Here is a 56985-nt window from a genome sequence, read left to right as displayed (position 1 = left end):
GCCGATGCAGGCCGTGACACCCGACCTTCACGTGCGCCGGACGCGCGGCGGCTGGCTAGTGGAACTCGACAATTCCACCTTGCCGCGCGTTCTGGTAAACCGGCGCTACCATGCGGAACTCTCTTCCGGGCCGCAGGACAAGGCGTCGAAGGCGTGGCTTGGTGACATGCTGGCCAGCGCCAACTGGCTGGTGAAGGCCCTGGATCAACGCCAGAAAACCATCATCCGCGTCGCGACCGAGATCGTGCGACAGCAGGAATCTTTCTTCCTTCACGGCGTGTCGCACCTTCGCCCGCTCACCCTGCGTCAGGTGGCAGACGCGATCGAAATGCACGAGTCCACCGTCAGCCGGGTGACGTCGAACAAATATCTGAGCTGCGCGCGCGGCCTGTTCGAGCTGAAATACTTCTTCACCTCCGCGATCCAGGCCGCCGATGGCGGCGACGCCGTGTCGGCAGAGGCAGTGAAGAGCGCGATCAAGAGCCTGATCGCCAACGAGGGCGCGAAGGTTCTCAGCGACGACACGTTGGTTGAATTGCTCAACGCGAAGGGCTTCGACATCGCGCGACGCACCGTGGCGAAATATCGCGAGGCGATGGGCATCGGCAGTTCGGTGCAACGGCGCCGCCAGCGCGCGCTCGGCGGCGGTTAGACGCCGAGGGAGCGCGTGCCGCTCCCTCGATGTCGACAGGCCCTGAGCGGCCTTTCAGGCCAGCAGGCGGCGCGGCACCTTTACCTTCATGTCCAGCAACTGCTGCCCCTTGCCCTTGGCAAGCGCATCGAGGCGGAGGCTGGCAAACTGCCCGCCGCCGAGTGACTGGATGCAGTGGAGGTTGATCGCATTCATGCCCGGTAGTTCGTAGCGTCGCACCTCCGGGTGGCTGGCGCCTTCGAACTCATGCGCAAAGAAGGCCTTCACCGCCTCTTCCGTCAGCCCGGCGCGGATCCAGGGCAGGAACTCCGGGCGGCGCGCAATCACGCCAACGTTGAAGGCATTGCCCTTGTCGCCGGAACGCGCCCAAGCAATCTCGATCAGCGGCACTTCGATCAGGTCATCATCGCTGGCCGTATCGCCACCCGGCGTCGGTCTTACGATCATCGTCTCGTCAAACGGTGTGGACGGTGCAGGATTGGCAACAGTGATCGTCTCGCCGCCCAGCGACACCTGGGCCGACACGGACCCACCATCGACCAGGAACGAAAACACCTGCGACACCGGCGAGATGGTCGGCCGCGCGCCGAACCAGCCGGTCGAGCCGACACTCATCGACGTGGTCGGCGAGTCAAACTCGCGCATCATGATGCCCAGCGCTTCCGCATCTTCGTGCTCGGCACCAATACGGGCGATCACCTCGCGGGTGGCAGACAGCGTCGGGTTCGCCTGCGCGCCATAACTTGCCTCGGTGCCCAACAGTTCGACACGGGTATCGCGCAGCGGCGGCAGGTTGCGGCCGCGCAGCATTTCGCCCACCCGCGTCAGCACCGCCTCCGCCTGTGCTTGCGCCTTCTTCGCGGCATCGCGCCCGACCACCGGCATGATGCCGATGAAGCGGTGGCCATTCTCGAAGGTGACACAGGTCTTGAGCTTACCGGTCGGCGGGTAACCCTTCGCATTGGACACTCGCACCCGCCCCTCACCATCGGCGGTAACGCTGAGCTGCGAGAAATCGCACACGACATCCGGCAGCGCATAGGCCTGCGGGTCACCAACCTCATACAGGATCTGCTCCGATACGGCCGCTGGGGAGACGAGCCCGCCCGTGCCTTCCGGCTTGGTGACGACGAAGTCGCCATCAGCGTGGCACTCGATGATGGGATAGCCGATGTGCGCCCAGTCCGGCACCTTCTCCCAATCGGTGAACAGGCCGCCAGTGGCCTGCGCGCCGCATTCGATGACATGGCCGGCCAGCGATCCCGCCGAAAGCTGGTTATGATCGTCCGCGCCCCAGCCGAACTCATGCATCAGCGGCCCAAGCGTCAACGCGCTGTCCACCACGCGGCCAGTGATGACAACATCCGCCCCGGCGGCCAGCGCCGCCGCGATCGGGCCGCCGCCAAGATAAGCGTTGGCGGTCCACACCTTCTTCGGATCGGGGAACGGCGCTTCGTTGAACATCTCGACCACGCCCGTTGCGGCGAAGTCTGGCACACGATCGATCAGATCGTCGCCGGTCACGATTGCAATCTTGAACGAAAGCCCGGCTTCGGCAGCAATCTGTTCCATGCGGGCGCGACATGCCTCGGGGTTCACGCCGCCTGCGTTGGTCACGACCCGAACGCCCTGCTCCTTGAACTCGCGCAGATTGTCCTTCCACACCCATTCGGTGAAATCGCGCGCATAGCCTTGATCGGGCCGCACCTGCTTAAGCTGGCCGAGCGGCGCCATGGTCGCTTCGGCGAGGTAATCGAGGATCATGTAGTCGAGCACGCCGCTTGCCAGCAGCTGCGGCGCTGCAACCGAACTATCGCCCAGGAAGCCGCCTGCGCCTCCGATCCGGACCACCTTGGCCATATCACTCTCCCGCATGTTTTGCAGGAGCCGTAGAGGAAACCGGCGATGAGGCAAACCACCCCTCCCCGTGTTCACGGGAAGGGATGATGCGGCTTAGTCGGCGAACGGATCGCGCACGAGGATCGTGTCCTCGCGTTCCGGACTGGTCGACACGAGGGTGACCGGGCAGTTGATCAGTTCCTCCACGCGGCGGATGTACTTGATCGCCTGTGCCGGCAGGTCGGCCCAGCTGCGCGCGCCGGCGGTCGACTGCGACCAGCCTTCCATCTCTTCGTAGATCGGCTCCACCGCAGCCTGATCGGCAGCGTGCGACGGAAAATAGTCCAGCGTCTCGCCGCGCAAGCGATAGCCGGTGCAGATCGAGATCGTCTCGAACCCGTCGAGCACGTCGAGCTTGGTCAGCGCGATGCCAGTGATGCCGCTCACCGCCGCCGACTGGCGTACGAGCACCGCATCGAACCAGCCGCAGCGACGCTTGCGGCCAGTAACCGTGCCGAACTCATGGCCGCGTGTGCCGAGGCGCTCGCCGGTCTCATTGTCGAGCTCGGTCGGGAACGGGCCGGAGCCGACGCGGGTGGTATACGCCTTGGCGATACCCAGCACGAAGCCGACCGCGCCTGGCCCAAGGCCCGATCCACCAGCGGCCGTCCCGGCAATCGTGTTGGACGAGGTGACGAACGGATAGGTGCCGTGATCGATGTCGAGCAGCACGCCTTGCGCGCCTTCGAACAGGATGCGGCGGCCCGCGGCGCGTGCCTCGTTCAGGTCACGCCACACCGGCTTCGCGAAGGAGAGGACGAAATCGGCAATCTCGCGCAGATCAGTCAGTAACCGCGCGCGGTCGATCGGCGGCTCACCGAAGCCGGCGCGCAGCGCGTCATGATGGGCGCACAGGCGGTCGAGCTGCGGATCGAGATCGTCGAGGTGCGCCAGATCGCAGACGCGGATGGCCCGGCGGCCGACCTTGTCCTCATAGGCCGGGCCAATGCCGCGACGTGTGGTGCCGATCTTGCCCGCGCCGCTCGCATCCTCGCGCAGGCCGTCGAGATCGCGGTGGAACGGCAGGATCAGCGTGCAGGTCTCGGCGATCCGCAACGTATCCGGCGACACCGTAACGCCCTGGCCCGACAGCTTTTCGACCTCGGCCTTGAGCGCCCAGGGATCCAGCACCACGCCGTTGCCGATCACCGATGGCGTGCCGCGAACGATGCCCGACGGCAGCAGCGACAGCTTGTACACCTGTTCGCCCACGACCAGCGTATGCCCGGCATTGTGACCGCCCTGGAAACGGACGACCATGTCGGCGCGCTCGGCCAGCCAGTCGACGATCTTGCCCTTGCCCTCGTCGCCCCACTGGGCTCCGATCACCGCAACATTCGCCATGGGTACAAGACTCCCCCTGCCGGGATGATCCTGCGCGCCCTTCGACAGGACTCGGTACGCAGGAGGGTCCAAAAATCGCGCCGCGCCGGTAGCCGTGGCGCGGCGCCGCTGTCAACCAGCCAGCGACCGCGCCTCGCCGTCAACGAACAGGTGGGTGCACAATTGCGCTTCGGGCGTGTCGCCGGCGGCAAGTGCGGCAACCGTTGCCCAGCCGGCCGCACGCATCGCCGCGCCGTCCGCTTCGGACGTGCCCATCGGCAGGAACAGCCGCCGCCGCTTGCTCGCGCCATCGCCAGCAATCGATGCCGCGAACAGCGAGAAACCGGTCGCCGCTTCTTCCGCGCCGTCTTCATGCATCAGCGTATAGGTGCCACCCCGCCCGACCTCGCGCGTCGCCCCTTCGGCAAACAGCGAGAACCCAAGCCAAGTCTGATATTCGAAGCCATGCCGCTCGGTCGGATCCAGTGTCAGCGTGGCACGCCCCCCAAGCGCCGCCGCAATCGCCTCCAGCCCGTCGAGGCGCGAGGATAGGACGCCGGCGCTGTCGAACGCCCGCAGCCGCGCAATTGCGGCCTCGAACGGCCCCGCCGCCTCGATCAGCGGAAGATATTCCGGCGCGAGCGCCGCGACGGCACCCGCATCCTTGGCATCCAGCCGATCGCGCAATTGCTCCACGTCGCTGACCGGCAGCGGTCCCGACGACAGCGTCTCGACCAGATCGGGCAAGGTGAAGTCAACCGACACGCCGGTTGCGCCAGCCGCCGCCAGCGCCTCGACCGCAACCGTCACGATCTCTCGCGCAGCCGCCACCGAATCGAGTCCGATCAGCTCGCAGCCGATCTGCCGCGCCTCGCGATCGGGCTGCAACGCGCCGCCGCGCAGCTTCAGCACCGAACCGGCGTAGCTGAGCCGTACCGGGCGCGGGTGGTGCGCCATGCGCGTCGCGGCGATGCGGGCGACCTGCGCGGTGATGTCGGGGCGGATCGCCATCGTCCGCTGGCTCACCGGATCAACGAACCGCACCGCATCCGCCAGGCCGCCGTCTTTGAGGCGAGAGGCAAGCCCGTCGGCGAACTCGGCGAGCGGCGGATCGACCCGCTCATAGCCGTAGGAATGGGCGACGGCGAGCACGCGCGATTCGACCGCTGCCGCGGCGTCGGCATGCGGCGGCAAGCGATCGCGAAACCCTTCGGGAAGCAGCGTCGTCATCCTATGCGCTCGCCCCGATCAGGGTCGCGGATGGGAAGGAAGCAGTCGACGGCACGACGGCGATCATCTGAAAGGCACCTCGTTCAAATTCATCAGTTCATCGGCGCAGCGTCGCACGATGACGCGAAAGCAATGCCGTTCCAATCATCGGGATCAGGCGGCGTCCAGCGCCTCGTTGCCCGCAAGGGTGCCGGCGTCAACCTCGATGATGCGCGCCACCACAAGGCAGCCATGCCGGAACGCGCGACGGGCAGGAATCCCACCTCAAAATTAAATGGCCGCGACACCAGGTGCCGCGGCCGGATCATTGCCGGAACCACAGTCGGCGCGGCCATTTTGCTCCGGAGAGAGGCCGCGCAAGCTCCGGACCAAAGGGCTTAGAAGCGAAGCCCCATCGCGGTCTTCACGCCCGGCAGCGCCTTCACCTTGGCGAGGAGGTCGGCGGTAACCGGCTCGTCGACCGACAGCAGCAGCACGGCCTCGCCGCCCGCCTGGCGGCGGCCGAGATGGAAGGTGCCGATGTTGACGCCGGCCTCGCCCAGCGTTGTGCCGAGGCGGCCGATGAAGCCGGGTGCGTCCTCGTTCACGACATAGAGCATCGCGCCGGTGAGATCGGCCTCGACCTTGATGCCGAACAGCTCGACGAGGCGCGCGGCCTGATCGCCGAACAGCGTGCCCGCGACCGACCGCTCGCCATCGGCGGTACGGACCGAGACGCGGATCAGCGTGTGGTAATCGCCCTCACGCTCGGTGCGGATCTCGCGCACTTCCATGCCGCGCTCGCGCGCCAGCAGCGGCGCGTTGACCATGTTCACCGTATCGGTCTGCGTGCCAAGGAAGCCCTTCAGCACTGCGCTGGTCAGCGGCTTGGGGTTCAGCTCCGCCGCGGCGCCTTCCATGTGGATCGAGATGCGGTCGATCGCGCCATGCGCCAACTGGCCGACGAGGCTGCCGAGCTTTTCGGCAAGGCCCATGTACGGCTTCAGCTTGGGCGCTTCCTCAGCCGTCAGGCTCGGCATGTTGAGCGCGTTGGTGACGCCGCCCGACACGAGATAGTCCGCCATCTGTTCGGCGACCTGGATCGCGACGTTCACCTGCGCCTCGGTGGTCGAGGCGCCGAGGTGCGGCGTCGAGATGAAGTTCGGCGTGCCGAACAGTGGGCTCTCCTTGGCCGGCTCGGTGACGAACACGTCGAGCGCGGCGCCGCCGATATGGCCGCTGTCGAGGCCTTCCTTGAGCGCGGCCTCGTCGATCAGGCCGCCGCGCGCGCAGTTGATGATCCGCACGCCCTTCTTGGTCTTGGCGAGATTTTCGGCCGACAGGATGTTGCGGGTCTGATCGGTCAAGGGCGTGTGAAGCGTGATGAAGTCGGCGCGGGCGAGCAACTCGTCCAGCGTCGCCTTCTGCACGCCGAGCTCGATCGCGCGCTCCTCGGTGAGGAACGGATCGTAGGCAACGACCTTCATCTTCAGCCCGAGCGCGCGATCGGCAACGATCGAGCCGATGTTGCCCGCACCAATCAGGCCGAGCGTCTTGCCGGTGACCTCGACGCCCATGAAGCGGTTCTTTTCCCACTTGCCCGCCTGGGTCGAGCGATCCGCCTCCGGCAGATCACGCGCCAGTGCGAACATGAGGGCAATGGCGTGCTCGGCCGTGGTGATCGAATTGCCGAACGGCGTGTTCATCACTACGACACCCTTGGCCGACGCGGCGGGGATGTCGACATTGTCGACGCCGATGCCGGCGCGCCCGACGACCTTGAGGTTGGTCGCCGCTTCGAGAATGTCCTTGGTGACCTTGGTGGAGCTGCGGATCGCGAGGCCGTCATATTGGCCGACGATCGCCTTCAGCTCTTCCGGCGTCTTGCCGGTGATTTCGTCCACTTCCACGCCGCGCTCACGGAAGATCTGCGCGGCCTTGGGATCCATTTTGTCGCTGATGAGAACTTTTGGCATCTGTCGTGTCCTAGATACAGCCGTCATCCCCGCGGAGGCGGGGACCCATAGCCGCTGTCCGAGCGGCTCCATCGACGACCTGCGTGTATGGATTCCCGCCTTCGCGGGAATGACGATGAGTCAGCCGGCCTTGGCGGTTGCGTAGGCCCAGTCGAGCCACGGGCCGAGCGCAACGATGTCCGCGGTGTCCACCGTGGCGCCGCACCAGATGCGCAGGCCCGGAGGGGCATCGCGATAGCCGCCGATGTCATAGGCGGCGCCCTCTGCCTCGAGCAGCGAGACCATCTTCTTGATCACCGCTTCGTCGGCGTCGACCGTGAGGCACACGCTGGTGGTCGAGCGCGAGGCCGGATCGGCCGCGAGATGCCCGAGCCAATCGCGGGCGGCGACGATCTCGTCGAGCGCCTTGGCGTTCGCATCAGAGCGCGCGATGAGGCCGTTCTCGCCCAGCGACTTCGCCCATTCGAGGCTGAAGATCGCGTCTTCGACGGCCAGCATCGACGGGGTGTTGATCGTCTCGCCCTTGAACACGCCCTCGGCGAGCTTGCCCTTGGAGACGAGGCGGAACACCTTCGGCAGCGGCCAGGCGGGCGTGTAGGTCTCAAGCCGCTCGACCGCGCGAGGGCCGAGGATCAGCACGCCATGCGCGCCTTCACCGCCCAGCACCTTCTGCCAGGAGAAGGTGGCGACATCGATCTTGTCCCAAGGCAGGTCGTACGCGAACACGCCGCTGGTGGCGTCGGCGAAGGACAGGCCCTCGCGATCGTCGGCGATCCAGTCGCCATTCGGCACGCGAACGCCGCTGGTGGTGCCGTTCCAGGTGAACAGCACGTCGTTCGACCAATCGACCTGGCCCAGATCCGGCAGCTGGCCGTAATCGGCGCGGATGACATTGGGGTCGATCTTCAGCTGCTTGACGGCGTCCGTCACCCAGCCTTCGCCGAAGCTTTCCCAGGCGAGCGCGGTGACCGGGCGAGCGCCCAGCATCGTCCACATCGCCATTTCGAAGGCGCCGGTATCCGAACCCGGAACGATGCCGATGCGGTGAGTGTCGGGGAGCTTCAGCAGCTCGCGCATCAGATCGATGCAATATTGGAGGCGCTGCTTGCCGATCTTTGAGCGGTGCGAACGACCGAGCGTGGCATCGGCCAGCTTGGCGGCATCCCAGCCCGGCGGCTTGGCGCAGGGACCCGAAGAGAAATAGGGTCGCGCCGGCTTGGTGGCGGGTTTCGCAGACGCAAGAGTGGCGTCGGCGAGCGTCGTATCAGTCATGTCTGACTCTCCTTACAGAGAGCACGCGCGGCGTTGGGACCGCGTGGCCCGCCGACGGCTCTAGTGTCGGCAGCGTAACGTGGCAACCGCCGAACGGTGCCCCGGACTCGGCTCGGCCTCTCGCGCGCTCCACTCGGCCCGCCTCTTGCCGGTCTGGCTTTCTTTTTGACAAATCGTGAAAAAAGAAGGGTGCGGGGTCGCGCTGCGACGCGAGTGGGGGAAGTCGTGCGTTCTGTTTTTCTTTTCGCCTTCGTGGCGACACTCGCCGCCTGCGGCCGATCCGACCCGCCAGCCCGCTCCGATTCGCGCACGCCCGTCAGTCGCGTGGAAGGGCCATCGCCTCGCGAAACAGCGCAATGCCACCGCGATCTGCGCGAACTCGGGGTCGCATTCGAGCCGCTGCCCGATCGCAGCTTCGGGCCCGGCTGCGGCATCGTCGGTACAGTCAAGCTGCTGGATATCGGCGTGCCAACTACGAACTTGGGCGCGGTGCGCTGTGGTCAAGCGCTTACCTATGCGCAATGGGCGCGCAACGCCGTGGCACCCGCCGCCTACCAGATTCTGGGCAGCGAGCTTGCGAAGGTAGAAAGTATGGGCAGCTACAACTGCCGCAACGTCGCCGGTACTGCTCGCCGTTCCGGCCACTCTGTTGCGAATGCCATCGACGTCGGCGGCTTTCTGCTGAAGGATGGCCGCCGCATCAGCGTGCTCAACGACTGGAACTCCCCGGATCCGGACGTGCGCCGCTTCATGCAGGTCATCCATGCTTCCGCATGCAAACGGTTCGGCACAGTGCTCGGCCCAAACTACAACAGCGCGCACCGCAACCACTTCCATCTCGAGGCGGATCGCGCGCGCTTTTGTCGCTGATCCACCCCGCGCAAGCGTCGGCGCCCCTCAATTAAAAAGCGGATCGATCCGGCCTGAAAACTCATCTAAGGCCCTTCGAAATGACAGAAACCCGCGTACCGAGCCGCACCTTTCCACGTGCGCGCCAGGATGCCGAGTCGGCCAAGACCGGCATCTCCACACCGCAAACCGAAAATCCGGCTTACCGCCTCGCCTTCCAGGATATGGACTTCCTTCTCCGCGAGGACCTTCGCCCGGTGCGGTTCCAGCTTGAACTGCTGAAGCCTGAGCTGCTCCTCGAGGAGGCGCATATTGGCTCCACCTTCGTCGTTTACGGCTCGGCCCGCATTCCGGAGCCTGCCAAGGCGCAGGCGATGCTGGAAATGGCCGATCCGGCGCACCGCCACATTGCCGAGCGACTGGTCGCCAAGTCGAAATATTATGAGATGGCGCGCGAACTCGCCCGCCTCGCCAGCAACTTCCCCCGCGACGAGCAGGGCATGCGCCACTTCGTGGTGTGCTCCGGCGGCGGGCCGTCGATCATGGAAGCCGCCAATCGCGGTGCGACGGACGTCCATGCCGAATCGATCGGGCTGAACATCGTTCTGCCGCACGAACAGGCGCCCAATCCGTATGTGACGCCGTCGCTCTCGATGCAGTTCCACTATTTCGCGCTGCGCAAGATGCACTTCCTGCTGCGCGCTCGGGCGCTCGCGGCCTTCCCGGGCGGCTTCGGCACGTTCGACGAATTGTTCGAGCTGCTGACGCTGATCCAGACCGGCAAGGTGAAGCCGATCCCGGTGCTGCTGTTCGGCCGGGAGTTCTGGGAAAAGGTGGTGAACTTTGAGGCGCTGGTCGAGGAAGGCGTGATTGCCGAGCGCGATCTCGACATCTTCACCTACGTCGAAAGTGCCGCCGAAGGCTGGGCCGTCGTGCAGCGCTTCTATCAAGAGCGTGCGCAACAGGATCCGACACCACCGGCCTGATGCGGCCAGCGAGTGAGCGCCGGCTTGGGCCCGGCGCTAGCCTGCTCGCCCAAGCAACAGGTCGCGCGCCGCGTTGAGGGCGCGCGCTTCTTCGGCGGAGCCGCCGCGATCTGGGTGAGCCTCGGCCATAAGGCGGCGATGAGCGGCCCGGATCGTGGCCGCGTCGGCTGCGCGGTCCACACCCAGCAGTCGCCGCGCGGCCGCCGCGTCGCTCGGCTCCCGCGGGACAACGCGCTTCTTTGCTTTCGCCCCGCCAAAACCGTCCTTCCACAATCGCCAGCCGGCATAGGCCACCAGCAGTGCGATCAGCAGCTTGAGCATCAGGCCACGTGCGGCAAAGCCGGCTCGGGTAGCGAAAGCCCGGCCATCATTTCGCGCAGCTCCTGCCGCGCCGCGACATGGCCGAGGCCCATCGCACCAAACTCCTTGGCGTCCAGCATCGTCAGACCGGAGGGGAATAGCTCGCGGTAGATCACGCGCTCACCGAGTCCCGGGATCACCCGGAACCCGACACGTTTGGACAGCTGATCGAGCGCGTCGGAGACGCGCCGCATGTTGCGCGCCTCGATGTGCTGCAATCTGTTGCGCAGCACGACCCAGTCGATGGTTGAACCATCCGCCTTTGCCCGTGCCTTGCGGGCATCCCAGATCAACTCGGAGTAAAAGCTGGGACGCGTCACCTTGAACGTCTCCGGGTGCACCTGACCGATCAGGTCGAAGTCCACGAAGCTGTCGTTCATCGGCGTGACGAGCGTATCGGCGCGGGTGGCGGCCGCGCGTGCATAAGGATCGTCACGACCGGGCGTGTCGATCACCAGGAAATCGGCGCCCTCTAGCATCTCCTGATAGGCTTGCTCGAAATCCTCATGCGCAGTGCGATAGCGCGGGATCGCGAGTTCAGACCCGAGCCGACGTACTGACTCGGTGCGGTTGTCGAGGTAACGACCCATCGTCCGCTGCCGATGATCGAGATCGAGGCAAGCGACGCGGGCGCCACGAACGGCAAGAGCGATGGCGACGTGCACCGCCGTTGTCGACTTGCCCGTTCCGCCCTTCTCATTGGCGAAAACGATCACATGGGTATTGTCGGGACCGGTCGGCAAATTGTCGCATCCTTTGTTGATCGCGTGCATCGATCCCCATAGATGCGCGCCGGTTACGTTTCGAGTGGAGTTTCGCCCGCGTGCAGACCGTCCGTGATTTGAACGACCTGCGTGCAGCGATTGCGTCGTTCCGTGCTGACGGCGCTCGCGTTGCGCTTGTCCCTACGATGGGCGCGCTTCATGCCGGGCACATCGCGCTGGTGGAAGCGGCGAAGCGCCCCGGGACCAAGGTTGTCGCTTCCATCTTCGTCAACCCCAAGCAATTCGGGCCCAACGAGGATCTGGCGCGCTACCCGCGGCGCGAGGCAGCCGATTCGCGCATGTTGGTGGAGGCTGGCTGCGATCTGCTCTGGCTGCCGCCGGTGGAAACCATGTACCCTGAGGGCTTTGCAACCAACATCAGCATCAGCGGCGTAACCGAAGGACTGGACGGCGCGGCTCGCCCGGGTCATTTCGATGGTGTCGCCACTGTCGTCGCCAAGCTGTTCAACCAGGTTGGGCCGGACACTGCCTATTTCGGGGAAAAGGACTTCCAGCAACTGCAGGTGATCCGTCGGCTCGTCACGGACCTGAACTTCCCGATCGACATCGTGGGCGTGCCGACCCAACGGGATGATGACGGCCTGGCCCTGTCTTCCCGCAATATCTACCTGGATGAGGACGAGCGGGCGAAGGCTGTCGCGCTGCCCCGCGCACTTGGCGTGGCGGCCCGCGCGATTGCTCGTGGAAACCTGCCGGCGGACGTTCTGGCGGAAGCGCAAACCAGCCTGATCTCGGCAGGCTTCACGGTCGATTACGTGACCCTCGTGGATGCTGAAACCCTGACCGAACAGCCGGCCGCCGATCGGCCCCGCCGTCTTCTTGCCGCTGCCCGCATGGGTCAGACCCGGCTGATCGATAACATAGCAATATCCCTGGATTAACCATTAACCATTTGGTGAGGCGATTCGCCGCACCTTGGCCCTGGGGAACTGAACCAGGGTAATGGACATGGCGAACAGCCTGAAGAGCGCACAATTGCTGATCGACCGCCGACTTCCGGCTGCCATGCGCGGCGACGGCCACGCTTGCTACGATCTCGGCGTTGCTTACTCCACCGGCACGGATGGTGCCGATTACGACCTGATCGAAGCACATAAGTGGTTCAATTTGGCCGCAGTGGCCGGCAACACCGCCGCGCAGGCAGCCCGGGCGGAAATCGCGGACGATATGTCGGCACGCGAGATTGCCGCTGCTCAGCGTGCCGCTCGCGCCATTCTCGCAACGAACCAGCGGCGCGCGGCCTGAGCGGGACCTGACAGGAGCCGCTAGTCGGCTCTAGTAGCGGCCGACTCCAAGCGCCCCCCGCTCAATTGTCGTGGCTGGCGACGTAACCGTCGTACGAGCCGCAATTCTCAGGATCCTTACGGCAGCGTTTTTCCCATTCGCGCCGTTCGCGACCCTCGCGCGCCTCCTTCTTGCGCATCTTGCGACCGTAGTTGCGATCCGCCTCGTCCTGGCTCGTCGTGGTCCAGTCGACCACCTGCCCTGCCGCCTTGAACGGCGCGGTCACGACACTCGCCGCCGTTCGAACGCATCCGCCCGCGGTCAGCGGAAGCAAGGCCGCAGCAGCTATCAAAACCGGTTTACGCATCACTCAACTCCCCGTGCGGCATCGCGCGTCCGCACGCCAATTGCCGGAAAATCAGTGAAGAATCCGTCGATACCAAGGCGCAGGACAGCCGAAATCTCGGCAGCGACGTTCCCGCGGGCCTTCAAATCGTCGCTCGTCCGGTATGCCGGTGGCAGAAACTGGTTCTCCGCGCGGTATGTCCATGGGTGCACGCGTAGGCCCGCGGCATGTGCATCCCGCACGATGGCTGTGGGCGACTCGCCCTGCCAAAGCATCGCCTTATTCGGCCCGATTCCCCAGGCATAGGCCGACACAGCCTTCAGTCCCGTTGGCGTTACCATGTCCGCATAGCGCGCCACGGACCCGTCCGCCGGCCCGCCTTCGCTCTCGATCAACTGGATGAGGCGTACCTTCGTCATCGTCTTCAGTCGCTGAAGATTCCGCACTTCAAAAGACTGGATGAAAACGGGCGCTTTGGCGCTGTCCCATCCGGCTCTCCTGATCGCCGCCACCAACGGCTCGTCAGTGCCAAGCCCCAGCGAGGCAAAATAGGTCGGGTGCTTGGTCTCGGGATAGATCCCCACGCCGTGCTGCTTCGCCAGAGCAATCACCTCATCCAAGGTTGGGATCACCTCTTGCCCATCAAAGGCGCGATTACCTGGGCGGAGCAGCGGCAGGCGTTCTTTTGCGCGCAGGGTCCTAAGCTCAGCCAGCGTGAAATCCTCGGTGAACCAGCCGGTGACCTCCCGGCCGTCGATACGCTTGGTGGTACGCCGAGCCCGGAACTCCGGATGATCGGCCACATCCGTCGTTTCGCCAATCTCATTTTCGTGCCGCGCTACCAACACGCCGTCGCGCGTCGGAACCAGATCAGGCTCGATCACATCCGCACCTTGCGCGATCGCCAGTTCATAAGCGGCGATCGTGTGCTCGGGCCGCTCTCCGGAAGCGCCGCGATGGGCGATGACGATCGGTGCGGAAAGCGGTTCGGCGGCGTGCATGATCCCTGCTTGCCGCGGAGCGCATCCGCCGGCCAGCGCCATAACAAGAATTATTGCGACGTACTTGGATCGAAGGGGGGAGTGGCGCATACTGCCCCCATGCGCTTCACCATCAACGGCAGCAAGCGCGAGGCCGATCCCGACATCCGCGCCTCGCTCCTCGACGTCCTCCGCGAGGAGTTTGCCCTGACGGGCACCAAGAAGGGCTGCGATCATGGCCAGTGCGGTGCCTGCACGGTGCTGGTGAACGGGCGGCGGATCAATGCGTGTCTCACCCTCGCGGTGATGCACCAGGATGATGACATCCTGACGATCGAGGGGCTCGGCAGCACTGATGCCCTTCACCCGATGCAGGAAGCGTTCGTCCGTCACGATGGCTACCAATGCGGCTATTGCACACCGGGGCAGATCTGCTCCGCGGTCGGCATGCTCGACGAAGTGGCGAAGGGCTGGCCCAGCCACGTTACCGACGATCTTTCCGCGCCCGCCCTTGATGACGATGAGATCGGCGAGCGGATGAGCGGCAACATCTGCCGCTGTTCGGCCTATCCCAACATCGTCGACGCGATCCGCGAGGTGCACGCACAGCGGAAAGGCGCGGGAGAGAAGGCATGAAGACCTTCGACTACACCCGTGCCGCCAGCCCCGAGGCGGCGGTGCGTGCCGGCGGCCGCTTCATCGCCGGCGGCACCAATTTGCTCGACCTCATGAAGCTGCAGGTCGAAACGCCGGAAAAGCTGGTCGACATCAGCCGGCTCGATCTGAACACTATCCAGGAACAGGATGGCGGGCTGCTGATCGGCGCGCTCCTCCCCAATAGCGATCTCGCGGCCGACCCGCGCATTATAGCGCGCTACCCGGCACTTAGCCGCGCGCTGCTTGCCGGCGCCTCTGGGCAGTTGCGCAACAAGGCGACCACGGGCGGCAACCTCCTCCAGCGCACCCGCTGCTATTTTTTCTACGACACGCATGCCGCCTGCAACAAGCGCGAACCCGGCAGCGGCTGCGACGCGATCGGCGGGTTCAACCGTATCCACGCGATCCTCGGCACCAGCGACCAGTGCATCGCCACCCATCCGGGCGACATGCCCGTCGCGATGCGCGCGCTGGACGCAACCATCGTCACGCTGAAACCGGATGGCGATCGCCGCCGCATCCCGCTCGGCGAATTCTACTGCCTGCCCGGCGATACGCCGCATGTCGAAACGGTGCTGGAACCGGGCGAGCTCATCACCCATGTCGCACTCCCTGCCCCGCCCCCCGGCGCGCGGCAGCTGTACCGCAAGGTGCGTGACCGCGCCTCCTACGCCTTCGCGCTAGTCTCGATTGCGGCTGTGGTTGGCGTGGAAAACGGCACCATCACCCACGCGGCGCTCGCCTTCGGTGGTCTCGCCCACCAGCCATGGCGCGATCCCGCGGTGGAGGCTGCGCTGGTCGGTAAGCTCGCAGGACAGGCAACCTTCGACGCTGCCGCCGATGCGCTGCTCAAGGGCGCACGCGGCTTCGGCCACAATGATTTCAAGATCCCGCTCACCCGGCGCGTGCTCGTCACCGCGCTGCGTGACCTTACCGGGGAGCCGGCATGAACGATCTCGCGATGGACGCACCATACCGTCCCGCCGCTCTCAACCGCGCCCAGCAGGGCCTGCTCGGCAAGCCGCTCGACCGTTACGAGGCACGCGAAAAGGTCAGCGGCGCTGCGCCCTACGCCTTCGAACAGGCGCCGGAGAACACCGCCTATCTCGCCGTGGTGCAATCGAGCATCGGCCGCGGCCGCGTGACCGGCGTGGATTCGACCGCCGCAGAAGCTGCGCCCGGCGTGCTCGCCGTCATCCACGGCGATCCGCGCATGCCGACCGGCGAGGGCAACTCGCGCGCCATGTCGGCGATCGGCAAGGACGAGGTGTTCCACTACGGCCAGGGCGTCGCCATCGTCGTTGCGGAAACGCAGGAGGCGGCCCGCGCCGCCGCGCGCCTCGTCACGGTGAACTATGAGGAAACCGCCGGCCGGTTCAACGCCGCCGATGTGGAGATCCAGCAGGACCACAAGCTCGGCTTCCTCCCTCCCGTGAACCGCGGTGATCTCGACTCGGCGCTCGCCGCCGCCGAGGTCGTGATCGATCGCACCTACACGACGCCGATCCACTTCCCCGCCGCGCTTGAGCCGCATGCAACGCTGGCCTGGTGGGAAGGCGACAAGCTTACCGTCCGCTCCAGCAACCAGGTGATCGGCGCGGCTAAGGACACCATCGCCACGGCGCTCGGCATCGACAAGGATCGCGTGCGCGTGCTCGCCCCCTATGTCGGCGGCGGGTTCGGCGGGAAAACGGGCGTAGGGCCGGAAGTGATCTTCGCCGCCATCGCGGCCGAGAAGGTGGGGCGCCCTGTGAAGGTTGCGCTCAGCCGCCGCCAGACCGCCTATATGGTCCACCATCGCTCGCCCACCACGCAGCGGCTGCGCATTGGTGCCGATCGCGAAGGCCGGATCAGCGCGATCGGCCATGAAAGTGTCGCTTATCAGAATGACGACAGCGCCTTCCTGGAACCGGTGCCGTTCGGCACGCTGCCGCTATACGCCGGCGAGGCGCGCCGCTTCCGCACCGATCTCGCGCGTATCGACTTGCCTGCAACCGGCGCGGTGCGCGCGCCGGGGGAAGCGATCGGCACGTTCGCGGTCGAGTGCGCGATGGACGAACTGGCGGAGGAGCTTGGCCTCGATCCGATCGAGCTACGCCGCCGCAACGAGCCCGCCCGCGATCCCACCACCGGCAAGCGCTTCTCCACCCGCCGCCTGCTCGATTGCTACGAGGAAGGCGCGCGCCGCTTCGGCTGGGATCGGCGCGATGCCACGCCCGGCAGCCGGCGCGAGGGCGAATGGCTGATCGGCATGGGCATGGCCGCGGCACTTCGCGGCAATTTCACCGTCAACGCCGAGGCCGAAGTGATCCTGGGTGATGACGGCCGCGCCACCGTGCGCACCGACATGACCGACATCGGCACCGGCACCTACACGATCCTCGCCCAGACGGTCGGCGACATGCTTGGCTTGCCGGTGGAGGCGATCGATGTGGTGATCGGCGACACCGATCTGCCGCCCAGCGCCGGCTCCGGCGGATCGTTCGGCGCAGGCAGCGCCTGCGCGGCTGCCGCGCTTGCCTGCGAGGATGTCCTTGCCGAGCTAGGCCGCCGCATGAATGCCGCGCCGGAAGACATGCGCCTCAAGGACGGCATCGTTACCGCCGGCGCCCGCACCAGCCCGCTCGTGGATCTGGTCCGCGGTTCGCCGATCGCCGCCAGGGGCAAGACCTCGCCCGGCAAGGAATCGCAGGCGACCAGCCAGGCGAGCCACGGCGCGCAATTCGCCGAAGTCGCGGTCAACGCCGTCACCGGCGAGGTGCGCGTCCGCCGCATGCTCGGCGTGTTCGACATCGGCCGCGTGCTCAATGAAAAGACGGCGAAGAACCAGATCGTCGGCGGCATGGTCTGGGGTCTCGCCTATGCGCTCAGCGAAGACGGCGTGGTCGACACCCGCAACGGCCGCTTCGTGAACCCCGATTTCGGCGAATATCACGTCGCCGTGAATGCCGACGTGCCCCAGATTGAAGCCTATTTTGTCGAGGAGATCGACGATTCCGCCAATCCGGTCGGCGCAAAGGGCGTTGGCGAGCTCGGCATCGCCGGCTCGGGCGCCGCGATCGTCAACGCGATCCACAATGCCACCGGTGTGCGCATCTATGACATGCCCGTGACACTCGATAAACTCCTCCCTCATCTCCCACCGGTGTGATCCATGGCCGATAACGACAGCGTCCTCTCCGCGGCTCAATCGTGGAAGGGGGCCCGCATGGCGCTCGCCACGGTCGTCTCCACCTGGGGCTCCGCGCCCCGCCCGCGCGGCAGCCACATGCTGGTGCACGAGGACGGCCGCTTCGAAGGCTCGGTCTCGGGCGGCTGCGTCGAGGGCGACATCCTCGACACCGCCGCGCGCGTGATCGCGGGCAGCCCCTTCGCGGTGAGGAAATATGGCGTCGCCGATGCCAGCGCCTGGGAAGTCGGCCTGCCCTGCGGCGGCGAGATCAGCGTCATGGTTCAGCCAGTCTCGGCGGAAGGGTTCGACCCGGAATTGTTCGACCGCATTGTCGAAGCGCGCTCGGAAGGCCAGCCGCTCACCGTCACGACGGACCTATCGACCGGCCACAGCGACCTGCGCCCCGTCGAGACCGGCGAGATCTTCGCCAACCGCTACGATCCGCCGCGCCGTTTGATCGTGGTGGGGGCGGTGCAGATCGCCCAGTCGCTCGTCGGCCTCGCCCGCACGCTCGGAATCGAGACGGTGGTGGTCGACCCGCGCGGCCGCTTCCTCACCGAGGAACGCTTTCCCGATACGACGCTCGACGATCGCTGGCCCGACGAAGCGGTGGAGGCGTATAAACCCGGCTCGTCGACAGCAGTGGTAACGCTCAGCCACGACACCAAGATCGACGATCCCGCGCTCGTCGCCGCGCTTGCTGCCAACACCGGCTATGTCGGCGCGCTCGGGAGCCGGAAGAGCCACGCGGCGCGGCTTCAGCGGCTGACGGAGGCGGGCGTCTCGCCTGAGGATCTGGCGCGGATCGACGGCCCGGTCGGGCTCGACATCGGCGCGATCGGTCCGGCCGAAATCGCCCTCTCCATCGCCGGCGCGATGGTGAAGGCCTTCCATGATCGCGGCTGAAGAAACCGCGCTCCTCCTCCTCGCCGCGGGCCGGTCGCGGCGCTTCCAAGGAGAAACTAGCAAGCTGGACGCGCCATTTGGCGATCTGCCGCTCGGCCTCCACGTCGCGAGGGCACTTGATCCAGTGCCATTCCGCGCCCGACTGGCAGTCGTGCGAACTGCCGCGCTCGATTATTTCCCGCTAGGCTTTGAGATTATCGAGAACCGCGATCCGGTCGGCGATATGGCATCGTCGATCCGGCTAGGCGTGCAGCGGGCAAGGGAACACGCCGCCTCAGCCGTGCTGATCGCGCTTGCCGACATGCCGCGCATTACCGCCGCCCATGTGCGCCGGCTGCTCGAAGCGGCGGAAGGAAGCGTGGCGATCGTGGCCTCCACGGACGGCGAGACTCCGCCCCGCCCGCCGGCTGTGTTCGGGCGGGAAATGTTTGATCAATTGCTGTCATTGCGCGGCGATCAAGGAGCCCGCGACCTGATCCGCGCCGGGCGCCATGTCACCACGGCACCATCCGACTTGATCGACGTCGATACGCACGCGGACCTCGCCGCCTTCCAACGACGGTTCTACAACAATGGTGCAGAAGAAAACCGCTAACGGCCGTTCTGGTGGCAGCCTGGCGCCGCGCAGCAAGCTGCCATCGATCAGCCTTCTCGGCAGGCACAGAGCGGACATTCTTCAGCCCGGGATAGAGCCGACCGCCACCACACGTAACCGCCTAGAACGGTCATATGGCCCACCGCAACGGCCGCGACCGACCTTCTAGACTTGGCCACCGATGCGCTTGGCGTTCAGAGGATCCTCAACGCCGCAGCGCGCTATTCAAGCGTATGAAATGCGGCTGCCGCTACCGCAATTTGTCGCGCACATAGCCGCCTAATTCACCTGTCGGAACGCTTTACAGGTCAGGCGATCAGCTGAGTGGCGTTAACCGTCGCCTGTCAGCAAATTCGCGGCTTGCAGTCACTTGGCACAGGGACTGCATTGTGTCTCGCATCGCGCATGTTTGCGCTTCAGTCGGGCGGGTGCGTCGCTACTTCGATCTCGCGAGGCCCCGCCCGCACCCGACTTCGTTCTGCCTCAGGCGACCTTTGCCGTATCCTTCAGCAACTCGGCCAGTTCGCCGCTCTCGTACATCTCCATCATGATGTCCGAACCACCGACGAACTCACCGTTCACGTACAGCTGCGGGATAGTCGGCCAGTCCGAATATGCCTTGATCCCCTGACGGATGCCCTGATCCTGCAACACATCCACGCTCTCGAACTCGGCGTTCAAATGCTGGAGGATCGCCACCGCACGGCTGGAAAAGCCGCACTGGGGGAACAGCGGACTGCCCTTCATGAACAGCACCACTGGATTGTTCTTCACCACCGCGTCGATGCGGGCGTTGGTATCTTCGGTCATTTTCGATCCTCGCGTGGAAGCTGGCTGGCAGTTATTTCGGCACGCCCGTCGTCAACTGCAAGGCGTGCAGCACTCCGCCCATTCGGCCGCCAAGCGCCGCATATACTGCCTGATGTTGCTTTACGCGTGACATGCCTGCGAACGAGGCGGCCGTGACCCGTGCCGCATAGTGATCGCCGTCTCCGGCCAAGTCCGTAATCTCCACCTCGGCATCGGGAATGCCTTCGCGGATCAGGGCCGCGATCTCGTCCGCTGCCATCGGCACGTTACTGCGCCTCCATCAACTGACGGCGCGCCTCGACAGTCTGATCGTCCAGCGCCTTGCGGACGTCAGCCTCGCTCATGTCCACGCCCGCTGCGGTCAGATCGCCAACCAGTTTGCGCACGACATCGGCGTCGCCCGCTTCTTCCAAATCGGCATGGACCACCGTCTTGGCGTAAGCGTCTGCCTCTTCCGGCGTCAGCTTCATCAATTCGGCCGCCCACTGACCCAGCAGGCGGTTGCGCCGCGCGATAATACGGAACGCCATTTCCTCGTCCCGGGCGAACTTGGTTTCAAACGCGCGCTCGCGATCGTCAAAGGTCGTCATGGCTGCTGCATTGCTCCTGTTTGGTGACGGGATAGGCAGCGCAGCGGCCTGACGCAATATCGTGAGCCTGCTTAGCCAGCGCCTGCCCCTGCAAGCGCGGCTAGCAGCAGCAACGCCACGATGTTGGTGATCTTGATCATCGGGTTCACCGCCGGGCCGGCGGTGTCCTTGTAAGGATCACCGACAGTATCACCGGTCACTGCGGCCTTGTGAGCCTCCGATCCCTTGCCGCCGTGGTTGCCGTCTTCAATGTATTTTTTCGCATTGTCCCAGGCGCCACCGCCGCTTGTCATGGAAAGCGCGACGAACAGGCCCGAGACGATCACGCCCAGCAGCATCGCGCCGAGCGCCGCGAAACCGGAGGCCTGCCCGTCTACCGCGGTGACAATGAAGTACAGCAGGATCGGAGAGAGCACGGGCAGCAATGATGGCACGATCATTTCCTTGATCGCCGCGCGGGTAACCAGATCTACCGTGCGCCCGTAATTGGGGCGGCTGGTTCCCTCCATGATGCCGGGATTATTGCGGAACTGATCACGCACCTCCTCCACGACACTGCCTGCGGCACGCCCCACCGCAGTCATACCGAACGCACCGAACAGGTAGGGTAGCAGCGCGCCGAGCAGCAAGCCGACGATCACATATGGATTGCTCAGGCTGAAATCGACCTGAATGTCGGGGAAATACGTCTGCAAGTCAGTGGTATAGGCGCCGAACAGAACGAGCGCGGCCAGCCCGGCCGAACCGATCGCATATCCCTTCGTGACGGCCTTAGTGGTGTTGCCGACCGCGTCCAGTGCATCCGTCTTGTGCCTGACTTCGTCCTCCAGCCCCGCCATCTCCGCAATGCCACCCGCATTGTCGGTGACCGGACCATAAGCGTCCAGTGCGACCACCATGCCGGCGAGCGCCAGCATCGACGTCGCGGCGAAGGCGATGCCGATGATGCCGGCAAGTTTGTAGGCGGCTACCACGGCCACGACGATCACCACCGTCGGCAACGCAGTGGCTTCAAGGCTGATCGCCAAACCCTGGATCACATTGGTGCCGTGCCCGGTTTCGCTGGCGCGGGCGATCGACTTCACCGGGCGATAGTTGGTGCCCGTGTAATATTCGGTGATCCACACGATCAGCCCGGTCACCGCCAACCCGATCAACATGCACCAGAACAGGTCCATGCCCGTGAAAGCGTCGGCTGCCGGTGCTCCGGTCACGCCTGTCGCGGCCAGATCACCCAAGCCGCTGGTCACCGCATCCGAGGGCGCGTCGAGAAATCCGGCCGCCCCGATTGGCGCGTTCAGGTCGCCGAGCGTCATCTGGGTTGCCACATAGATCGCCGGGATTGCGAGAAGCGCGGAGGTCCAGAACCCCTTGTAGAGCGCGCCCATGATGGACCCCTTGGACCCCAGCCGCACCATGTAGGTTCCAATGATGGACGTGACGATGCACACGCCGCCGACGATCAGGGGCAGGCTCATCAGGTTCATCAGCTCCGCGCCCGACGCCCGGATCAGCAGCGCGATCGAAATCATCGTGACGCCCAGTGTCACGACATAGGTTTCGAACAGATCGGCGGCCATGCCGGCGCAATCACCGACATTGTCACCCACGTTGTCCGCGATGACAGCTGGATTGCGAGGGTCGTCCTCGGGGATCCCTGCCTCGACCTTGCCGACGAGATCCGCGCCGACGTCCGCAGCCTTGGTAAAGATGCCGCCGCCCAGCCGGGCGAAGATCGAGATCAGCGATGCGCCAAACGCCAGAGCCGTCAGCGCCTCGACGATCTCGCGCGCATTGGGGGCGTAGCCTGCCGGGCCGGTCAGATACCAGAAGAAGCCCGCGATCGCGAGCAACCCCAGGCCCGCTACCAACATGCCGGTCACCGCGCCGGAACGGAACGCCATCGTCAAGCCACCCTGCAAGGTGCCGCGCGCTGCCTCCGCCGTGCGCACATTGGCGCGTACCGAGATGTTCATGCCGACGAACCCGGCCACGCCGGAAAGGATTGCGCCGATCAGGAAACCGATCGTCGACAAGGTACCCAGCGTTGCCGCCAGAATGATCGCGACGATCACACCGACGATCGCGATGGTCGTATATTGCCGACCAAGATAGGCTTTCGCCCCCTCCTGGATAGCGGACGCAATATCCTGCATCCGTTCGTTACCGGGTGACGCTCGAAGAACTTGCTGGCTTGTGACGATGCCATAGACCACGGCCAGCAGGCCGCAGAGGATGGCGATATAGACCGTGGTCATCGCGTTCCTTCCCCTAACGTGGCCGGTCGGCCCCGCCTCCGGGCGGTAACCGCCGGTCTCCTATGATTATCGTTCTGGAACGGGAGCCTACGCACACCGAAAGAAAGCGCAAGTATAGCTCGCCCCGGCGATCCTGCACGAATGCCGGAACAACCGGCGCTCGGGCTACGAAGTGGCGAAACAGTGGTTCGTCAATTACCCGCAATGGCAGATCTGTCGGCTACGCCCGATGTTCGAAGCCAAGACGCTGCGGGAGAGGAACGGGAGCGCCATGGAGGGTCAGGCTGAGCCCCGTGCCGGGTGCGAAAGTGCCGATGCAGGTTGCATGGCCGGTTGGCCGCTGGTCCGGCGGCAAGGCGCACAAAAGCTGGTAATCGTCGCCAGCCGTGACCGCCGGAAGGGGATCGTCGCCGACAAAATTGCGGTACGCGGTGGAAAGCGGCACTGCATCAAGCGCTATGGTCACCGCGAGGCCACTTGCAACCGCCATTCGCCAAGCGTCGATCAGCAACCCATCGGACACATCCATCATTGCATGCGCCAGAGGTGCAAGCACGCGCCCTTCCGCAAGCCGTGGACGCGGGCGGCGATAGGCGGCGAGCAGCGCTTCCGGCCCGTTCCCGGATCGGGCAACTGACAAGCCCGCCCCGGCATCGCCGATCGTTCCCGTGACCCAAAGGCCGTCTCCAGCCTGCGCACCAGCGCGCGCCGGCGCTACTGCGTCACGCCCGAACGCGGTGACGGTCAGCACGCGGGGCGCACCTTGCGGCAGAGACACGGTATCCCCGCCAATCAAAGGGCAGTTGAAAACGCTTAGGCAGGCATTCAATCCAGCAAGAAACGCCCGGTCCCATCCGCCCTTCGACAAGGGATAGTTGAGCAGCACCCCCTCCGGCACCGCTCCCTTTCCGGCCAGATCGGACAGGCTAACCGCGACAAGCTTCCATGCGACGTCTCCCGCGGGATCGTCGGGCAGGAAGTGGACCCCCTCTACCAGCGTATCGGTTGTAACTACGAAAGCACCCAGCCGGGCCGCATCATCCCCAAGGCCGAGCGCGCCTTTGTGCAGCGGAAGGCGGCGCAGAGCCGCAATGAACTCGGCCTCGGTCAACCCGCTACCTCCATCGTCTCGGCGTGATGCCCTGGGCAGCTTGTGTCGGCCACGGCAGCTAGCCGAAAGCCGCTGCGCCTGCCCGGGAAAATCAGGCTTCCAAGGCCTCGTCGCTGACGAACATGTTCCACTGACGCTCATGCGCGAACGTGGAAGGTTTGCCATGGCCAGGGATGAACGCGGTGTCGCTGCCCAGCGGCCACAGCTTGGTCACGATCGAGTTGATCAGCATCTTGTGATTGCCCTGCGGAAGGTCGGTCCGGCCGACCGAACCCTGGAACAGCACGTCGCCCACCTGCGCAAACTTGGAAGGCGCATGGTGGAAGATCACGTGCCCTGCCGTGTGGCCCGGGGTGTGATATACGTCCAGCGTCAGCTCGCCGACAGTCACCGTGTCGCCGTCGACCAGCCAGCGGTTCGGCTCGAACGGCACGCCGCGGATCCCCCAGTTGCGGCCATCCTCGCCCAGCCGCGCCAGCCAGAAACGATCGTCCTCATGCGGGCCTTCGATCTCCACCCCCAGTTCCTCGGCGAGCGGCTTTGCTTCGCCGGCATGGTCGATATGACCGTGGGTCAGCAGAATCTTTTCAATGGCAATGCCGGCCTGAGCGACCGCCGCCTTGATCCGCGGAAGATCACCGCCTGGATCAATCACTGCACCCTTCTTGGTCTTGGTGCACCAGATGATGGTGCAATTCTGCTCAATCGGTGTGACCGGCACGATCATCGCGCGCAGGGCGGGTTCGGTCGCAGCATCGGTCACTGACATGTTCCTTCGTTCGCATCGGGCGCAAGCGATAGCAGGTCGCCATTGGTCGCCCCGCTTATCGGCCACACGTTAACTGCTAGCGCGCCATTCGCCCGCCCCGCAAGGCAGATGCTCGGGGTTGCCCGCGAGCGAAGGGAAAGGCATGGCCGTACCTATGCCGCTCGCCGCGCCTTTTGTGCTGCTTGACGATGCTCGTGCCGGCAGCGCGCCCGCACGGCTGTACAGCGATCCGGTCGCAATCATTGAGGCAGCGACCCTGCCCGAAGTTCAACCCGCTCTGGCGAAGATTCGGCGCGGGATTGCAGCCGGTCACCATGCCGCAGGGTTCCTGTCTTACGAAGCAGGACCTGCCTTTGAACCACAGGCCGGGGTGCACGAAAATTGCCCGACGCCGCTGCTCTGGTTCGGTCTGTTCGAGCGCTACCAGCGGGTACCCTCCGTTCCCCCGCTGCTTCCCCCCGCCACCGGCGTATGGATCGGCGAACCCCAGCCGCAGGTAGCGCGGGAACGATATGATGCCATGCTGCAGGAGGTGCTTGATCTCATCGCCGCCGGCGACATCTATCAGGCAAACCTCACCTTTCGCGCCACGGTCCGCTTCGCCGGCGATCCGCTGGCGCTCTATGCGGCGGTACGGGAGCGGGCGCAGGCGGGATGGGGCGCAATCGTCGACACCGGGTCTGACACTTTGCTTTCCTTCTCGCCCGAATTGTTCTTCAATCTTGAGGGCCGCACCCTTCGCTGCCGGCCGATGAAAGGCACCGTGCGTCGCGACGGCGATGCAAATCGTGACGTCGAACTCGCCCGCAGCCTTGCCTCGGACGATAAACAGCGCGCCGAGAACCTCATGATCGTTGATCTCATGCGCAATGATCTGTCGAAGGTCGCTGTTCCCGGCAGCGTCTGTGTGCCTGAGCTGTTTGCCGTGGAACCATATCCAACCGTTCACCAAATGACATCGACGGTGACGGCAGAGTTATCGCCTGGCGCTGACGCGATCGATGTACTGTCGGCGTTGTTCCCCTGCGGCTCGATCACGGGTGCGCCAAAGGTCCGCGCCATGCAGGTGATCGCCCAGGTCGAGGACGCGCCGAGAGGCCCCTATACGGGGACGATCGGCGCGATCGGGCCGGATGGCGACGCACAGTTCAATGTCGCAATTCGAACGCTTCATGTCGCGGGTAAAAGCGGCCAGGCCGTCATGGGACTGGGCGGCGGCATCGTCGCGGATAGTCTGCCGGACGCCGAGTGGGACGAAGCCCTCGCAAAAGGCGCCTTTCTAGCCCACGGCCAGCGGGATCCGGACCTGATCGAAACCATGCGCTTCGATCCGCAAGCGGGCATTCTGCTGGTTGAGCGTCATCTCGCCCGAATGAAGGCAAGCGCCGCGGCCTTCGGGTTCAGCTTCGATCGTCATGATGCCCGCAATGAACTGCAAGCAGCGACCTTCCGGCTGCGCAAGCCGGCTCGCGTCCGCCTGCTTGCCAGCCGTATGGGCCGGATCTCCATCGAAATCGCCCCGGTGCCTCCCGCACTTTCACAGCCCCTTCGCGTCGCCTTGGCACCGCTGCCTGTTGCGCCGTCCGACTTCCGGCTGCGGCACAAGACAAGCGATCGCGCCTTCTACGATAATGCGCGGCACGCCAGTGGCGCTGACGAAATTGTGTTCGTGGATCCCGACGGCATGATTACCGAAGGCAGCTTCACCAACGTCTTCGTGGAAAGGGGTGGCCGCTTGATCACACCGCCACTTGCCCGTGGCCTACTCCCCGGCGTCCTCAGGGAAGACTTGCTTGAGAGCGGGCGGGCCGTGGAGCAGGATCTGTCACCGGCGGACCTGACCGGGGGACTGTTGTTGGGAAATGCTCTGCGAGGCCTCATTCCAGCCTTCGTTGCAGTTGCGAAAGCGGGAAACCCGTCGCTATAGCCGCGGCGCCGAAAGGAACCGCTCGATGAAGACTTCTGCCGCGCTCGATCGCATCAGCCCGTCGCCTACGCTGGCGATCACCACCAAGGTGCAGGAGCTGAAGCGCGCCGGGATCGACGTCATTGGACTCGGCGCCGGAGAGCCCGACTTCGATACGCCCGATTTCGTCAAGGAAGCGGCAATCGAGGCGATCCGTCGCGGTCAGACGAAATATACCAACGTCGATGGCACGCCTGAGCTGAAGGACGCGATCGCGGCCAAGTTCAAGCGCGACAATGGCCTTGATTACACGCCGGCGCAGATCAGCGTGAACGTCGGCGGCAAGCACACCCTGTTCAACGCGCTCGTCGCAACCGTTGAGGCTGGCGACGAAGTGATCGTACCCGCGCCTTACTGGGTCAGCTATCCCGATGTCGTTCAGTTCGCCGGCGGCACCCCGATCGTTGTCGCGGCGGGGCCGGAACATGGCTACAAGCTGACGCCGGCGATGTTGGAGGCTGCGATCACGCCGCGTACCAAGTGGCTGATCCTGAATTCGCCTTCGAACCCGACCGGCGCCGCCTACACCGCCGCCGAGCTGAAGGCGCTGGGTGAGGTGCTGGAACGCCATCCGCACGTCTGGATCTTCGCGGACGATATGTATGAGCATATCGTCTATGATGATTTCCAGTTCGCCACGATCGCGCAGGTTTGCCCATCGCTTTACGAGCGCACGCTGACCGTGAACGGCTGCTCCAAAGCATATGCGATGACCGGTTGGCGTATCGGCTTCGCCGGCGGCGCCCAGTGGCTGATCAAGGCGATGGCCAAGCTGCAGTCGCAATCGACCAGCAATCCCTGCTCGATCGCGCAGGCAGCGGCGACCGCGGCGTTGAACGGCGATCAGTCATTCCTGGCCGAGCGCAACGCGGCGTTCAAGGTACGTCGCGATCTGGTGGTCAGCATGTTGAACGCCGTCGATGGGATCAACTGCCCCACCCCGGAAGGCGCCTTCTACGTTTATCCCGAAGTGTCGGGCCTGATCGGCAAAACGACGCCAAAGGGGCAGACGATCACCACGGACGGCGATTTCGTCGGCTATCTGCTGGAAGATGCGCGGGTTGCCGCCGTGCAGGGCGTTGCTTTCGGGCTCTCGCCTGCGATGCGCATCAGCTACGCCACCAGCGACGAAATTCTTCGCGAGGCATGCACACGCATCCAGCAGGCGTGTAGCGCGCTCCGCTGACTAACCCTTCGCGAGGGTCAGGCCGCCGGCCCGAGTGGGACGGCGGTCGTCGCTTTACTTACGGCCCGGCCACGAATGGTTTCAGCGCGGAAACGATTGCTTTCCGCCTTGGTCATTCAACGTCGGCGAACCGGCCCTATATGCCGAACGACCGATGAACAGCCGGCCAAGCCGCGGTTCAGGACGAGGCGGCTAGGTCCGCTCTAACAGCAAAGAGATACAGAGTACGCTTATGACCCGCCTGTTCAAGTCCAGCTTCGTGTGGCAGTTCGCCGGCGGCTTCGTGCTTGGGGCGATCGGCCTGTTCACCCTCACGCCCGCCACTGATCCGGTCACCGGCGTGCCCGTCGAGCAGGTGCGCTGATCACGGCTTGAGCCGGTGACGCACCTCGCCGACGTGCTGGGGACCGACGCGAACGCTCGCCCCTGATTTCAACACCAGCGTCGTGTGTCGACCGATCTGATTGATCGCTTGCACCGCATCCGGCCGCACAAAGGCTGATCGGTGCACTCGCATGAGTTGCGTGGGGTCGAGGGCTGTTTCAAGCGCGCTCATGGTCACCCGGATCATGTAGCTTCGCTCCGCGGTGTGTAGCAGCGCATAATCTTTGGCAGCCTCGATCCACTCGATTGCCTCCACCGCGACCCGTACTTGTCCGCGGCCGGTGGGGATCCAGAACTCCGTCTGATACCCGCTCTCGGGCACGCTGACGGGTGCCGTCTGCGTGTCCCGCGCCGGCACCGGGACCGCGGAGATCCGGCGCAGCACCGAGCGGATCCGCGCCAGCAGTTCGCGCGGCTCGAACGGTTTCATCAGATAGTCGTCCGCGCCCAACTCAAGCCCGACCACGCGGTCGATTACGTCGCGACGCGCCGTCAGCATAACGATACCGAGCGGCAGTCCCGACGCGCGCAGCCGGCGAGCGATGGAGAAACCGTCCTCCTCCGGCATCGTCACGTCCAGCACCACCAGATCCACCGGCTGCTCGGCCAGGATCAGATCGAGCGCACGCCCGCCGCTCGCCTCCGACACCGCAAGCCCCTGGTCGGCGAGGTAAGCGGCGGTAGGTTCTCGCAGATCCTCTTCGTCATCAACCAGGACGATGTGCGGGGTTGCTTCGTTCATGCCAGCTCCATCTGGTTCAGAAAGCGACGCACAGCCTCCGGAACGAACGGCTTCTCCAGCACCGGCCGCTGGGCGTCTGCGATAAAGCGGGCAGCGGATACCCCCAGCGTGTCCCCCGTCGAAAAGGCCATGCGGGTGGCGAGGTCGGGCCGGGTTTCACGCACAAAGGCGTAAAGCGCGGGCCCGTCGACATCCGGCATTCGCAGGTCGCTGACGATAAGGTCGAAGTCGCCGGACGCGAGCCGCGCCTTTGCGGCTCGTCCACCGACCGCGACCTCACAGGTGAAGCCTTCCAGTGACAGGAAGTCGGCCAGTGACTCGGCAATCTCCGCTTCATCGTCGACCACGAGCGCGCGCCGCTGGGTCGCGGGTGGAAGCTGCGACATCTCCGGCTCGACGCGGCCAAGCGTCTGTTGCGGATCAACCGGCAGGGTCAGGCGGAATGTGGCACCGGTTTTCGTGGGCAGCAGGGACAGGCGTCCACCGTGCGCTTCCGCCAGTCCTTGGGAAAACGAAAGCCCAACCCCGGTACCTTCGCCCTGTGTCTTTGTGGTGAAGAACGGCTCGAAAATACGCCGGCGCACTGCTTCGGGTATGCCCGGACCATTATCGGCCACGTCAAGCACGACCGTCATCGGCTCTGGTCCCGGCGACGTGGTGATCGTCACCACGCGCTCTCCCGGTTGGTCCGCGAGCGCGTGCTGCGCGTTGATCAAGAGGTTGATGATGATCTGGTGCAGCTGGTCGGCGTCAGCTGCAATCTGCGGCAGCGCCTCGTCGAATGCGCGCTCTACCCTCACACCCTCGGTCTTGAGGCCGTATTCTGCCAGGTCGAGTGCTGCCATCGCGACCTGGTTCAGGTCAACCGGGCGACGCTCCGGCTCTTTGGCACGGGCCATCGCCAGGAACGTCTGCACGATGCGGGCGCAGCGATCAGCCGCCTTGCGGATCTTGAAGGCTCGCTCGGCCAAATCACTGCCCTTGGCCTGACGCTCCATCATCACCGCCTGGGCAACGACGATCGACAACGGGTTGTTGAGCTCGTGACTGACCCCGGCGAGCAGCGATCCGAGCGCCGAAAGCTTCTCCGTCTGGTAGAGCGCCTCACGGCTGCGGGCGAGCGCCTCTTCCGCTCGCTTGCGCTGCGTCAGGTCGATGGTGAAGCCGCCGGTGCGCGCCGCCCCGCTTCCGCCGGGTACGGGAAAGCTGATGGTAAGAATTGACGCATAGCTGTCGGCAAGCCCGGTTTCGAGTTCCGCGCTCGCCGTTTCCCCGCCACGCGCACGCTGCTCCAGCCGCCCCACTTCCCGCGCCAGCATTGGCGTGAACACGTCTGCCGGAGTCAGCCCGATCAGCTGTTCCGCCGGCAGCCCAGTCGCGCGCGCCAGCTCCGGGTTGACGCGAATATACCGGCCCTCCCCATCCTTCAGGTGCATCGCAACCGGCGCATTCTCCATGAACGCCGACAGCTGCGCCTCGCTTTCATTCAGCTTTTCCTCGGATCGTGCCCTTTCCAGCGTGGCCCAGGTCCGATCGCCGATTTCGCGCAGCAACCGGATTTCGCTCCCGCGCCATTCTCGCGGTTCCGCCTGTTGCAGCGAAAGGACGCCGGCGACCCGGCCGGCCCGCACCAACGGCACGCTGATCAGCGCTCCGATGCCCAGATCCTGGAACAAGGGCCGGTTGTGGTCGTCGAAGCGGTCGTCGAGCTCGACACTGTTTACCACCACCGGCTCACCGGAAAGGTGGCTGTGCATCAGCCGCTCACCCAGCGCCGTCAGAGGGAAATGGGTGCCCAGCAACGCCGGGGCGCCCTGCTGAGTCCATTCTCTGATCACCTGAAGCGCACCGCCGTCAGCATCGCTTTCCGCGTAGTTCGCCCGCGCTACATTCAGATACCGGCCCACACGCTCAAGGGTGATGGACAGAATGGCGGCAGCCCGGCTCTCGTCCCTCACGAGATCGCTCCACCCGATCAGGAAAGCCTGATCCCGTTCGCGCTGCCGCAACTCGGCGAGTGCACGGGCCCGATCGAGCGCAATCCACAACCGTTCCGAAACGTCGCGGATCAGCTGGATCTCCGCGTCACGCCACCGCCGCGGCACTACCGATTGAACCGAAAGCGAGGCACGCATCTGGCCTTCCACCACCAACGGCACGGTGATGAAGGCACGCACTTCGATCTCATCGTAATAGGCCTCGCGACCGGGAAGAACACGGGGATCGCCGACAACATCGTCATAGCGGACAATGCGACCCGCCTCCCATTGCTCGGCAATGGATTGGGAAACCTGAGAAACTGAAAACCGACGCCCGACCACACTGTTGACCCCGGCGCACCAATTGGCCACCACCACGAACTCGCGCTCCACCCCGGTCGCGACGGAATATGTGGTTCGGGTTGCGCCGAGATAGCGGGTCAGCCGCTCCAAGGTCACCGCCATCACCTGATCGGCAGTGGTCAGCTGGCGCAGCTGATCGCTCCATTCGACCAGAAATGCCTGGTTGCGTTCGCGATGCATCAGTGATGCCTCTGCCCGCGCGCGTTCCAGCATCGTCCACAGCCGGTCCGCCACCTCGCGTAGCAACTGCACTTCCCGGTCGGACCAGTCCCGCGGTTGGCGATCCTGAATGGATAACAGCCCCCGTGTCACGCCGCCGCGCACCATCGGTACCGCCGCAAAGGTGACGGCATCCACGTCGCGATAACGCTGCCGCGCGGCTTCGTCGAAGCGCGGATCGGTATCCACGTCCCGCGCGACAACAGGTTCGCCGGCGAGATACGCCGCCTCCACAGCGTCGCTGACTGCCGGCCGAGCGACGGCGCTGGTGCTGCCGATGACGTCGCGCCATTCGTGCAGAACGGTAAATCCGCGTTCGGCCACCGGCTCAGCAAAATTCGCGCGCGCGGTACCGAGGTGCGTCGCGAGCGCGGCAAGGGTGGTGGAAACGATCACCTCGACCGATGTTTCGGCGCGCAAGCGATCGCTCCAGGCAATAACGAACGCCTGATCCCGCTCCCGTTTCGCCAGTTCGGCCTGGGTCCGCGCGCGTTCCAAAGCGTTCCAGGTGCGGTCTCCCATGTCGCGGATCAGGGCAATCTCATGATTACGCCAGCGCCGGGGCGTTCTTGACTGGACCGAGAGTATGGCGGCGACCCTGCCGTGCCGGATCAAGGGAATACTGACGAAGGCGCCGATCTGGCGCGCAGCATAGATCGCGAGGTCGCTTTCGTCCGTACGCGGATCGCTGGCGACATCGTCATAGCGGACGGTTTCACCTGCGAGCCATTCATGCTGCGCCTGCTCCCCGATGGCGGCAAGCGACACGCGCGTGCCGATCAGGCTGGGACAGCCATCACACCAGTCCCAGCATGTCTGGAAGACACGCTCCACCTCGTCCGCTTCGGCATAGGTGACGCGGGTAGCATGGAGGTGACGTCCCAGACGCTCCATTGTCACCGGCATGATGTCTTCGGGCGCACTCAGCGAGCGCAGCGCATCGGACCATTCTACCAGAAACGCCTGGTCCCGTTCGCGTGCCTTCAGCGCCTGTTCCGTGCGCGCCCGCTCCAACAGCCCCCACATCCGATCCGCAACTTCGCCAATCAGCGCGATCTCCGCTCGCCGCCAATGACGCTCCCGATCCTGTTCGATCGAGAGGATCGCCTGAAGCACACCTCCCCGCGTCAAAGGTACCCCGATGCGGGCACCCGCCTCGCGCGCAGTTTCGCATTCGAAGTCTTCGGTAGTGAAGCGTTCGTCATGCGCGAGATCCGCGCTGATCAACATCTCGCCGGCCAGATACGCGCGGCGCACAGCCTCGGGAATACTGCTCGCCGAAAAGGATCGCGCGATCGCCGGCTGCTCCCGAATGGTCCATTCGGCAACGACAGCGTAGCGGCTTGCGTCGCTGGCACCCGGCCGGTCGGGATCGATCTCGATCGTCGCACAACAGGCGCGAGTTGCGCCCAGATGCTCGCCCAGCATCGCAACCGTGATGCTCATGATCGCCGCTGGCTCGTCGGCCGTACGCACGCGATCGTTCCAGCGCAGCAGAAACAATTGGTCGCGTTCTCGGGTGCGCAGTTTTTCTTCCGCACGGGCGCGGGTCAGCGTTGCCCAGGTCCGTTCCGCCAGCGCCTCGACCAGCGCGATCTCGTCACGCATCCAGCGGCGCGGCGCGTCATGCTGCACCGTGAGGACGCCCTGCAGCTGCCCACCCTTTACCAGCGGCACGGCAAAGCCGGACCGCACTCCGATCGCTGCCATGTAATCGCGGAAACCGACCGTAATCGGGCCGGAGGTCACGGTGAAGTCGTGGCTGACGACGGTTTCGCCCGCGGTGAAGCGAGCGAACAGCGGATCAAATGCGGGCGGGAACAGATGACGCCCCGTGGCATCGGGCAGTCCATCTGCTTGGTCCCGTCGCACGTCGAACAATGGACCATCCGGTCCTGGCTCACTCTCGCTATAGATTACACGGGCCACGTGCAGGTGGCGTCTCAGCATGTCCGAAACAGTCGCCAGTATTGCCGACGGATCGGTTTCATCCCGAATCGCATCGGCAACAGCGCGGAAGAAGATTTCATGCCGCACGCAATCTGCCCTTTCCCCGCCTCTGCTTGGTCTGTGCTTTTTGACAACCTAGCACCGCTTGCTCGAAATGCGCATAGGGGAGCAACCGTTCGAGCGATCCAGCCATCGTGTTCGTCGCGATTTGGTCGCACTCGTCGCAGGGAGCGCCCGTAAGATGCTGCCTTCAGGCAGTATTTCACGCGATGCACCCTTTGTTCCCTTTGACCGCCGGCGACCGCTCCTCCCACACGCTGGCGATCGGGTGCTTCGCCTCGCTGTGCCGCGACCGACTGGCGGAACCGCTGGTGGCGTTCACCACCACCCACCCCGATGTTGCCGTCGGCGTGCATGACATGAGTCTTGGCGAGTTGCTTCCCGCCGTGGAGGCAAGGCGGATCGCCATCGCCATCTGTCCGTGCGAGCCGGTGGAAGAGCTCGCACACACCAACCTTTGGATCGACCATGCCGTTGTGGCGATGAGCCGGGATCACCCACTCGCGGCCGCGCCCTCGATTCACGCGGCGCTGCTGCGGGAGGAGGTGCTGCTGATCTCCCGCGATCGCAACCGGGCGCAGCTTAATCGCTTCCTGATCGAGCGGCTGTTCGCAAGCACGCCTCCCGCACGGATCATCGCGGACCCGCGCAACGATCGACTGCTGGAGCGGGTGTCGGCAGGGGAAGGTATTGCCCTGTTATGCGAAAGCCAGGTTGATGCCAGCCTCGCACCATTGGTGGTGCGGCCGCTGGCCGACGCACGCGCCAGCTTTCGCCTCCGCGCTCATTGGCACGCGAGCGATGGCGCTCCGCCGCTCGACACGTTGCTCGACTTGCTGACCGCCAGCCGCGAACCGCGGAACTAACCGAGTCGGGCGGATCAGGCGGACAGTGCTTGCCCTTGCCGTCCGGGCACATTAAGTCACAGCAGGTTAAGCGGCCGCTCCGGTAAGGGGCGGCCCTATTTGTTTATACCGAAAGGCATTCACGCATGGCCCAGCCGCTCATGCCCCACGCGACCGCTTCCTGGCTGGTCGACAATACCTCGCTCACCTTTGAGCAGATTGCCGAGTTTTGCGGCCTCCATGTCCTTGAGGTGCAGGCGATCGCTGATGACACGGCGGCGACCAAGCTGACCGGCCGCGATCCGGTGCGCGCGCATGAGCTGACCCAGCTTGAGATCGACAAGGGTCAGGCCGATGCGAACTATCGCCTGAAAATGACGAAGGGTCCGGAGCAGGTCCGCCGCACGAAGGGCCCGCGCTACACGCCGGTATCCAAGCGCCAGGACAAGCCGGATGGCATCGCCTGGATCATCCGCAATCATCCGGAAATCAGCGACGGCGCAATTTCGAACCTGATCGGCACGACGCGCACAACAATCGCGGCGATCCGTGATCGCACGCACTGGAACATCGGCAACATCACGCCGAAGGACCCGGTGACGCTTGGCCTGACGACCCAGCGCGAGCTTGATGCCGCGGTGGCAAAGGCAGCCAAGGGCGCCGGCTCCGAGCCGCAGCCCACCGACACCCGGCTTGACGGTGATCGCGCAGCCCTGATCGAGCAGCTTCGTGCCGAGCGCGAGCAGGCGGCCCGCGACGCCGAACTGGCCGGCGGCGAAGGCGGCGAGGATCGCCCGCTGTTCGACGATCCGTTCCGGCGCTAATGTCACTTGCCACCGCGCGGTGGTTGCGGCCGGTCTTCCGGCAAGCACCGCCGCGTCGGTGAGGGCGGCACTTGGCCGTCCCGAAAATAACGGATCGGCATCGGGCGGTAACCGGCGGGCTGGCGCCGTTACTGCCGGTGCTTACCCGCTGTTCCCGCTCGAGGTGTAGCGCCGCGATGCCGCGCGAACGCCAACTAAACTCTCGACGTAACGATTGTTATGCTGATAGCGTCGCTGCATGGCGACGGCATATCTACGCACGCTGATCGGGGATGAGGGCCTGACGCCCACCAGCTCCGCCGGTCTGACCTTCCCCTTCGGCGATCGCGGGCCGCAGCCGGGCGAGCTGCTCAGCCTCATGGACGGGATCCGCTGGTGGCGCGTGCCAATGTCCGGTCCCCTGAAGCACGTCAACGGCCTGATCCTGGACGACGGTCCCGATCTCGTCGCGATCGACACCGGCACCGCCAGTCCGCGCTGCACGGAGGCGTGGCGCACGATTCTTGACGGGCCGCTCGCCGACAGCCGGATCGGCCGCATCCTGTGCACCCACATGCACCCCGATCACGTCGGCCTCGCAGGCTGGCTTTCGCGCAAATTCGATGACGCGGCGATCGTCATGACGCGCACCGAGTGGCTGATGGTCCGCATGCTTTCGGCCGATGCCCAGCCCGAAGTACCCGAGGAACAGATCGCCTTTTGGCAGGGTGCTGGCTGGGACGAGGAGCAAGTGGCGCACGGCAAGGCACGCGGCTGGTCGAGCTTCGGCAAGGCGATTTCACGGATGCCGGTTTGCTACACCCGTATCCAGGACGGCGAGGTGATGCGCATCGGCGGCAGCGACTGGCACGTCGTCACCGGCAGCGGCCATAGTCCGGAGCACGCCTGCCTCGTCGATTACGACCGCCGCGTGCTCGTCGCCGGCGATCAGGTGCTGCCCAAGATCAGCTCGAACGTCTCTATGCACGTCAGCCAGACCAACGAGGATCCGCTTGGCGACTGGCTGCGCTCGATCGAGCGGTTCAAGCAATTGCCCGACGACCTGCTCGTCCTTCCCGGGCACGGCGACCCCTTCTACGGCCTGCACACCCGTCTCGACGCCTTGCGCGACGAACATCTCGATCGCCTCGACGCGATCGTCGACCTGATGGCGAGCGGCCCGGTCCGCGCAGTCGACTGCTTCAAAGTCCTCTTTCGCCGCCCGATCGGCCTCGACGTCATCGGCATGGCCACTGGCGAGGCGCTTGCGCACCTGCGTCGCCTGGAGCTCGAAGGCCGAGCGGTGCGCGAGGTAAAGAACGGCGTGTGGTGGTTCGCGCGCGCTTAGTGGAAGCTGTGTGCTAATACCTACCCGGCACTCGAACTCCACAAGTGGCGATCTCTTCGCCTTTCGAATGCTGGTGCAACCGGCATGAGTTCAAATTGGCAGATCACGCCTGCACAATTAAGCGCCAGTGCGCTGCTCGGCCTCTGTTCAACAGCCATGCTCAGCCCTGCTGATGCGAAACTCGCGGGTCCCGCTGATCTTAGCGCAGGACCAACCGCGATCCGCCCTGCCAACTGGGTCAAGGCAACAGATTTCCCAAGCGATGCGCTCGACAAGGGTCAGAAAGGAACCGTCAATTTCTCTATCGCGGTGGATGCGACAGGCGCGGTTTACCGTTGCGAGATAGTCCGTTCCAGCGGCACGCCGTCTCTTGATGAACGGGCGTGCTTGTTGATGAAGCGTAATGGAAGGTTCAAACCAGCGCTTGATAAACACGGAAACCCGATCCCCAGCGAACACACACGTCGGATCGCGTGGGATACCAAAGCACCGCTGACTAGTAGCTATGACGTGGTCGCAACCGTTCAGGCGTTAGCCTCGGGCAAAAAGGCTGCTGATTTCTCCGTCCGCCAAATAGTGTCAGCAGATGGCACGGTTGAAAGTTGCGGAATCGAGAGATCTAGCGGGGATGCGGATATAGATCGACAAGCATGTAAGCTGGCTTCTCAACTCCTTCCGCCACGAAAAATTCGCGCAGCCGACAACACGCCGATCCGGGGGCTTCGCGTGTCTAGATTGGCTCTTTTGGTTGATGACGCGCTGAAAGGGGCGGCCTTACCATGACCCGTTAGTTCGGTGTCATTTCCCGATGGCTCGGCCGCCAGGCGCGGTATGCTCCGACGCCGCCGCTCGTTCTTTTGGCATCAATCGAGAAGCACTTCGTTTATCGCGGCCTCTGGATCGCGGCAGAAAGCCCACGGCTTCATTCTACACCCGAGCCAAGTGCCGCCGCCCGTGATCACGGACGGCGGTCTATGCTGATCAGTGCCGGAAGTGCCGCATGCCGGTGAACACCATCGCGAGGCCTGCCTCGTCGGCCGCCGCGATCACCTCGGCATCGCGGATGGAGCCGCCGGGCTGGATCACTGCCGTCGCGCCCGCCTCGACAGCAGCGAGCAAGCCGTCGGCGAAGGGGAAGAACGCATCCGACGCCACTGCCGAACCGATCGTGCGTGGGCTGGCCCAACCGGCCTTATCGGCCGCATCCTTTGCCTTCCACGCCGCAATGCGGGCCGACTCCAGCCGGTTCATCTGCCCTGCGCCGACTCCGGCGGTGCTGCCGTCCTTGGCATAAACGATCGCGTTCGACTTCACGTGCTTCGCCACGGTCCAGGCGAAGCGGCAGTCCGCCAGTTCCTGCGCGGTCGGCTGGCGCTTGGTCACCACCTTCAGCATGTCATCGCTCAGAACGCCATTGTCGCGTGACTGCACCAGCCAGCCGCCCGCGATCGTCTTCGCCGTAAGGCCGCCGCGCGCCGGATCGGGCAGGCCACCGGTCAGCAGCAAGCGCAGGTTCTTCTTTGCCGCAAACAGCGCGATTGCTTCCTCGTCGGCATCCGGCGCCACGACCACTTCGGTGAAGATCCCGGTGATCGCCCTCGCAGTTGCTGCATCCAGCGGGCGGTTGAGCGCGATGATGCCTCCGAACGCCGAGACGGTGTCACACGCGAACGCCGCCTCATAGGCCTCGGCCAGCGTCGCGCCGGTCGCCACACCGCACGGATTGGCGTGCTTCACGATCACGCAGGTCGGCTCCGCATCGCGGAACTCGCTCACCAGTTCCAAGGCAGCGTCGGCATCGTTCAGGTTGTTGTAGCTAAGCTCCTTGCCCTGCACTTGCCGCGCCTGGCCAATGCCGGGGGTCGACGGGCCAGCGTGGCGGTAGAAAGCCGCCTGCTGGTGCGGATTTTCACCATAGCGCAGCACAGTCGGGGCCTCGAGCGTGAAGGGCAGGGTCGCCGGAAATTGCTCGTCCTGATCGGACAGGCCGAACCAGCTGGCGATCATGCCGTCATAGGTCGCGGTCGCCGCAAAGGCCTTGGCGGCCAGCCGCTTGCGCTCTTCGAGCGTGGTCTCGCCCCGCGCGACGATTGCGTAATCCGCAGGATCAGTGACGATCGCGACATAGGCGTGGTTCTTCGCTGCTGAGCGAACCATGCTGGGCCCGCCTATGTCGATATTCTCGATCACCTCCGGCCGGTCAGCGCCCTTGGCCACCGTCTGCGCGAAGGGATAGAGGTTTACCACGACGAGATCGATCGCTCCGATCCCATGCTCCTCCATCGCCGCCGCGTGCGCGGCATCGTCACGCACTGCAAGCAGACCACCATGCACCATCGGGTGAAGCGTCTTGACGCGGCCGTCCATCATCTCGGGAAAGCCAGTCAGGTCGGACACATCACGCACGTCGAGCCCAGCGTCGCGAAGCGCCTTGGCGGTGCCGCCAGTGGAGACGAGTTCTACGCCTCGGCCTGCGAGCGTCCGGGCAAGATCAACAATCCCCGTCTTGTCGGAAACGGAAAGCAGGGCACGGCGGATGGTGATGGAGGTCATGGTAATCCTGCTGCCCTTCCTGCGCGGGAGGAGGGGCTGGTGGGTGGACGTCAGGTGACACGCCACCGGCTGGGCCGGGAATGCCACGGGCTCGCGCCTCCCCTACTCACTCCCTCGCCGGGAGGGGAGCCTTAATCAGCGCGCCCGCTTCAGTAGCCATCCGACGGTCGCCCCGCCCGCCTCGGCCGCGCCGCCGATCACCAGTTGCTGTGTGGCAATCGGCCGGCCTTCACCATCGATCCAAAGGCTTTCCTCGATCGTCAGCGATTCGCCGCGGGTGCGAAACTGCCATATGGCGCCGCCGGGGACGCGTAATACGGCCCCCAGTCCGTCGGCCGTCAGAGAGGCCTCGACCGCTTGCCCCAAGTGGAAACGAATGGCGAAGGGGGATGGCCCGGGCTGCCGCCTTCGCCCCTTGGGCAGCAGCACGTCCTCGCCACGAAGCTCCTTGCCGTCAGCGGTGAGAATCAGTTGCCGGCGATGAACGAACCCATGGCGGCGCACATAGCCGTCATGGCTCGCCTCGATGCGGCTGGCGTTTTCCGACTCCTGGCGGGTGAGTTCCACTTCCGCCACGCCCCGGCCCAGCGTCCCATCGGCATGGACGGCCGTAGAATTGGTATCGGCAAGCGTCAGGGTGGAATGGGCGGCGGTCGTCCGCAGACCTTCAATCAGGCCCCGCGGCAATGCCGGCACCGCCGACCGCGCTCCGCCGCAGTTCACGACGATCCGGGACGGCCCGTCCGAAAGCTCAAAGGCCAAGGTGGAGGCACAACCACCTTCCAGCACCCGCGCGATCGGCGGCGGGGCTGCATCGACCAGAAGCACGGTGGTGCCCGCCACTAACCGCTGATAGCCCCAATCCCGGGCCTGCCGGAGCGGCCGTGCACGCACCCCGCTCGCCTCGATCACCTGCGCCACGCGATCTGCCGGGACTGGCCCTCCGCCCTGCCAACTCGCCAGCCCGCGATCGGCATGGCACGTACCAAGGAGCGCCGGGACCATCCGCGATAGGGCTTCTTGCGCGAAGCCAGGCAGATCCTGGCGCCGGGCAGCATAGCTTTCACGTAGCGTGACGATCAGGCCGATAGTCTCCAAAAGTGCCTCGGGGGAGCGGCTAACGACCCCGCCGTCGGCCGATAGTGCCGTTCCCAATGCTCTTGCGAGGCCGGCTTCGCCGAAAGCTTTGCGCGGATCCCCGCCGGGAATGAGCAGCCCGGCGGCAATGACCCCGCACCACGCGGCGACCCGGTTCGGCCCCGGCGAGGCCTTGTCCGCACTGCTGTCAACATGCCGCGCCCCTCGCGCGAGCGCGTTCAAGACCTTGGATCGGTACACAAGATCCGTCGAGGACAGGATCAGCGGAGCGTGAGACGTCCAAAACAGGATCCGCCGCCCCCAGAGATCCGGGCGCCAGGCGAGTGCGGTGATCCGGTCCGCATGAGCTGCGAGCCACCGCTCCATCAGATCCTCGGCGATCGGCGCGCCTTGAGCGCGCGTGGCGACGCTCGAAAGATCGCGAAGCCATGCAAAGCTATGGAGATATTCGGCAAATGCGGGCGACGGCGAGAAGCTGCGCAGATCGAGCCCGGCAATCTGATGGCTTTCGCCCCGGTAGAGAAGGTGGCCGTCCAGCAGCGCCTGACCGCGCGCCACATCGCCGAACAGGGGGTCGTCGGGAACGGCAATCAGCTTGAGCGGATAACGACCCTTCAGCCGAAAGCCGTGGATCGGCGTGCGCCAGGTCAGGCGGTGAAAGCGATCGGTCAGGCGCTCGGCAAGCGACAATCCCTTGTCGCCGCCAACGCGCACCAGCCGCTTGCCTTCGTCGATCCCGTCGGCAGTGGAAAGATCGTCCGTCCGTTCGCTCATGCGCCCCTTAACGCGCGAATATTGTCGGCATAGGCATCAGGGCCACCGCGGAAAGTAGCCGTGCCCGCAACCAAGGCATCCGCACCGGCGTCAACTGCCAGCCGAGCCGTACGCACATCGATACCGCCATCCACCTGAAGGTCGATATCGCGGCCGCTGGCATCAATCATCTTCCGGATCGCCGCGATCTTGCGCAGCTGGCTGTCGATGAAGCTCTGGCCGCCAAACCCGGGGTTGACGCTCATCACCAACACAAGATCGACCATGTCGACGATGTAATCCAGCATCTTGGCCGGCGTGGCCGGATTCAGGACAACGCCCGCACGCTTGCCTAGCGACTTGATGTGCTGGAGCGACCGGTGAATGTGCGGGCCCGCCTCCGGATGGACGGTGATCGTGTCTGCCCCCGCCTCCGCAAAGGCATCCAGATACGCATCGATTGGCGAGATCATCAGATGCACGTCGAACGGCTTCGCCGTGTGCGGGCGGAGTGCCTTAACCACTGCCGGGCCGATCGTGATGTTGGGGACGAAATGCCCGTCCATCACATCGATGTGGATCCAGTCCGCGCCCGCCGCGTCAATCGCGCGCACTTCCTCGCCCAGCTTGGCGAAATCGGCAGAAAGGATCGACGGGGCGATACGGACTGGCTTCAACGGTTCACTCGCTCGATTGTTGTTCGGCCTGCCTGTCGGAAGACTGCCTGGATCCCTCGAACCGAGAAGGCGGTGGCTCCGATCAGCGCAAGCCGGACAAATGGGGCAACGGGAAAAATCCTTAACGCCCGATCGGTTCAGGCGGAAGCGCGCAGAAGCCGCGCGACGAAAAAGCCGTCGCACCCCCCGACATCGGCAAGAGTGCCGGGGAGCGTCCGCACGTAGCCGCTGTCATTCGGCTCGATCCCGGCCGGCAGCTCTTCAGCTGCTGGAGGCTCGAGCGTGTAGTCGGGATGAGACGCCAGGAAGCGATCCAACTGCTTTTCTCCCTCCGCGGGTTCAAGCGAGCAGGTAGCATAAACGAGACGCCCTCCTGGCCGGACCCAGGTGGCTGCGCGATCAAGCAGGCGGGACTGCAAGGCGGCCATTTCTTCGACCACACCAGAATGCGCGCGATAAAGAACGTCCGGATGGCGGCGAAAAATGCCCGTGGCGCTACAAGGGGCGTCCAACAGCAGCGCGTCGAACGGCTCCGCAGGAGACCAATCCAACGCGTCGGCGATCACCACCTTTGCAGGCAAGTGGGTGCGCGCAAGATTCTCGTGCAACCGAGCTGCGCGGGATGGCGCGATCTCCAGCGCCGTGACATCCCAGCCGGCTGCTGCCAGCTGCATGGTCTTGCCTCCGGGCGCTGCGCATAGATCGAGGACTTTGCCCGGCCCCCTGCCCAGCAAACGCGCGGGCAACGATGCCGCCACGTCTTGCACCCACCAGTTGCCCTCAGCATAGCCCACCAGCTGCGTGACCGGTGCGGCATCCACGAGCCGACGGTGATCCGCCGCCAGGCTCGTGCCCTCCGGAGCGAGCGCGTCGGGGCTCGCGAGTGTCAGGTCGAGTGGCGGAGGTGCCGCTATGGCGGCAGCGGCGGCAGTGGCCACCTCCTCGCCCCAAGCCGCACGCCACCGATCCGCCACTGCACTAGGAAGCGAGGGCAACTCAGGCAGCATTGCGCCGCCGCGGGTCAGGGCGCCGAACACGCCATGAACCAGCTTGCGCGGACCGCCATCCACCAAGGGCAGCACCGTGGCGATTGCGGCGTGCGGCGGGGTCCCAAGTGCCAGCGTCTGAACCAGGGCGACGCGCAATGCGGTCCGCGCCTTCGCATCGTCCGGCAGCGGCTGGCGAGTCGCCGAGTCGATGAGTGCATCCAGATCAGGCAAACGACGCAACGCCTCAGCCGCGATCGCATGGGCAAGGCCGCGATCTGCCCCTTCCAAGCCGCGCGCTGCCGAAGGCAGCGCCGCCTCGAGAGGCTCGCCGCGGCGTAAGACTGCGTCCAAAAGCCGCAATGCGGCCCGGCGGGCAGCTGTGCCTGGCGGATCAGCGGGGCGGCGGTTTGCGGTAGGACGGGGCTTGGCGGGGGAAGGCATCGGGCCCATGTGGCGGCTTACGGCCTTAACCGGAAGAGCTGATGTCAAAACGCCCTCCTCATGTGAAACCGCCCGCCTATCTGTCGCCCAACAAGCCTGTACCTGCACCGGCACCGATGGAGCGTCCGGCGGAAGACCCGCTCGGCCGTGATCCGGTGCGTTATGGGGATTGGGAGAAGAAGGGCATTGCCGTTGATTTCTAATTGAGGCCGCTTGAACGCAATTGTTCTGCGTGATTGAGGGGTTGAAGGGATTGAGCCAGTCGCAGTGACCTCCTTTCGCAACCGGAACGAAGGCGGGTTCCAAACGTCTCAGCACCGATGTTGAGCCCGCTACTGCGCCCACGTCTCCGGATTGCGGCCGTCCTGATCACAGCCCTCATCACTATCCTGGCGGTAACGCTCGCTGCGTTTCCTTGGGGATTGCTGAAGGGCTTACTAGAAAGTCGAATGACGGCACGCTTCGGGCGTCCGGTTGCCATTGGCGCCATGGAGCGCGTCGATAATTTCGGGTTTACGACCTCAGTTCGACTCCGCGATGTGCGGATCCCAGGTCCAGCCTGGGCCGGTTCCGCCGATCTGGCGCGTGTGGCACGCATGGAAGTCGGCTTCAGTGCGCTATCGCTCGTCACAGGCCGACTGGCGCTTGAGGACGTCTCGATCGAAGGGGCGCAACTCAACCTCGTCCGCGCGGCTGACGGACGTGAGAACTGGCGCGGCAGCACCGGTCGCGGCGGAATCGGCGGCGGGGGACTTGATCAACTCGTCGTGCGCCAATCGCGGCTGAGGTATCGCGACGATAAGCAGAACCGCAATTTCGACCTGGCGATTGAGTCCGATCCGGCTGTGGGTCTGCGTGTGAAGGGCACCGGCGAGATCCGCGGCACGCCGGTGCGCGTCGCCGCCAAGGGACCAGCGATCTCCGGCGAAAAACAGGGCAAATGGCCGTTTGATGCCCGGCTGATGGGCGATGATCTCTCGATGCATGCCAAGGGCACTATGGCGGCGCCGCTCGACACTGAGCACATGTCGCTGGAGGTTACGGCGCGTGCGAGCGACCTGAAGCTCGTCGACGCGGTGATCGAAGCAGGCCTCTTTCACACTCAACCAGTCGTGCTTACCGCCAAGGTGCGACGTGAGCCGGATCGTTGGTTGATCGATCGACTCAACGGACGGATCGGCAGGTCTGATTTTTCAGGGCAACTCACCGTCATCAAGACGGCAGGCAGAACGAAGCTCGACGGATCGTTCGAGTCTCGGCAGCTCGACTTTGACGACCTCTCTTCCGACGAGGGCTTGCGAAGAGCCGCAGTGAAGAAGCAGGCCGCCGGACCCCGGATCGTACCCGACACGCGGGTGAACTTGGCCAAGATCGGCCGAACGGACGGGCGCATCAGCCTGAAAGTCTCCCATATCGTGAGCCGGCACGGACCTTCTTCGTTGACCAGCCTCGCCGGCACTTTGGTACTGGATCACCGTGTGTTGACGGTGTCCCCGCTGACCATCGGCCTTCGCCAAGGGCGTATTACCGGCACAGCCGTGATCGACCAAGGTAAAGACGGGCCGGTCCCGCTGGTTAGGCTCGATCTCCGGCTGACTGGCAGCAGCATCCCGGCGCTTGCCGGCGGCGGTGGAACCGTCACGGCTCGCGTTGACGCACGTGCCGTTCTTGCCGGCCGCGGGAGCACCATCCGTGAGGCCGTCGGCAACTCAAGCGGGCGGATCGGCCTTGCTGCTCGCGATGGGGAGCTGCCCAAGGAGATTGCCGAAGCCCTCGGCTTCGATGCCGGTGGGGCGCTTCTCGCAAGACAGGCGGACCGTGCAACATTGCGGTGTGTGATCGTCGGGCTGACAATGCGCAATGGCAGCGGGCGCGTCGGACCATTCGTGGTGGATACGTCGCAAAGTCGGCTGGATGGCCAAGGAACCATCACCTTCCCCGATGAACAACTATCCATCCGGCTGACCGGCGCGCCAAAGCACGACGCGGTGCTGAAGCTGCCCGGTTCGGCAATCATGAATGGCACGATCAGCGAGCCAAACGTCGTCGTGCCGCGGCAGGTCAAGTCGGTCGGCAACGTACTCAAGGCTATTGGTCGCGCGATCACGGGTCGGCAGGGACCAGCGGCTCAGGAAGCAGATTGCGGTGCCCTTACCCGCCAAGTGCTGCAATAGCTCCGCTTCGCTAACGCCTGCGCCGGTCAATGCCGGCGTGCCGAGTTAGCGGGTTGCCTCGACGAGCTTCAGCAGCGTGCTCCAATTACGCCCGGTGCACGGCGGCAGTTTCCCCTTGGTCAGCAAGGCCGGAAACCTGGATCGGCCGATCCCCTCGGGATAATCGACGTACAGTTCGCGCCCGATCGCTAGCACTTGCTCGGGACCATTGTAGCTTGCAACCAGTTCCTCCATGCGCGCAGGGTCCAGTGGCTGGCGATAAAACAGCACCTGGACATGGTTCGGCCGGGCGGCAATTGCTTCAGGAAAGGGCGCGGTTGCCGCAATGGCGGCGAGCTCCGCGTGGCTGCGCACAAACCATGTCGTATCAAGCGACAGTCTCGCCTTAGCAGCCTCCTCCAGCCGCGCTTCAATGACTGCTGCATCTGCACCGCACGAGAATATGGCATTGCCGGATGCGAGAATGGTGCGAACATCAGCCATTCCCTCGCTCTCGAGGAAGGACCGCAGATCGGCCATGGGCAGCGGCTTGCCCGCGTTGATCGCGCGCGGAAGCGCAGCCCAGCGCATCATCCCTCTTCTCTTAACGGGCGAGCCAGGAGATCGTCGATGACAGCGCGCGCAGGCACACCATCGAGCAAGCGACAAACCGCCGCCGTGATGGGCATGTCGATCCCCGCCTCTGTCGCTGCCTCGGCCAGAACAGGAGCGGTGAAGGCGCCTTCCGCCACAGTACGGCGATCCGCCAGCAGGTCCGCCGCCAAGGCGCCACGCCCGAGGCCAAGACCCAGCGAAAAGTTGCGGCTGCTAGTCGACGAACATGTGAGGACCAGATCGCCGAGTCCGGAAAGACCGGCCAATGTTTCCGGCCTGGCCCCCCGCGCCATCCCGAAACGGGTCATTTCCGCAAAGCCGCGGGCAATCAGCGCAGCACGGGCGTTCTGACCGAGACCCGCCCCTTCAACAACGCCGCAAGCGATCGCGAGTACATTCTTGACCGCTCCGCCGATCTCCGCCCCGATCACGTCCGTCGATGCGTATGGACGAAAGCTGGGGCTGGCCAACCGAGCGGCCAGTCTGGTCTGAAGCGCCTCATCAGCACAGGCGAGCGTCACCGCGGTGGGCAGGCCAGCGGCGACTTCATGGGCAAAGGTCGGACCGGAAAGCACGGCGATGGGAGCTTCCGGATGAACTGCTTGCGCCACTTCGCCAACCAGCAGCCGGCTTCCCGCCTCGATGCCCTTCGCGCACAGTACGAGCGGCGTCTGACCGACTGGTGTAGCGCGCAGCACGTTACCGACGTGCTGTGCAGGCGCCACCACCAGCAATGCATCGTGCCCGCCGAGATCAGCGAGAAGCCCGGTCGCGCGGATCGCTGGTGAAAGCGGCACACCGGCCAGAAAGGTTGTATTCTCGTGTCGGGCGTTGATGCTTTCTACCACTTCCGGCTCACGCGCCCAGAGCAGCACGTCGCCGCTGCGCGCTGCCACCTGAGCCAAGGCGGTGCCCCACGCCCCGCCTCCAATCACGCCGATCTTCACGCCTTCACCCCTGCGCCGCGAACTGCCTCTGCATTCGGATCCAGCGGCCATCTGGCCCGCGCAGGCGTATCAAGCGGATCGACCAATCCGGCGGAAAAGCGCTCGGCCCCCGCCCAGGCGATCATGGCCGCGTTATCCGTACACAGCCATAGCGGCGGTGCGACGAAGCGGAGACCGTTGGCACTTGCGAGTGACGACAAGGCGTCACGCACCGCTGTATTGGCTGCCACACCGCCGGCGACGACCAGGGCAGTCGCGCCATTTGCCTGTGCCAGGGCGCGTCGCGTCCGATCGATGAGGCAATCCACCACCGCTGCCTGGAAAGACGCAGCGATGTCCTCTGGTGGGTATTCGCCAATCACTCGCGCGACCGCCGCCTTCAGCCCGGCAAAGGAGAAATGCGGCTCCGACGAACGCAATAACGGCCTAGGCAGGGGCACTGCCGTAGGGTTTCCGGCCTTTGCGGCGCGCTCAACGGCCGGACCACCCGGAAAGCCCAAGCCAAGCAGCTTTGCCGTCTTGTCGAAGGCCTCGCCCGCGGCATCGTCGATCGTTGTCGCCAAACGGCGGTAGCTGCCCACTTCCTCGACCAGCAGCAGCTGGCAATGCCCACCCGATACCAGGAGCAGCAGATATGGAAACGCGAGGTTGGGATCAGCCAGCCTAGGGCTGAGTGCGTGGCCCTCCAGATGATTGACGGCGACGAGCGGCTTGCCTGCGGCATGAGCAAGTGCCTTTCCGGTCACCAGCCCCACCATCACGCCGCCGATCAGGCCCGGGCCGGCCGTGGCTGCCACCGCGTCCACATCCGCCAGCGTTACGCCTGCATCAGACAGCGCGGCCTGAACCAGGGGCTCAAGAGCCTCGACATGCGCCCGAGCCGCGATCTCCGGCACGACGCCGCCATAAGGCCGGTGTTCGCTTTCCTGCCCCGCAAGGCGGTGCGCCAACACCTGCCGGTCGCCAGTGACGATCGCTGCCGCAGTTTCGTCGCACGATGATTCCAGGCCGAGGATGAGCATCGGCCTCCCTTATCCATTCGCCCGGAGCTTGTCGAAGGGCGGCCCAGGTCCGATAGAGCGGCTCTCCCGAATGGCTGAGTACAAACGATCCATGGCGAACACCTTCAGGCTTGGCACCCGCGGTTCGCCGCTCGCCCTTACGCAGGCGGGCATGGTTCGAGACGCGTTGATGGCGGCGCACGGCTGGGACGATGTCGAGATTGTGGTTGTTCGCACCACGGGCGATCGGATTCAGGATCGCGCCCTGGCCGAGATTGGCGGAAAGGCGCTTTGGACCAAGGAGCTGGATCGCGCGCTACTGGCCGGCGAGGTGGACGCTTGCGTCCACTCCATGAAAGACGTTGAAACGATCCGGCCGGCCGAGATCGCCATCGCCGCTATGCTGCCCCGCGCAGACGTTCGTGATCGCCTGATCGGTGCGGAGTCGATCGAGGCGCTGCCGCAAGGAGCGGTGGTCGGCACCAGCTCGCCGCGTCGTCGAGCGCAGCTGCTTCGGCGTCGGCCCGACCTGCGCATCGTGTTGCTTCGGGGTAACGTTGACTCGCGCCTCGGGAAGCTGGCGGCTGGCGAAGTGGATGCCACGTTGTTGGCAGCCGCTGGCCTGCAACGGCTCGAGCGTCACGATACGGGCACACCTCTGTCCGTCGACGGCACCCTGCCCGCGCCATCGCAAGGCGCAGTAGGTATTGAAACTCTGGCGGGCGGACCAGCACGCAAGTTCGTCCAGGCTATCGATTGCACGGCTACCCATCTTTGTGTTCGCACGGAACGCGCCTTGCTCGCGGCTCTTGGAGCCACTTGTCACTCGCCAGTGGGGGCGCTTGCGTCTTGGCAGGACGGGACAATGACGCTGGCGGCCGAGTTGCTGGATGAAGATGGCACGGCTCACATCGCCGGCAGCATGACGGGGGCCGGTGGCGAGACGCTCGGCATGGCGTTGGCAGCAGACCTGCTGGAGCGGGCGCCTTCGTCGATCCGGCGGTTGTTCGGGGGGTGAAACGCCCCGCCCTCGTCTTGCGCCCGGAGCCTGGCGGCTCAGCGACCGCAGATCGACTGAGGGCCGCTGGGTTGCTTGCTATTCGATTGCCGCTTTTCCGGGTTGCGCCGATCGCCTGGTCCCCGCCAGCCGATCAATATGATGCCTTATTGCTGACGAGCGCCAACGCTGTCCGTCAGGCGGGATCTGCTCTTTCTGCACTGCGGGCGCTACCCGTAGTCGCTGTCGGTCGAGGCACGGCGGCGGCGGCGCGCACTGCCGGCTTCACGGTCGCGGCAGTGGGTCGCAGCGATGGCGCGCAAGCACTCGCCCTGGCGCGTCAAAACGGATGGCACCGGATACTACGCCTAGCGGGTCGTGAGCGGACGCGCCTCGAGGGGGTGACGGACATTCCGGTTTACGCCAGCAATCCGCTGCCCCCCCCGCCGAATGCGTTACGCGTGGCACAAGGGGCAGTGGCTCTTCTTCACTCGTCGCGCGCAGCGACACACTTCCGTCATTTGCTCGAGCGTGATGTCGTGGATCCCAAAACCGTGCGGATCGCTGCGATCAGCAGCGCCGTTGTGGACGCGGCCGGAACCGGCTGGAACCGCATCGTGATCGCCAAGGAGCCGAACGATGCTGCCTTGGTGGCAGCCACCTGCACGCTCGCAATTGACCAGTAACGATCCGCTGGGGATAAGGCGCTCATGGATGAAGCTGTGCCGCTCGATCCCGCTCCGCGCCGGTCGCGAGTTGGCCTAATCACTATATTCGTGGTGCTGGCGCTGATCGTTGGCTTTGGCCTGATGTGGCTCTCAGTGCAGGACCGTGCAGGTTGGTGGCAGCAGACACCCACGCCCGCGGCAGCACCGAGCGCTGAGACGGGTTCAGCGGCCGCCATGCAGCCCGGCGCTCCCGTCGTCGGCCCCGTCGATCCGGTGACGCTCGCCACGCGAGAAAGCGCGCTGGCCGCACAACTGGCGGCACTGGAGGCGCGCGCTGCCGGAATGGAGCTTGACGTTACCGCCTCGGCCGATCGCGCCGGCCGGGCTGAGGCGATCCTGGTCGCCTTTGCGGCCCGGCGTTCTATCGAACGCGGCAGGCCGCTCGGCTACCTCGAAGAACAACTCCGCCGTCGTTTCGGCACCACGCAGCGGCAAGCCGTGGACACGGTTATTCAAGCTGGCCGTGATCCGGTGACCCTGGAGGGACTTCGTGAGGCGCTCGAGGCGAATTCATCCCTTTTGCTGAACCCCGGATCGCGGCACTGGTTCGACGGTCTTCTCGACGAGCTGCGCCACCTGATCGTGCTTCGTGAAGCGAATCTGCCTTCCGCCATCCCGTCTGAGCGACTGACGCGGGCACGACGGCTGGTTGATGCGGGACGGGTGGAAGCTGCGTTGGACGAGGTGGAGCGCCTTCCGGGTGGCTCACAGGCCGTAAACTGGACGAACGCCGCGCGGCGCTATGTTGCAGCCGACCGAGCGCTGGAAGCCCTAGAGACTGCGGCGATCGTCGGCACCATTGCGGGGTCCGCACAAGCAGCGCAGCAGCCATCCCAGCCAGCAGCGCCCGCCATGAAGGGGCCCTCGGATCAAGGGGATACGCAGGGCTGATCCAACGAACGCCTGCATTCTTCCGGTATTGGGTCCACGTTCATTGGAGCGTTGCCTCGGCGCACTTTCCCTGCAAGCATCGGTGCTTAAACGAAAAGGGAGAGCGGGATGCGCGGGTATTGGCGGACAACAGCAACAGCATTGGCGGGGTTGAGCCTGGCTCCATCCGCAACTGCGCAGAACCGCCCCGACGAGAAAGCCTTCTTCGACCTGTACAAGGAGTTGGTCGAAACCAACACGGTCGTTGATCAAGGAAGCTGCACACGCGCTGCCCGGCAAATCGCCAATCGGATGAAGGCCGCCGGCTATTCGGACAGCGATCTGGTCATCTTCTCCACACCCGAGCATCCCGAGGATGGCGGGCTGGTGGCGACACTGCCCGGCTCGGATCCGAAAGCCGGGGCGATGCTGTTGCTCGGCCACCTCGACGTGGTCGCCGCGAAGCGTGAGGATTGGCAGCGCGACCCGTTCAAGCTCGTCGAAGAGGACGGCTTCTACTATGCCCGCGGCTCCGTAGACGACAAGTCGATGTCATCGATCTGGGCCGACACGATGATCCGCTTCCGCCAGCAGAATTTTCGCCCGAAACGAACCGTCAAGATGGCCCTTACCTGTGGTGAGGAAACCACCTACGCCTTCAATGGTGCCGATTGGCTGGCACGGAACCGACCAGAACTGGTACGGGCCGATTTCGTGCTGAACGAAGGAGGCGGCGGCCGGCTCGACGCGCGCGGGCAGCGGCAGGCACTTGCGATCCAGGTCGGCGAGAAAGCGGCGCAGAACTTCACCTTCGTCGCGACCAATCCGGGCGGCCACAGCTCTGCGCCGACGCCGGAGAATGCAATCTACGATCTCGCTGATGCTATCAAACGGGTGCAGAATTACGAATTCCCGATCAGATTCTCTGACACCACCCGGGCCTTCTTCACGGCCAACGCCAAGGCGCTGCCATCGCCCACCTCCGCGGCGATCCAGCGGTTGCTCGCCAATCCGAAGGACCAGAGCGCCGACGAAATCGTCAGCCGTGACAAGGTGCTGCACTCCACGCTTCGGACAACCTGCGTCGCGACGCTCGTCAACGCTGGCCATGCGGAAAATGCCCTTCCACAGCGCGCCACGGCTAACGTAAACTGCCGCATCTTTCCGGGCGAGACCGTGGACGGGACGCTCGCCAAGCTAAAGGAGCTTGCCGGACCAAAGGTGACGGTTACCGCCAACCTGCCCGTTCGCCCCGTTGCCGTTCCGCCGCCGCTTGATCCAAAGATCATGGGACCTGTGCAGTCGCTCGCCGCCAAGCACTTCCCCGGTGTGCCGGTGGTCCCCATGATGTCGACGGGGGCGACGGACGGTGTGTTCTTCGGCACGCTCAACATGCCCGTTTATGGCGTACCTGGCCTGTTTCTGGAGCCCGACCTCAACGGCACGCATGGTCTGAACGAGCGTATTCGCGTGACGTCCCTCTACGAAGGACGGGCCTATCTCTTCGATCTAGCGAAGACCCTGGCAGAGTAACACTGGAAAGACATCGGTCCGGGTTCCTCCGCGGGAGCCCGGACGAGGCCTTACGCGCCTGAGGCAATTTCAGCCGCCGGCGCTTTCTTGCTCAGCCTTGATCCTCGGCAGCTTAGCGCCCGATCCAATCAGCCACTTCACCGGCGACCTGATTTGCTGCCTGGTTCAGCGCCACGCCGACGGGTGCAGGCTCAATCGCGGAAACCGCCACGCGTGCTTCGAAACGACGCTTTTCCAGCGCGCCGCCCTCGTCGCGGACCAAGGCCGCATCGTAAGTGACCACGGCGTTTGACGTTGCTGCGTCCACACCGAACATCCGCAGTTCACCGGCAAGCCGAGCGCCGGGATCCGCGAGCGACTGTGCACCTGAAAGGACGACGCGACCCGTCCGCGCCGTGACCGTGTCGGACAGCAGCCGCGCGAACTGCCGCGCAGGGGGCTCCACCCATTGCGCATCCTTGACATAGGCGATGTCGGTTGCGCTCGCCTGCACCGGTATGCGGTTGTTCGCCAGTGCCTGCGGCACTGCCGGCACCTGGATCGTGACAGTCCGTGCTCCTGCCGATGACTGTGCCTGCCCCACTGGCACCTGTTCAGCCGCGGTAAGACTAAGCAAGGACTCCGGCGGCTTGGCACCGAAGCTGATGCAGCCGGCAAGCGGCAGCAGAGCAAGACCGATCAGGAACTTTTTCATATCCATTCTCACTTGCCCTTATAGTCCGGCAGCTTTTGCTGACCGATCAGCGACCCTGCGCCTTGCCGATCCACCTTCTCAGCCACCGAGGCGAGGGCTGCCGACATCTGCCGCAGATCGAGTACCAGCTGGTTGATCTCCGGAACGGTGCGTTTGGAGAATGTTTGCAGCCCAGGGCGCGCGTCCTGGAAGGCGCTGTTCAACGTTTCCGTGCTTTGCCGCGCCGAGCGGATCGTTTCGTTCAGGTTGACGATCGTCGGGCGAACATCCTGAGCCAGCACGCCGTTTGTCGTGGCTGCGAGCTCACCGATCTGCTGGGCCGCGTCGCCCGCCTGTTGGATGGCGATACGGGTCTGCGCAAGCGTTGCAGCGATTTCAGGGCCGCGGTCTGCCAGCGCGTCGGTCAGACGATTGGTGTTCTCCAGGATACCGGCGATGGATGCCTGGTTGCGATCGGTCAGCAGCCCGGTCAGCCGCTCCGTCAACGTGGACAGCCGTTCCAGCAACTGCGGCGCGGAATTCAGGATCGCGCCGAGACCGCCCGTACGGGTCGGGATCACCGGCACTCCATAAGGGCACTGCCGTCCATCATCATTCTCTGGGCAGACGATCGGCGGGGCACCCTTACGGGCGCCGTCCAGACTTACGGTGCTGGTTCCGGTGAAGCTTCCCTGGATGGTCGCGGCGGTACCTTGCAGGATCGGCGTTTCCTGACTGACTTCGATGCGGACGCGAACGAACTGAGGATCATTGCGCCAAAGCTGGATCGACTTCACCTGTCCTGAAGGAACACCGGAATATGTGACCTGCGACCCTCGGGCGAGACCATCGACCGACTGCTTGAAGAAGATGTCATACTCGTTCTGCGTGGCGCCGCCCAATCTTGCAATCCACACCGTGAAGAGCGCCAGCACCGCCAGCAGGATCAGCACGACGGCGCCGACCAGCACATGGTTGGAACGGGTTTCCATCAATCAGCCCCTGACTTTGCCTTGGCGCCTGCCGCAGCCTCTCGCGTCGCCACAGCGGCTCGGCCACGTGGCCCGCGAAAATATTCCTGAATCCATGGATGCTCCAGAGCGAGCAATTCGTCGATCGTTCCGACGGCGATGACGCGCTTGTCGGCCAGCACCGCCACCCGATCACAGATCGCGTACAACGTATCCAGATCGTGCGTGATCAGGAACACCGTAAGCCCCAGCGTTTTCTGGAGCGACCGCGTAAGATCGTCGAACGCCGCGGCGCCGATCGGGTCTAGGCCAGCCGTCGGCTCATCAAGGAACAGGAGTTCCGGGTCGAGCGCAAGCGCACGCGCGAGCCCGGCGCGCTTCTTCATCCCACCGGAATCCCACCGGACAGTTCCGCCGGATATTTCGGCCCAGCGTCGGCCGGGAGCCCCGTCATCATCACCTTGAATGAGGCGATTTCGTCAAGCAGCGCCAGGTCGAGGTTCGGGTAAAACTCCCGCAATGGAACCTGCACGTTCTCGGCCACGGTCAGCGTTGAGAAAAGAGCGCCGCCCTGGAACAACACGCCCCAGCGTTTGCGAATCTCGACGGCCTCGGTTTCTTCACGGCCAAGCGTCGGCTCTCCGAATACCGTCACCTCACCCGCGGAGGGGCTCTGAAGACCGATGATGGAGCGCATGAGCACGGATTTGCCCGTGCCAGATCCCCCGACCACGCCAAGGATCTCGCCTCGCCGCACATCCAGGTCCAAGTTCTCGTGGACAACCTGGTCCCCGAACGCGTTCTTCAGGCCGCGAACTTCGATGATGTTCTCGGAACTGCTCATCAGATCCAGCCGATCCGTTCGAAGAACACGGCAAAGAAAGCGTCCAGGACGATTACGAGGAAGATGGCCTGAACGACAGCTGCAGTGGTCCGGGTACCCACCTGCTCGGCATCACCCTCCACTTGCATCCCCTGAAAACAACCGGCGATCGCAATAATGGCGCCAAACACAGGTGCCTTGATGAGCCCCACGTACAGGTCAGTGATCGGTACGACCTCACGCAAGCGCGCCACATAGGTCACGGGCGGAATTTCGAGCTGCCACCAGCATAACAGCCCGCCTCCGATGATAGCGATGAGCGAGGAGTAAAAACCGAGCAACGGCATGAGCATGACGGCGGCGATCGTGCGCGGAAGCACCAGCGCTTCCATCGGGGAAACGCCGATCGTGCGCATGGCGTCGACCTCTTCGGTCAGCTTCATTGTGCCAAGCTGCGCCGCAAACGCGGATCCGGACCTGCCAGCAACCATGATCGCGGTCATCAACACGCCAAGCTCGCGCAGCGTAATGCGGCCGATCAGGTTGATCGTGAACACCTCCGCGCCGAACTGTCGCAGTTGCACTGCACCCTGCTGCGCAATGACGATGCCGATAAGGAAGCTCATCAGCCCGATAATGCCGAGCGCCGAAACCCCGACCACTTCGAAGCGCTGAACAGTCGCGTTGAACCGGAAGCGGCGCGGATGCCTGATCACGCTGATGAAGGCGAGAACCGTTGCACCGAGGAAGCCGAGCAGGCCCAGAAGGGTGCGGCCCGACATGACCACCGCTTCCCCGACTTCGCCGAGAACACGGTTGAACGGGCTGACATATACTGGACGGGTCGAAACCGGCTGGTCGGCAATCCCCACCTGATCGAGAAGGTGCTGATGCTCAGGCTTCAGGCCAGTGATCCGAGCACCGTGCTTCTTGGCGAAGCGATACACGACCCAGGCGCCAATCGTATCCATTCGCCCGATACCGGAAAGGTCGAGCTCCGTGATCGCGCCGGGATAGGTATCAAGCCGGCCGGGAAGATCATCCAGGCGAGCGAGCAGCAAGTCGCCGGTGAAGCGCAGCTTGCCCCCGTCCTCGCTGAATTCGGCCAATGCGCCCATCCCCCACCCTTTGCGGAAAACTCCGCAGCTCGGCAAGACGAACGTACAGTGCGTCCGGTTGTTGCATGAACGTCATGCGGCGGCCGGCGAGCGCAAACCAAGCTTTGGTCGCCCGCATCTCTAAGCAGCGTCCTAGAGCAGCACGTCGACTGAATGGATGGCCAGGCCGACTGCGCCGCCTACAAGCGTCCCGTTGATCCTGATGAACTGGAGGTCCTTGCCCACCGAATGTTCCAGGCGCTGTGTGATCGTCTGCGCATCCCATCCGCGCACCGTCTCCGACACAAGGCCCACGATCACATCGCCATAATCCGCGGCCGTTCCCACCGCGACGCGGCGAACATAGCGGTTCAAGGTGTTACGAAGCCGCGCATCGTCTTCCAGCGTTTGTCCCAGCTGACGAAGCATGTCGCCGATACCGCCAGACAGAAGCCGCTCGGGATCACGCGCGGCGCGCAGCATCGCATGTCGCGCCTGTTCCCACAGGCCGTTGATCCAGCTTTGCATGGCCGGATTCTCGAGCAAAGCGAGCTTCAATGCCTCCACTCGCTCCTGCATCTCCAGCTTGTGCTGGAGATCGCGGGCAAGCGTCGCCAACCCCTCCTCCGCCTTGGCACGCAGCGGGTGATCGGGTTGCTCGGCCATGTCGGCCAGCATCTTGTCCAGCCCATCGATGATCTTGTTTGCAATCGTCTCGTCGAGCCCGGTCCAGCGCAGGATGGTGCCGGCACGCTCATGCACCATGTTGCGCACGACCTGTTGGTTCGCCTCCAGCACTCTTCCTGCCCATCGAACGATCCCGTCGAGGATCGGCTGATGCCGGCTCTCTGCCATAGCAGCCTCGAGCGCGCGCCCCAGCAGCGGCGACAGTTCGATCCGCCGGACCTGCTGAACCATTGCCCCGCGCACCATTCCCCCGAGCCGTTCCTGATCGAGGGCCTGGAGCACCTCCACTGCCAAGCGGGAGGCGCCGCGGGTGACACGCCGGCTGCCCGCCGAGGGACTCGCAAGCCAGCGACCAGCAGCGCTCGCCACGTCCATTCGCCGCATGCGGCGTGCGACCACCACCGGAATAAGGAAATAGTCCCGCAGGAACGTGGCGAGCTGGTCGCCGATCCGGTCCTTGTTTCGCGGGATGATGGCGGTGTGCGGGATCGGCAGACCGAGCGGGTGACGGAAAAGCGCCGTTACGGCAAACCAATCGGCCAAGCCGCCGACCATCGCGGCTTCCGCGAACGCTCGAACAAAGCCCCAGGCGGGATGAACGTGATCAAGTGCCCGCGCCAACAGGAATGCCGCCGCCATGACGATCAGCATTCCCGTTGCGATCACGCGCATGCGCACGAGCCCGACGGGCGCACTGGTCGGCGAGGGGCGCCGTAGCGCAACAGGGATCATGCCCGAACAATCCCCCAGGCGGGGGTTTGTTCAAGCGTCATTCCGCGGGAACGTCGCCGTCGCGATAGCCAAT

General features: G+C 64.8%; 52 protein-coding genes and 1 pseudogene (2 of these 53 cut by a window edge). 23 read left to right on the top strand and 30 right to left on the bottom strand.

Annotated features, from left to right (window positions below; translation table 11 throughout):
• Positions 1–652, top strand: the 3' end of a protein-coding gene (gene rpoN, locus LQ954_RS09430; protein WP_231022870.1) for an RNA polymerase factor sigma-54. 833 nt of this gene lie to the left of the window's left edge; the window shows 652 of its 1485 coding nt (coding positions 834–1485); its start codon lies off the left edge, out of view; its stop codon occupies positions 650–652.
• Positions 653–706: 54 nt separating this feature from the next.
• Here the strand turns inward: rpoN and LQ954_RS09425 are convergent, their stop codons facing one another.
• The 5 genes from LQ954_RS09425 to LQ954_RS09405 all read right to left on the bottom strand — a co-directional run bounded on the left by LQ954_RS09425 (position 707) and on the right by LQ954_RS09405 (position 8331).
• Complete coding sequence (locus tag LQ954_RS09425) at positions 707–2512, bottom strand: acyclic terpene utilization AtuA family protein (protein WP_231022869.1); 1806 nt, start codon at positions 2510–2512, stop codon at positions 707–709.
• A gap of 93 nt (positions 2513–2605) precedes the next feature.
• Entirely contained in the window at positions 2606–3895 is a 1290-nt protein-coding gene (locus LQ954_RS09420; RefSeq protein ID WP_227771826.1) for an adenylosuccinate synthase, read from the bottom strand.
• A 111-nt stretch (positions 3896–4006) separates the two neighbouring features.
• Positions 4007–5104, bottom strand: coding sequence for an ATP phosphoribosyltransferase regulatory subunit (locus LQ954_RS09415; RefSeq protein ID WP_227771827.1), 1098 nt, complete (start codon positions 5102–5104; stop codon positions 4007–4009).
• Positions 5105–5481: 377 nt separating this feature from the next.
• Positions 5482–7059, bottom strand: coding sequence for a phosphoglycerate dehydrogenase (gene serA / locus LQ954_RS09410; RefSeq protein ID WP_231022868.1), 1578 nt, complete (start codon positions 7057–7059; stop codon positions 5482–5484).
• Positions 7060–7179: 120 nt separating this feature from the next.
• Positions 7180–8331 (bottom strand): phosphoserine transaminase, encoded by a 1152-nt coding sequence (locus LQ954_RS09405; RefSeq protein ID WP_231022867.1) that lies wholly within the window; start codon positions 8329–8331, stop codon positions 7180–7182.
• Between the two features lie 252 nt (positions 8332–8583).
• Here LQ954_RS09405 and LQ954_RS09400 point away from each other — a divergent pair, with 252 nt between their 5' ends.
• Both LQ954_RS09400 and LQ954_RS09395 read left to right on the top strand, forming a co-directional pair.
• Positions 8584–9201: an extensin family protein gene (locus tag LQ954_RS09400; RefSeq protein ID WP_231022866.1), complete on the top strand. Its 618-nt coding sequence runs from the start codon at positions 8584–8586 to the stop codon at positions 9199–9201.
• A gap of 80 nt (positions 9202–9281) precedes the next feature.
• Positions 9282–10166, top strand: coding sequence for an LOG family protein (locus LQ954_RS09395; RefSeq protein WP_231022865.1), 885 nt, complete (start codon positions 9282–9284; stop codon positions 10164–10166).
• A 36-nt stretch (positions 10167–10202) separates the two neighbouring features.
• Here LQ954_RS09395 and LQ954_RS09390 read toward each other — a convergent pair whose 3' ends face one another.
• Together LQ954_RS09390 and LQ954_RS09385 are read right to left on the bottom strand one after the other, a co-directional pair.
• Complete coding sequence (locus tag LQ954_RS09390) at positions 10203–10487, bottom strand: DnaJ domain-containing protein (RefSeq protein WP_231022864.1); 285 nt, start codon at positions 10485–10487, stop codon at positions 10203–10205.
• The gene (locus tag LQ954_RS09385) at positions 10487–11299 is read right to left on the bottom strand and encodes a division plane positioning ATPase MipZ (protein WP_231022863.1); all 813 of its coding nucleotides are present in this window, start codon (positions 11297–11299) and stop codon (positions 10487–10489) included. Before LQ954_RS09385 ends, LQ954_RS09390 begins: the two co-directional genes overlap by 1 nt.
• 50 nt (positions 11300–11349) lie before the next feature.
• Between LQ954_RS09385 and panC the strand changes: the two genes are divergently transcribed.
• Together panC and LQ954_RS09375 are read left to right on the top strand one after the other, a co-directional pair.
• The gene (gene panC / locus LQ954_RS09380; RefSeq protein ID WP_231022862.1) at positions 11350–12192 is read left to right on the top strand and encodes a pantoate--beta-alanine ligase; all 843 of its coding nucleotides are present in this window, start codon (positions 11350–11352) and stop codon (positions 12190–12192) included.
• A gap of 67 nt (positions 12193–12259) precedes the next feature.
• On the top strand, positions 12260–12556 hold the full coding sequence (locus LQ954_RS09375) for a hypothetical protein (protein WP_231022861.1): 297 nt from the start codon (positions 12260–12262) through the stop codon (positions 12554–12556).
• A gap of 61 nt (positions 12557–12617) precedes the next feature.
• Here the strand turns inward: LQ954_RS09375 and LQ954_RS09370 are convergent, their stop codons facing one another.
• Both LQ954_RS09370 and LQ954_RS09365 read right to left on the bottom strand, forming a co-directional pair.
• Positions 12618–12902: a hypothetical protein gene (locus LQ954_RS09370; RefSeq protein WP_231022860.1), complete on the bottom strand. Its 285-nt coding sequence runs from the start codon at positions 12900–12902 to the stop codon at positions 12618–12620.
• Positions 12902–13882, bottom strand: a complete 981-nt coding sequence (locus tag LQ954_RS09365) for a glycerophosphodiester phosphodiesterase (protein WP_231022859.1) — start codon at positions 13880–13882, stop codon at positions 12902–12904. Before LQ954_RS09365 ends, LQ954_RS09370 begins: the two co-directional genes overlap by 1 nt.
• 99 nt (positions 13883–13981) lie before the next feature.
• On the opposite strand from LQ954_RS09365, the gene LQ954_RS09360 reads away from it, so the two are divergent.
• The 5 genes from LQ954_RS09360 to LQ954_RS09340 are packed head-to-tail and all read left to right on the top strand — an operon-like array spanning position 13982 to position 19191.
• Positions 13982–14497 carry a 2Fe-2S iron-sulfur cluster-binding protein gene (locus LQ954_RS09360; protein WP_231023027.1) on the top strand — a complete coding sequence of 172 codons (516 nt, stop codon included), beginning with the start codon at positions 13982–13984 and terminating at the stop codon, positions 14495–14497.
• A complete protein-coding gene (locus LQ954_RS09355) occupies positions 14494–15468 on the top strand; it encodes an FAD binding domain-containing protein (protein ID WP_231022858.1) in 975 nt (324 codons plus the stop codon). Before LQ954_RS09360 ends, LQ954_RS09355 begins: the two co-directional genes overlap by 4 nt.
• Positions 15465–17669, top strand: a complete 2205-nt coding sequence (locus tag LQ954_RS09350) for a xanthine dehydrogenase family protein molybdopterin-binding subunit (RefSeq protein ID WP_231022857.1) — start codon at positions 15465–15467, stop codon at positions 17667–17669. Before LQ954_RS09355 ends, LQ954_RS09350 begins: the two co-directional genes overlap by 4 nt.
• A 3-nt stretch (positions 17670–17672) precedes the next feature.
• A complete protein-coding gene (locus LQ954_RS09345) occupies positions 17673–18596 on the top strand; it encodes an XdhC family protein (protein WP_231022856.1) in 924 nt (307 codons plus the stop codon).
• Positions 18583–19191, top strand: coding sequence for a nucleotidyltransferase family protein (locus LQ954_RS09340; protein ID WP_227771839.1), 609 nt, complete (start codon positions 18583–18585; stop codon positions 19189–19191). Before LQ954_RS09345 ends, LQ954_RS09340 begins: the two co-directional genes overlap by 14 nt.
• 483 nt (positions 19192–19674) lie before the next feature.
• Here LQ954_RS09340 and grxD read toward each other — a convergent pair whose 3' ends face one another.
• The 6 genes from grxD to LQ954_RS09310 all read right to left on the bottom strand — a co-directional run bounded on the left by grxD (position 19675) and on the right by LQ954_RS09310 (position 24687).
• On the bottom strand, positions 19675–20001 hold the full coding sequence (gene grxD, locus LQ954_RS09335; RefSeq protein ID WP_227771840.1) for a Grx4 family monothiol glutaredoxin: 327 nt from the start codon (positions 19999–20001) through the stop codon (positions 19675–19677).
• 31 nt (positions 20002–20032) lie between these two features.
• Complete coding sequence (locus LQ954_RS09330) at positions 20033–20266, bottom strand: BolA family protein (RefSeq protein WP_046409109.1); 234 nt, start codon at positions 20264–20266, stop codon at positions 20033–20035.
• Position 20267: 1 nt separating this feature from the next.
• The gene (locus LQ954_RS09325) at positions 20268–20591 is read right to left on the bottom strand and encodes a DUF1476 domain-containing protein (RefSeq protein ID WP_231022855.1); all 324 of its coding nucleotides are present in this window, start codon (positions 20589–20591) and stop codon (positions 20268–20270) included.
• Positions 20592–20662: 71 nt separating this feature from the next.
• Positions 20663–22849, bottom strand: a complete 2187-nt coding sequence (locus LQ954_RS09320; protein WP_231022854.1) for a sodium-translocating pyrophosphatase — start codon at positions 22847–22849, stop codon at positions 20663–20665.
• A 220-nt stretch (positions 22850–23069) separates the two neighbouring features.
• Positions 23070–23960 (bottom strand): thiamine-phosphate kinase, encoded by an 891-nt coding sequence (thiL, locus tag LQ954_RS09315; protein WP_231022853.1) that lies wholly within the window; start codon positions 23958–23960, stop codon positions 23070–23072.
• Positions 23961–24051: 91 nt separating this feature from the next.
• On the bottom strand, positions 24052–24687 hold the full coding sequence (locus LQ954_RS09310) for an MBL fold metallo-hydrolase (RefSeq protein ID WP_443026616.1): 636 nt from the start codon (positions 24685–24687) through the stop codon (positions 24052–24054).
• Between the two features lie 184 nt (positions 24688–24871).
• Between LQ954_RS09310 and pabB the strand changes: the two genes are divergently transcribed.
• From pabB to LQ954_RS16135, 3 genes are all read left to right on the top strand, one after another.
• On the top strand, positions 24872–26656 hold the full coding sequence (gene pabB, locus LQ954_RS09305) for an aminodeoxychorismate synthase component I (RefSeq protein WP_231022851.1): 1785 nt from the start codon (positions 24872–24874) through the stop codon (positions 26654–26656).
• Between the two features lie 25 nt (positions 26657–26681).
• The gene (locus LQ954_RS09300; RefSeq protein WP_231022850.1) at positions 26682–27881 is read left to right on the top strand and encodes a pyridoxal phosphate-dependent aminotransferase; all 1200 of its coding nucleotides are present in this window, start codon (positions 26682–26684) and stop codon (positions 27879–27881) included.
• Between the two features lie 232 nt (positions 27882–28113).
• Complete coding sequence (locus LQ954_RS16135) at positions 28114–28245, top strand: hypothetical protein (protein WP_265334160.1); 132 nt, start codon at positions 28114–28116, stop codon at positions 28243–28245.
• Here the strand turns inward: LQ954_RS16135 and LQ954_RS09295 are convergent, their stop codons facing one another.
• Positions 28246–29007 (bottom strand): LytR/AlgR family response regulator transcription factor, encoded by a 762-nt coding sequence (locus LQ954_RS09295; protein ID WP_231022849.1) that lies wholly within the window; start codon positions 29005–29007, stop codon positions 28246–28248.
• Positions 29004–33605 carry a GAF domain-containing protein gene (locus tag LQ954_RS09290; RefSeq protein ID WP_231022848.1) on the bottom strand — a complete coding sequence of 1534 codons (4602 nt, stop codon included), beginning with the start codon at positions 33603–33605 and terminating at the stop codon, positions 29004–29006. The genes LQ954_RS09295 and LQ954_RS09290 overlap by 4 nt, the downstream gene beginning before the upstream one ends.
• A gap of 182 nt (positions 33606–33787) precedes the next feature.
• Here LQ954_RS09290 and LQ954_RS09285 point away from each other — a divergent pair, with 182 nt between their 5' ends.
• The 4 genes from LQ954_RS09285 (at position 33788) to LQ954_RS09270 (ending at position 37357) form a co-directional block, all read left to right on the top strand.
• Positions 33788–34444, top strand: a complete 657-nt coding sequence (locus LQ954_RS09285) for a LysR family substrate-binding domain-containing protein (RefSeq protein ID WP_231022847.1) — start codon at positions 33788–33790, stop codon at positions 34442–34444.
• 125 nt (positions 34445–34569) lie between these two features.
• Positions 34570–35247, top strand: a complete 678-nt coding sequence (locus LQ954_RS09280; RefSeq protein WP_227771850.1) for a DUF1013 domain-containing protein — start codon at positions 34570–34572, stop codon at positions 35245–35247.
• A 238-nt stretch (positions 35248–35485) separates the two neighbouring features.
• On the top strand, positions 35486–36574 hold the full coding sequence (locus tag LQ954_RS09275) for an MBL fold metallo-hydrolase (protein WP_231022846.1): 1089 nt from the start codon (positions 35486–35488) through the stop codon (positions 36572–36574).
• Between the two features lie 84 nt (positions 36575–36658).
• Positions 36659–37357 (top strand): TonB family protein, encoded by a 699-nt coding sequence (locus LQ954_RS09270; RefSeq protein WP_231022845.1) that lies wholly within the window; start codon positions 36659–36661, stop codon positions 37355–37357.
• Positions 37358–37555: 198 nt separating this feature from the next.
• Here LQ954_RS09270 and purH read toward each other — a convergent pair whose 3' ends face one another.
• The 4 genes from purH to LQ954_RS09250 form a co-directional block, all read right to left on the bottom strand.
• Entirely contained in the window at positions 37556–39127 is a 1572-nt protein-coding gene (gene purH, locus LQ954_RS09265; protein ID WP_231022844.1) for a bifunctional phosphoribosylaminoimidazolecarboxamide formyltransferase/IMP cyclohydrolase, read from the bottom strand.
• Between the two features lie 135 nt (positions 39128–39262).
• Complete coding sequence (locus tag LQ954_RS09260; RefSeq protein ID WP_231022843.1) at positions 39263–40999, bottom strand: heparinase II/III family protein; 1737 nt, start codon at positions 40997–40999, stop codon at positions 39263–39265.
• Positions 40996–41655 carry a ribulose-phosphate 3-epimerase gene (rpe, locus tag LQ954_RS09255; protein WP_227771855.1) on the bottom strand — a complete coding sequence of 220 codons (660 nt, stop codon included), beginning with the start codon at positions 41653–41655 and terminating at the stop codon, positions 40996–40998. Before rpe ends, LQ954_RS09260 begins: the two co-directional genes overlap by 4 nt.
• A gap of 137 nt (positions 41656–41792) precedes the next feature.
• Positions 41793–43085, bottom strand: coding sequence for an RsmB/NOP family class I SAM-dependent RNA methyltransferase (locus tag LQ954_RS09250; protein WP_231022842.1), 1293 nt, complete (start codon positions 43083–43085; stop codon positions 41793–41795).
• A gap of 41 nt (positions 43086–43126) precedes the next feature.
• On the opposite strand from LQ954_RS09250, the gene LQ954_RS09245 reads away from it, so the two are divergent.
• Complete coding sequence (locus tag LQ954_RS09245; RefSeq protein WP_231022841.1) at positions 43127–43288, top strand: DUF1674 domain-containing protein; 162 nt, start codon at positions 43127–43129, stop codon at positions 43286–43288.
• 117 nt (positions 43289–43405) lie between these two features.
• A complete protein-coding gene (locus LQ954_RS09240; RefSeq protein ID WP_231022840.1) occupies positions 43406–45259 on the top strand; it encodes an AsmA family protein in 1854 nt (617 codons plus the stop codon).
• Positions 45260–45304: 45 nt separating this feature from the next.
• On the opposite strand, the gene LQ954_RS09235 is transcribed toward LQ954_RS09240, so the two are convergent.
• Genes LQ954_RS09235 through tsaD form a run of 3 tightly spaced genes read right to left on the bottom strand, consistent with a single transcriptional unit; the run spans position 45305 to position 47822 of the window.
• Positions 45305–45832 (bottom strand): DUF1697 domain-containing protein, encoded by a 528-nt coding sequence (locus LQ954_RS09235; RefSeq protein WP_231022839.1) that lies wholly within the window; start codon positions 45830–45832, stop codon positions 45305–45307.
• Positions 45829–46800 carry an NAD(P)H-dependent glycerol-3-phosphate dehydrogenase gene (locus tag LQ954_RS09230; protein WP_231022838.1) on the bottom strand — a complete coding sequence of 324 codons (972 nt, stop codon included), beginning with the start codon at positions 46798–46800 and terminating at the stop codon, positions 45829–45831. Before LQ954_RS09230 ends, LQ954_RS09235 begins: the two co-directional genes overlap by 4 nt.
• The gene (tsaD, locus tag LQ954_RS09225; RefSeq protein WP_227771860.1) at positions 46797–47822 is read right to left on the bottom strand and encodes a tRNA (adenosine(37)-N6)-threonylcarbamoyltransferase complex transferase subunit TsaD; all 1026 of its coding nucleotides are present in this window, start codon (positions 47820–47822) and stop codon (positions 46797–46799) included. Before tsaD ends, LQ954_RS09230 begins: the two co-directional genes overlap by 4 nt.
• Before the next feature lie 91 nt (positions 47823–47913).
• On the opposite strand from tsaD, the gene hemC reads away from it, so the two are divergent.
• The 4 genes from hemC (at position 47914) to LQ954_RS09205 (ending at position 51929) form a co-directional block, all read left to right on the top strand.
• Positions 47914–48819: a hydroxymethylbilane synthase gene (hemC, locus tag LQ954_RS09220; RefSeq protein ID WP_227771861.1), complete on the top strand. Its 906-nt coding sequence runs from the start codon at positions 47914–47916 to the stop codon at positions 48817–48819.
• Positions 48816–49484 carry a uroporphyrinogen-III synthase gene (locus tag LQ954_RS09215; protein WP_231022837.1) on the top strand — a complete coding sequence of 223 codons (669 nt, stop codon included), beginning with the start codon at positions 48816–48818 and terminating at the stop codon, positions 49482–49484. The genes hemC and LQ954_RS09215 overlap by 4 nt, the downstream gene beginning before the upstream one ends.
• Positions 49485–49508: 24 nt before the next feature.
• A complete protein-coding gene (locus LQ954_RS09210; RefSeq protein WP_231022836.1) occupies positions 49509–50417 on the top strand; it encodes a hypothetical protein in 909 nt (302 codons plus the stop codon).
• A 108-nt stretch (positions 50418–50525) separates the two neighbouring features.
• Complete coding sequence (locus LQ954_RS09205) at positions 50526–51929, top strand: M20/M25/M40 family metallo-hydrolase (RefSeq protein ID WP_227771864.1); 1404 nt, start codon at positions 50526–50528, stop codon at positions 51927–51929.
• A 112-nt stretch (positions 51930–52041) separates the two neighbouring features.
• On the opposite strand, the gene LQ954_RS09200 is transcribed toward LQ954_RS09205, so the two are convergent.
• The 6 genes and pseudogenes from LQ954_RS09200 to LQ954_RS09175 all read right to left on the bottom strand — a co-directional run.
• The gene (locus LQ954_RS09200) at positions 52042–52623 is read right to left on the bottom strand and encodes an ABC-type transport auxiliary lipoprotein family protein (RefSeq protein WP_227771865.1); all 582 of its coding nucleotides are present in this window, start codon (positions 52621–52623) and stop codon (positions 52042–52044) included.
• A gap of 8 nt (positions 52624–52631) precedes the next feature.
• Positions 52632–53594: an MlaD family protein gene (locus LQ954_RS09195; RefSeq protein WP_227771866.1), complete on the bottom strand. Its 963-nt coding sequence runs from the start codon at positions 53592–53594 to the stop codon at positions 52632–52634.
• A pseudogene (locus tag LQ954_RS09190) lies at positions 53594–54417 on the bottom strand (ABC transporter ATP-binding protein). Before LQ954_RS09190 ends, LQ954_RS09195 begins: the two are co-directional and overlap by 1 nt.
• On the bottom strand, positions 54417–55514 hold the full coding sequence (locus LQ954_RS09185) for an MlaE family ABC transporter permease (RefSeq protein WP_227771868.1): 1098 nt from the start codon (positions 55512–55514) through the stop codon (positions 54417–54419). Before LQ954_RS09185 ends, LQ954_RS09190 begins: the two are co-directional and overlap by 1 nt.
• A 132-nt stretch (positions 55515–55646) precedes the next feature.
• A complete protein-coding gene (locus LQ954_RS09180) occupies positions 55647–56912 on the bottom strand; it encodes a DUF445 domain-containing protein (protein WP_231022835.1) in 1266 nt (421 codons plus the stop codon).
• 37 nt (positions 56913–56949) lie between these two features.
• Positions 56950–56985, bottom strand: partial view of an efflux RND transporter permease subunit gene (locus tag LQ954_RS09175; RefSeq protein WP_227771870.1) — the end only. The gene runs 3231 nt beyond the window's last position; 36 of the gene's 3267 nt are visible here — the last part of the coding sequence; its start codon lies beyond the right edge, outside the window; it ends in the stop codon at positions 56950–56952.

The organism is Sphingomonas sp. IC-11 (assembly GCF_021043365.1).
Taxonomy (GTDB): Bacteria; Pseudomonadota; Alphaproteobacteria; order Sphingomonadales; family Sphingomonadaceae; genus Sphingomonas.
The sequence above is the reverse complement of the archived record's forward strand: the minus strand, read 5'-3'. Positions and strand labels throughout refer to the sequence as shown.

Coding starts and splice junctions, on each gene's coding strand:
- LQ954_RS09250 (WP_231022842.1), bottom strand. CDS start 43,085: ATGCCTTCCCCCGCCAAGCCCCGTCCTACCGCAAACCGCCGCCCCGCT.
- LQ954_RS09395 (WP_231022865.1), top strand. CDS start 9,282: ATGACAGAAACCCGCGTACCGAGCCGCACCTTTCCACGTGCGCGCCAG.
- LQ954_RS09180 (WP_231022835.1), bottom strand. CDS start 56,912: ATGATCCCTGTTGCGCTACGGCGCCCCTCGCCGACCAGTGCGCCCGTC.
- LQ954_RS09325 (WP_231022855.1), bottom strand. CDS start 20,591: ATGACGACCTTTGACGATCGCGAGCGCGCGTTTGAAACCAAGTTCGCC.
- LQ954_RS09340 (WP_227771839.1), top strand. CDS start 18,583: ATGATCGCGGCTGAAGAAACCGCGCTCCTCCTCCTCGCCGCGGGCCGG.
- LQ954_RS09415 (WP_227771827.1), bottom strand. CDS start 5,104: ATGACGACGCTGCTTCCCGAAGGGTTTCGCGATCGCTTGCCGCCGCAT.
- LQ954_RS09285 (WP_231022847.1), top strand. CDS start 33,788: ATGCACCCTTTGTTCCCTTTGACCGCCGGCGACCGCTCCTCCCACACG.
- LQ954_RS09260 (WP_231022843.1), bottom strand. CDS start 40,999: ATGAGCGAACGGACGGACGATCTTTCCACTGCCGACGGGATCGACGAA.
- purH (WP_231022844.1), bottom strand. CDS start 39,127: ATGACCTCCATCACCATCCGCCGTGCCCTGCTTTCCGTTTCCGACAAG.
- LQ954_RS09275 (WP_231022846.1), top strand. CDS start 35,486: ATGGCGACGGCATATCTACGCACGCTGATCGGGGATGAGGGCCTGACG.
- LQ954_RS09210 (WP_231022836.1), top strand. CDS start 49,509: ATGGATGAAGCTGTGCCGCTCGATCCCGCTCCGCGCCGGTCGCGAGTT.
- LQ954_RS09185 (WP_227771868.1), bottom strand. CDS start 55,514: ATGGGCGCATTGGCCGAATTCAGCGAGGACGGGGGCAAGCTGCGCTTC.
- LQ954_RS09235 (WP_231022839.1), bottom strand. CDS start 45,832: ATGATGCGCTGGGCTGCGCTTCCGCGCGCGATCAACGCGGGCAAGCCG.
- LQ954_RS09350 (WP_231022857.1), top strand. CDS start 15,465: ATGAACGATCTCGCGATGGACGCACCATACCGTCCCGCCGCTCTCAAC.
- grxD (WP_227771840.1), bottom strand. CDS start 20,001: ATGACCGAAGATACCAACGCCCGCATCGACGCGGTGGTGAAGAACAAT.
- LQ954_RS09385 (WP_231022863.1), bottom strand. CDS start 11,299: ATGCACGCGATCAACAAAGGATGCGACAATTTGCCGACCGGTCCCGAC.
- LQ954_RS09200 (WP_227771865.1), bottom strand. CDS start 52,623: ATGAAAAAGTTCCTGATCGGTCTTGCTCTGCTGCCGCTTGCCGGCTGC.
- LQ954_RS09310 (WP_443026616.1), bottom strand. CDS start 24,687: ATGATCGTGCCGGTCACACCGATTGAGCAGAATTGCACCATCATCTGG.
- LQ954_RS09355 (WP_231022858.1), top strand. CDS start 14,494: ATGAAGACCTTCGACTACACCCGTGCCGCCAGCCCCGAGGCGGCGGTG.
- LQ954_RS09420 (WP_227771826.1), bottom strand. CDS start 3,895: ATGGCGAATGTTGCGGTGATCGGAGCCCAGTGGGGCGACGAGGGCAAG.
- LQ954_RS09390 (WP_231022864.1), bottom strand. CDS start 10,487: ATGCTCAAGCTGCTGATCGCACTGCTGGTGGCCTATGCCGGCTGGCGA.
- LQ954_RS09240 (WP_231022840.1), top strand. CDS start 43,406: ATGTTGAGCCCGCTACTGCGCCCACGTCTCCGGATTGCGGCCGTCCTG.
- LQ954_RS09320 (WP_231022854.1), bottom strand. CDS start 22,849: ATGACCACGGTCTATATCGCCATCCTCTGCGGCCTGCTGGCCGTGGTC.
- LQ954_RS16135 (WP_265334160.1), top strand. CDS start 28,114: ATGACCCGCCTGTTCAAGTCCAGCTTCGTGTGGCAGTTCGCCGGCGGC.
- LQ954_RS09360 (WP_231023027.1), top strand. CDS start 13,982: ATGCGCTTCACCATCAACGGCAGCAAGCGCGAGGCCGATCCCGACATC.
- LQ954_RS09280 (WP_227771850.1), top strand. CDS start 34,570: ATGGCCCAGCCGCTCATGCCCCACGCGACCGCTTCCTGGCTGGTCGAC.
- LQ954_RS09270 (WP_231022845.1), top strand. CDS start 36,659: ATGAGTTCAAATTGGCAGATCACGCCTGCACAATTAAGCGCCAGTGCG.
- LQ954_RS09425 (WP_231022869.1), bottom strand. CDS start 2,512: ATGGCCAAGGTGGTCCGGATCGGAGGCGCAGGCGGCTTCCTGGGCGAT.
- LQ954_RS09405 (WP_231022867.1), bottom strand. CDS start 8,331: ATGACTGATACGACGCTCGCCGACGCCACTCTTGCGTCTGCGAAACCC.
- tsaD (WP_227771860.1), bottom strand. CDS start 47,822: ATGCTCATCCTCGGCCTGGAATCATCGTGCGACGAAACTGCGGCAGCG.
- pabB (WP_231022851.1), top strand. CDS start 24,872: ATGGCCGTACCTATGCCGCTCGCCGCGCCTTTTGTGCTGCTTGACGAT.
- LQ954_RS09205 (WP_227771864.1), top strand. CDS start 50,526: ATGCGCGGGTATTGGCGGACAACAGCAACAGCATTGGCGGGGTTGAGC.
- LQ954_RS09245 (WP_231022841.1), top strand. CDS start 43,127: ATGTCAAAACGCCCTCCTCATGTGAAACCGCCCGCCTATCTGTCGCCC.
- LQ954_RS09370 (WP_231022860.1), bottom strand. CDS start 12,902: ATGCGTAAACCGGTTTTGATAGCTGCTGCGGCCTTGCTTCCGCTGACC.
- serA (WP_231022868.1), bottom strand. CDS start 7,059: ATGCCAAAAGTTCTCATCAGCGACAAAATGGATCCCAAGGCCGCGCAG.
- LQ954_RS09300 (WP_231022850.1), top strand. CDS start 26,682: ATGAAGACTTCTGCCGCGCTCGATCGCATCAGCCCGTCGCCTACGCTG.
- LQ954_RS09375 (WP_231022861.1), top strand. CDS start 12,260: ATGGCGAACAGCCTGAAGAGCGCACAATTGCTGATCGACCGCCGACTT.
- LQ954_RS09295 (WP_231022849.1), bottom strand. CDS start 29,007: ATGAACGAAGCAACCCCGCACATCGTCCTGGTTGATGACGAAGAGGAT.
- LQ954_RS09365 (WP_231022859.1), bottom strand. CDS start 13,882: ATGCACGCCGCCGAACCGCTTTCCGCACCGATCGTCATCGCCCATCGC.
- LQ954_RS09195 (WP_227771866.1), bottom strand. CDS start 53,594: ATGGAAACCCGTTCCAACCATGTGCTGGTCGGCGCCGTCGTGCTGATC.
- LQ954_RS09345 (WP_231022856.1), top strand. CDS start 17,673: ATGGCCGATAACGACAGCGTCCTCTCCGCGGCTCAATCGTGGAAGGGG.
- hemC (WP_227771861.1), top strand. CDS start 47,914: ATGGCGAACACCTTCAGGCTTGGCACCCGCGGTTCGCCGCTCGCCCTT.